Annotated in this window: 42 protein-coding genes, 5 pseudogenes and 3 riboswitches (1 of these 50 cut by a window edge); of the genes and pseudogenes, 25 read left to right on the plus strand and 22 right to left on the minus strand. The window is 72.7% G+C overall.

The window, feature by feature from the left end; all coding sequences use genetic code 11:
* Positions 1-313 precede the first annotated feature (313 nt).
* The 3 genes from CG736_RS36200 (at position 314) to CG736_RS14710 (ending at position 5,079) form a co-directional block, all read left to right on the plus strand.
* Positions 314-613, plus strand: a complete 300-nt coding sequence (locus tag CG736_RS36200; RefSeq protein ID WP_157815585.1) for a hypothetical protein — start codon at positions 314-316, stop codon at positions 611-613.
* A 37-nt stretch (positions 614-650) separates the two neighbouring features.
* Positions 651-1,769 (plus strand): RICIN domain-containing protein, encoded by a 1,119-nt coding sequence (locus CG736_RS14705; RefSeq protein ID WP_100586652.1) that lies wholly within the window; start codon positions 651-653, stop codon positions 1,767-1,769.
* Between the two features lie 436 nt (positions 1,770-2,205).
* Entirely contained in the window at positions 2,206-5,079 is a 2,874-nt protein-coding gene (locus tag CG736_RS14710; RefSeq protein ID WP_232733993.1) for an AAA family ATPase, read from the plus strand.
* A 229-nt stretch (positions 5,080-5,308) separates the two neighbouring features.
* Here CG736_RS14710 and CG736_RS14715 read toward each other — a convergent pair whose 3' ends face one another.
* The 3 genes from CG736_RS14715 to CG736_RS14725 form a co-directional block, all read right to left on the minus strand.
* Complete coding sequence (locus CG736_RS14715) at positions 5,309-6,349, minus strand: ABC transporter permease (RefSeq protein WP_100586653.1); 1,041 nt, start codon at positions 6,347-6,349, stop codon at positions 5,309-5,311.
* Positions 6,346-7,944: a sugar ABC transporter ATP-binding protein gene (locus tag CG736_RS14720; RefSeq protein ID WP_100586654.1), complete on the minus strand. Its 1,599-nt coding sequence runs from the start codon at positions 7,942-7,944 to the stop codon at positions 6,346-6,348. The genes CG736_RS14715 and CG736_RS14720 overlap by 4 nt, the downstream gene beginning before the upstream one ends.
* 100 nt (positions 7,945-8,044) lie before the next feature.
* On the minus strand, positions 8,045-9,088 hold the full coding sequence (locus tag CG736_RS14725) for a substrate-binding domain-containing protein (RefSeq protein WP_100586655.1): 1,044 nt from the start codon (positions 9,086-9,088) through the stop codon (positions 8,045-8,047).
* A 651-nt stretch (positions 9,089-9,739) separates the two neighbouring features.
* Between CG736_RS14725 and CG736_RS14730 the strand changes: the two genes are divergently transcribed.
* A complete protein-coding gene (locus tag CG736_RS14730) occupies positions 9,740-12,184 on the plus strand; it encodes a ricin-type beta-trefoil lectin domain protein (protein WP_100586656.1) in 2,445 nt (814 codons plus the stop codon).
* Positions 12,185-12,625: 441 nt separating this feature from the next.
* Here the strand turns inward: CG736_RS14730 and CG736_RS14735 are convergent, their stop codons facing one another.
* Together CG736_RS14735 and CG736_RS14740 are read right to left on the minus strand one after the other, a co-directional pair.
* The gene (locus tag CG736_RS14735) at positions 12,626-14,431 is read right to left on the minus strand and encodes a CocE/NonD family hydrolase C-terminal non-catalytic domain-containing protein (protein ID WP_100586657.1); all 1,806 of its coding nucleotides are present in this window, start codon (positions 14,429-14,431) and stop codon (positions 12,626-12,628) included.
* Positions 14,432-14,601: 170 nt separating this feature from the next.
* Entirely contained in the window at positions 14,602-14,952 is a 351-nt protein-coding gene (locus CG736_RS14740) for a calmodulin (protein ID WP_100586658.1), read from the minus strand.
* A 493-nt stretch (positions 14,953-15,445) separates the two neighbouring features.
* Between CG736_RS14740 and CG736_RS14745 the strand changes: the two genes are divergently transcribed.
* Both CG736_RS14745 and CG736_RS37715 read left to right on the plus strand, forming a co-directional pair.
* Entirely contained in the window at positions 15,446-18,226 is a 2,781-nt protein-coding gene (locus tag CG736_RS14745) for a SpoIIE family protein phosphatase (RefSeq protein WP_100586742.1), read from the plus strand.
* Between the two features lie 65 nt (positions 18,227-18,291).
* Positions 18,292-18,455 (plus strand): annotated as a pseudogene (locus tag CG736_RS37715) (scramblase); the annotation flags it as partial.
* 128 nt (positions 18,456-18,583) lie between these two features.
* Here CG736_RS37715 and CG736_RS14755 read toward each other — a convergent pair.
* The 3 genes and pseudogenes from CG736_RS14755 to CG736_RS38925 form a co-directional block, all read right to left on the minus strand.
* Positions 18,584-19,810, minus strand: a complete 1,227-nt coding sequence (locus CG736_RS14755) for a serine hydrolase (RefSeq protein WP_232733995.1) — start codon at positions 19,808-19,810, stop codon at positions 18,584-18,586.
* A 437-nt stretch (positions 19,811-20,247) separates the two neighbouring features.
* Positions 20,248-21,582, minus strand: coding sequence for a hypothetical protein (locus CG736_RS37720; protein WP_232734007.1), 1,335 nt, complete (start codon positions 21,580-21,582; stop codon positions 20,248-20,250).
* Between the two features lie 983 nt (positions 21,583-22,565).
* Positions 22,566-22,766, minus strand: a pseudogene (locus tag CG736_RS38925) (helix-turn-helix domain-containing protein); the annotation flags it as partial.
* A gap of 170 nt (positions 22,767-22,936) precedes the next feature.
* Between CG736_RS38925 and CG736_RS14765 the strand changes: the two are divergent.
* Positions 22,937-23,164 (plus strand): hypothetical protein, encoded by a 228-nt coding sequence (locus CG736_RS14765; RefSeq protein ID WP_100586659.1) that lies wholly within the window; start codon positions 22,937-22,939, stop codon positions 23,162-23,164.
* 24 nt (positions 23,165-23,188) lie between these two features.
* Here the strand turns inward: CG736_RS14765 and CG736_RS14770 are convergent, their stop codons facing one another.
* On the minus strand, positions 23,189-23,656 hold the full coding sequence (locus CG736_RS14770; RefSeq protein ID WP_100586660.1) for a helix-turn-helix domain-containing protein: 468 nt from the start codon (positions 23,654-23,656) through the stop codon (positions 23,189-23,191).
* Between the two features lie 247 nt (positions 23,657-23,903).
* Here CG736_RS14770 and CG736_RS14775 point away from each other — a divergent pair, with 247 nt between their 5' ends.
* From CG736_RS14775 to CG736_RS14805, 7 genes are read left to right on the plus strand one after another with little or no spacing between them, the layout of a single operon-like run.
* Complete coding sequence (locus tag CG736_RS14775) at positions 23,904-24,587, plus strand: hypothetical protein (RefSeq protein ID WP_100586661.1); 684 nt, start codon at positions 23,904-23,906, stop codon at positions 24,585-24,587.
* The gene (locus CG736_RS14780) at positions 24,584-25,555 is read left to right on the plus strand and encodes a protein phosphatase 2C domain-containing protein (RefSeq protein ID WP_100586662.1); all 972 of its coding nucleotides are present in this window, start codon (positions 24,584-24,586) and stop codon (positions 25,553-25,555) included. The genes CG736_RS14775 and CG736_RS14780 overlap by 4 nt, the downstream gene beginning before the upstream one ends.
* Positions 25,552-27,522, plus strand: coding sequence for a hypothetical protein (locus CG736_RS14785; protein WP_100586663.1), 1,971 nt, complete (start codon positions 25,552-25,554; stop codon positions 27,520-27,522). Before CG736_RS14780 ends, CG736_RS14785 begins: the two co-directional genes overlap by 4 nt.
* 55 nt (positions 27,523-27,577) lie before the next feature.
* Positions 27,578-27,805, plus strand: coding sequence for a hypothetical protein (locus CG736_RS14790; RefSeq protein WP_100586664.1), 228 nt, complete (start codon positions 27,578-27,580; stop codon positions 27,803-27,805).
* Positions 27,806-27,842: 37 nt separating this feature from the next.
* Positions 27,843-28,847, plus strand: coding sequence for a sensor domain-containing protein (locus CG736_RS14795; RefSeq protein WP_100586665.1), 1,005 nt, complete (start codon positions 27,843-27,845; stop codon positions 28,845-28,847).
* A gap of 59 nt (positions 28,848-28,906) precedes the next feature.
* Positions 28,907-30,643: a DNA/RNA non-specific endonuclease gene (locus CG736_RS14800; protein ID WP_100586666.1), complete on the plus strand. Its 1,737-nt coding sequence runs from the start codon at positions 28,907-28,909 to the stop codon at positions 30,641-30,643.
* Positions 30,644-30,684: 41 nt separating this feature from the next.
* Positions 30,685-31,299: a hypothetical protein gene (locus tag CG736_RS14805; RefSeq protein ID WP_100586667.1), complete on the plus strand. Its 615-nt coding sequence runs from the start codon at positions 30,685-30,687 to the stop codon at positions 31,297-31,299.
* Positions 31,300-31,384: 85 nt separating this feature from the next.
* Here the strand turns inward: CG736_RS14805 and CG736_RS14810 are convergent, their stop codons facing one another.
* On the minus strand, positions 31,385-32,347 hold the full coding sequence (locus CG736_RS14810) for a phosphatidylinositol-specific phospholipase C (RefSeq protein WP_157815586.1): 963 nt from the start codon (positions 32,345-32,347) through the stop codon (positions 31,385-31,387).
* A gap of 754 nt (positions 32,348-33,101) precedes the next feature.
* On the opposite strand from CG736_RS14810, the gene CG736_RS14815 reads away from it, so the two are divergent.
* Positions 33,102-33,521 carry a hypothetical protein gene (locus tag CG736_RS14815; RefSeq protein ID WP_100586669.1) on the plus strand — a complete coding sequence of 140 codons (420 nt, stop codon included), beginning with the start codon at positions 33,102-33,104 and terminating at the stop codon, positions 33,519-33,521.
* A gap of 631 nt (positions 33,522-34,152) precedes the next feature.
* Positions 34,153-34,839: an alpha/beta fold hydrolase gene (locus tag CG736_RS14820; RefSeq protein ID WP_100586670.1), complete on the plus strand. Its 687-nt coding sequence runs from the start codon at positions 34,153-34,155 to the stop codon at positions 34,837-34,839.
* Here CG736_RS14820 and CG736_RS14825 read toward each other — a convergent pair.
* The gene (locus CG736_RS14825) at positions 34,805-35,218 is read right to left on the minus strand and encodes a hypothetical protein (protein WP_100586671.1); all 414 of its coding nucleotides are present in this window, start codon (positions 35,216-35,218) and stop codon (positions 34,805-34,807) included. The genes CG736_RS14820 and CG736_RS14825 overlap by 35 nt on opposite strands.
* 1,001 nt (positions 35,219-36,219) lie before the next feature.
* On the opposite strand from CG736_RS14825, the pseudogene CG736_RS38930 reads away from it, so the two are divergent.
* Positions 36,220-36,725: pseudogene (locus tag CG736_RS38930) on the plus strand (AAC(3) family N-acetyltransferase).
* 232 nt (positions 36,726-36,957) lie between these two features.
* On the opposite strand, the pseudogene CG736_RS37730 reads toward CG736_RS38930, so the two are convergent.
* The 3 genes and pseudogenes from CG736_RS37730 to CG736_RS14845 all read right to left on the minus strand — a co-directional run.
* Positions 36,958-37,686 (minus strand): annotated as a pseudogene (locus CG736_RS37730) (putative Ig domain-containing protein); the annotation flags it as partial.
* Positions 37,687-37,887: 201 nt separating this feature from the next.
* Positions 37,888-38,598, minus strand: a pseudogene (locus CG736_RS38935) (serine protease); the annotation flags it as partial.
* A gap of 649 nt (positions 38,599-39,247) precedes the next feature.
* Positions 39,248-40,228, minus strand: a complete 981-nt coding sequence (locus CG736_RS14845; protein WP_100586675.1) for a YafY family protein — start codon at positions 40,226-40,228, stop codon at positions 39,248-39,250.
* Between the two features lie 116 nt (positions 40,229-40,344).
* Here CG736_RS14845 and CG736_RS14850 point away from each other — a divergent pair, with 116 nt between their 5' ends.
* Together CG736_RS14850 and CG736_RS37090 are read left to right on the plus strand one after the other, a co-directional pair.
* The gene (locus CG736_RS14850) at positions 40,345-41,286 is read left to right on the plus strand and encodes an alpha/beta fold hydrolase (RefSeq protein ID WP_100586676.1); all 942 of its coding nucleotides are present in this window, start codon (positions 40,345-40,347) and stop codon (positions 41,284-41,286) included.
* Positions 41,287-41,537: 251 nt separating this feature from the next.
* Positions 41,538-41,735: a hypothetical protein gene (locus CG736_RS37090; protein ID WP_369880198.1), complete on the plus strand. Its 198-nt coding sequence runs from the start codon at positions 41,538-41,540 to the stop codon at positions 41,733-41,735.
* 501 nt (positions 41,736-42,236) lie between these two features.
* On the opposite strand, the gene CG736_RS14860 is transcribed toward CG736_RS37090, so the two are convergent.
* From CG736_RS14860 to CG736_RS14880, 5 genes are read right to left on the minus strand one after another with little or no spacing between them, the layout of a single operon-like run.
* On the minus strand, positions 42,237-43,040 hold the full coding sequence (locus CG736_RS14860) for an ECF transporter S component (RefSeq protein WP_100586677.1): 804 nt from the start codon (positions 43,038-43,040) through the stop codon (positions 42,237-42,239).
* Complete coding sequence (locus tag CG736_RS14865) at positions 43,037-44,680, minus strand: ABC transporter ATP-binding protein (RefSeq protein ID WP_100586678.1); 1,644 nt, start codon at positions 44,678-44,680, stop codon at positions 43,037-43,039. The genes CG736_RS14860 and CG736_RS14865 overlap by 4 nt, the downstream gene beginning before the upstream one ends.
* Positions 44,677-45,849 (minus strand): CbiQ family ECF transporter T component, encoded by a 1,173-nt coding sequence (locus tag CG736_RS14870; RefSeq protein ID WP_100586679.1) that lies wholly within the window; start codon positions 45,847-45,849, stop codon positions 44,677-44,679. The genes CG736_RS14865 and CG736_RS14870 overlap by 4 nt, the downstream gene beginning before the upstream one ends.
* A complete protein-coding gene (locus CG736_RS14875) occupies positions 45,846-46,862 on the minus strand; it encodes a hypothetical protein (RefSeq protein ID WP_100586680.1) in 1,017 nt (338 codons plus the stop codon). Before CG736_RS14875 ends, CG736_RS14870 begins: the two co-directional genes overlap by 4 nt.
* On the minus strand, positions 46,859-49,678 hold the full coding sequence (locus CG736_RS14880; RefSeq protein WP_100586681.1) for a prenyltransferase/squalene oxidase repeat-containing protein: 2,820 nt from the start codon (positions 49,676-49,678) through the stop codon (positions 46,859-46,861). The genes CG736_RS14875 and CG736_RS14880 overlap by 4 nt, the downstream gene beginning before the upstream one ends.
* 100 nt (positions 49,679-49,778) lie before the next feature.
* Positions 49,779-49,912, minus strand: a riboswitch (cobalamin riboswitch).
* A gap of 130 nt (positions 49,913-50,042) precedes the next feature.
* Positions 50,043-50,191: riboswitch (cobalamin riboswitch) on the plus strand.
* Positions 50,192-50,301: 110 nt separating this feature from the next.
* Between CG736_RS14880 and CG736_RS14885 the strand changes: the two genes are divergently transcribed.
* Complete coding sequence (locus tag CG736_RS14885; RefSeq protein ID WP_100586682.1) at positions 50,302-51,702, plus strand: prenyltransferase/squalene oxidase repeat-containing protein; 1,401 nt, start codon at positions 50,302-50,304, stop codon at positions 51,700-51,702.
* Here CG736_RS14885 and CG736_RS14890 read toward each other — a convergent pair.
* Positions 51,690-52,265, minus strand: coding sequence for a histidine phosphatase family protein (locus tag CG736_RS14890; protein ID WP_100586683.1), 576 nt, complete (start codon positions 52,263-52,265; stop codon positions 51,690-51,692). The two genes, CG736_RS14885 and CG736_RS14890, sit on opposite strands and share 13 nt — an antisense overlap.
* Positions 52,266-52,516: 251 nt before the next feature.
* On the opposite strand from CG736_RS14890, the gene CG736_RS14895 reads away from it, so the two are divergent.
* On the plus strand, positions 52,517-52,735 hold the full coding sequence (locus tag CG736_RS14895) for a CbtB-domain containing protein (RefSeq protein ID WP_100586684.1): 219 nt from the start codon (positions 52,517-52,519) through the stop codon (positions 52,733-52,735).
* A gap of 34 nt (positions 52,736-52,769) precedes the next feature.
* Positions 52,770-53,528, plus strand: a complete 759-nt coding sequence (locus tag CG736_RS14900) for a CbtA family protein (RefSeq protein ID WP_100586685.1) — start codon at positions 52,770-52,772, stop codon at positions 53,526-53,528.
* 80 nt (positions 53,529-53,608) lie between these two features.
* On the opposite strand, the gene CG736_RS14905 is transcribed toward CG736_RS14900, so the two are convergent.
* Both CG736_RS14905 and metE read right to left on the minus strand, forming a co-directional pair.
* Complete coding sequence (locus tag CG736_RS14905; RefSeq protein WP_100586686.1) at positions 53,609-53,833, minus strand: hypothetical protein; 225 nt, start codon at positions 53,831-53,833, stop codon at positions 53,609-53,611.
* Between the two features lie 71 nt (positions 53,834-53,904).
* Positions 53,905-56,223 (minus strand): 5-methyltetrahydropteroyltriglutamate--homocysteine S-methyltransferase, encoded by a 2,319-nt coding sequence (metE, locus tag CG736_RS14910; protein ID WP_100586687.1) that lies wholly within the window; start codon positions 56,221-56,223, stop codon positions 53,905-53,907.
* A 151-nt stretch (positions 56,224-56,374) separates the two neighbouring features.
* A riboswitch (cobalamin riboswitch) is annotated at positions 56,375-56,600 on the minus strand.
* Positions 56,601-56,852: 252 nt separating this feature from the next.
* On the opposite strand from metE, the gene CG736_RS36210 reads away from it, so the two are divergent.
* From CG736_RS36210 to CG736_RS14920, 3 genes are all read left to right on the plus strand, one after another.
* Positions 56,853-57,026 carry a hypothetical protein gene (locus CG736_RS36210; protein WP_157815589.1) on the plus strand — a complete coding sequence of 58 codons (174 nt, stop codon included), beginning with the start codon at positions 56,853-56,855 and terminating at the stop codon, positions 57,024-57,026.
* Positions 57,023-57,268 (plus strand): hypothetical protein, encoded by a 246-nt coding sequence (locus CG736_RS14915; RefSeq protein ID WP_100586688.1) that lies wholly within the window; start codon positions 57,023-57,025, stop codon positions 57,266-57,268. The genes CG736_RS36210 and CG736_RS14915 overlap by 4 nt, the downstream gene beginning before the upstream one ends.
* A gap of 229 nt (positions 57,269-57,497) precedes the next feature.
* A protein-coding gene (locus CG736_RS14920; protein ID WP_100586744.1) for an NAD(P)H-binding protein crosses the window boundary here: on the plus strand, positions 57,498-57,671 show its 5' portion. The gene runs 741 nt beyond the window's last position; the window shows 174 of its 915 coding nt (coding positions 1-174); it begins with the start codon at positions 57,498-57,500; its stop codon lies off the right edge, out of view.

Consider the following 57,671-nt stretch of genomic DNA (forward strand, 5'->3'; position numbering starts at 1 on the left):
GCCCGGAGGCACCGGCAGGTCGGCGCCGCGGCGTGGGGTGCTCGTGTCGGACCGCGACTTCCGGCTGTGCCGGTGTCGCGCGCCCTTCCGATTGCCTGTCCCGCGCCGGGAGGCCCCGGCCGGCCAGGACTGTCGTCGGGCCGCTCCCTTGCGGGGGTGCGCCCGGAGGCACCGGCAGGTCGGCGCCGCGGCGTGGGATGCTCGTGTCGGACCGCGACGGCCTCGTCCTCCTTCAGCCGGTCCTCGGTGGGCCCGGTCGGGTCTCTGGCCGTCGCCGTCGGACCGGTCGCGGCGGCCGCCGCGGACGTCGCTCGTGGACACCGGCGGCGACAAGCATCGCCGGCCCGACCATGAGCCGCAGGACGAGCGAGAGCACCCGCCCGCCGAGGCCTGCGTCGCTGTCGGAGTACCGGATGCTGCGCGCACCTTCGACGAATCCGGCGCCGTTCCAGAATCCGTGCAACGCGCCGGACCGAGACCGTCGGCGCTTCAGCAGTGCGGTTTTCGCTCGGGTTCCGGCGGGCGCAGCTCGGCGGCCGACCGGACAACCCTGGGCGTCGGCGGTGCCGGCGAGCCTGGCGCGATCGCACCCGTATGGGTGATCATGGCGTGACGCCGCGTCATATTCCTTTGCCGAGAGGGTGTTCACGATGTTGGTCGACTGGCCCGCCGAGACGTTCGTGCTGCGTCTGCACCGCATTCCCGGTCTGGTGGCGGGTGCCGCGGCGGGGAGCCCGGAGGGCGCCCCGGTGGTGCTCGCGCCCGAGACCGGCGGCGAGGGCGAGCAGTGGGTGGCCGAGCGGTTCCGGGTGATCAACCACCGGATCCGGCACGTCGCCACCGGCCTCTACCTGACCGCCGAGGGGACGAGCCGGGGCGCAGCGGTCACCCTGCGGCCCAAGTTCTCCGACAGCGGCAGTGACCCCTCGTACTGGCGGCAGGCGTGGCGGGCTTTCGTCCAGCGCGACACCGGTCGGCTGATGGCCCTCCACGACTCCTCCAACTGCCTGCTCGGCCTTGCCGATCCGGCTGCCGAGCGGCCGGGCGGGCCGCTGGTGCTGGAGAAGGGCGCCGGGGCCGAGGACCGGTCCTGCACCGCGTGGGCGCCCGCGCCCGTCCCGGCGCCGGAGCCCGCACCCGCTCCGGTGCCGAAGGCCACCGACCTCCCGGTGGGGACGGGTCGGGTCCGGGTGCCGGCCCGCCGCTACGAGAAGCACGTGCGGACCATCGAGCAGATCTTCGACGAGACCAGCTTCCGGGAGGTCCCCGGCGAGCTCCTCGTCCCGGGCGCCCGCATCGAGACCTTCGACTTCGACCAGTACTCCCAGGGCGACTGGTACCAGGAGGGGCGGGAGGGAAGTCTCGTGACCTTCACGGACAGCTACGACACGCCGGGCGCCGTGCGCAGGGCCTTCCACCGGCTGCCGGGGGAGCCCGTTCGCTACGTGAGCTCCGAGGAGGTCGACGTCCACTACGTCCCGCCGAAGCTCGTCGCCCGCACCAACTTCCCCGCGGCCCTCTTCGACGACTACAGCGGCGCCCTCGTCCGGACGCCGTACCGGCTGGCCAACGGCCACGGCTTCTACAACCGGCCCGAGCGCCGCGAGGGTCTCTACTTCCCCAAGCGCGACGGCGCGGGCACCGTCGTGCAGTGGAACAAGACCTGGATCGCGGACAACGACACCAGCTCCAAGGTGTTCCTCTGCTTCGACGGCCGCTACTTCATCGACCAGATGGACATCACCTGGGCCGAGGACGAGAAGAGCTGAACCGGCGTCCCGCCGACCTCGGCTGCGGCGAGACTGTCGCGCCGTGGTGCGGGGCGCGAGTTGGCCGACTGGGGCCGCCTCAAGCAGACCCGGGCCCTGACGGGCACCCCCGCGACGTTCAGGGCACTGTCGGCCGAAGGTCGCGACACCGCGGAGTCCACCGTTGCTGCGGACACGGTGCTGCGGCGACGGTGGGCGTGGCCGCAGAGATGTTGTAATGTGCATGCATTGTCGGTTGCCTGCGGAAGCCGGGAGTGGGGGATCACTTCGCACTCACGCGCAGGCGGGAACTTCCTCACGAGGTGGGCTACGGCGTGGGCACGGCTGGCATCGACATCGTCCGGCTGTTCCGGAAGCACTCATCCGCCGGACGGGCCCGGGGCGGCGCAGTCGCCGCTCGGCGTCGCGCTCCAGAGTGGCGCGGCATGGTGACCACGTGATTCGGGACCTCGACGGCGGAGCAGCGGGCCGTGGCGAGCGGTTCCCGCTGGTGGGACGGCGGCGCGAGCTCGACCGGCTGCTGACCGCGGTACGGAACCCGCCCGCGGTCGTGCTGGTCGAGGGCGAGGCCGGGATCGGCAAGTCCCGCCTGGTCCGCGAAGCCTCCGCCGCGCTGCGCGCCGAGCGGTACCAGGTGCTGACCGGCTTCTGCCACCCGCTGCGCGAGCCGCTCCCGTACGGGCCGGTGGCGGACGCGCTGTGCAGGGCCGACCTGGCGGACGCCCCGGCCTTCCCGCCCAGCGCCGGCGCGCTGGCCCCGCTGCTGCCCGATCTGGCCGACCGGCTCCCGCCGCCTCCCCCGTCGGCCGACCCCGCCGGCCGGCGCTTCCAACTGCTCCAGGCCGTCCGGTCGTTCCTGACTGCGCTCGGGCCGACCGTCCTGGTCGTGGAGGACCTGCACTGGACGGACGAGGCCACTCGTGATCTGCTCCTGCTGCTCGCGCGCGACCTGCCGCCGCAGCTCAGCCTGGTGCTCACCTATCGGGCCGAGGAGCTGCGGCCGGGGAGTGCTGTGCTCGGCGCCGCCTACAGCCACCCGCCCGGCACCGGCGGCGCCGTCGTCCGGCTCGGCCCGCTGCTGGAGTCCGAAGTCCAGGAGCTGGCGGCCGCCGCCCTCGGTCCGCACGCCACTGCCGCCCTCGGCGCCGTCCTCCACCGGCGGAGCGAGGGCCTGCCGCTGGTCGCCGAGGAGGATCTGATCACCCTCGCCGAGCACCGCAGTACCCGTGGCCACACCGAGGCGGTCGAGCGGCTGCGGGCGGCCGATGCGCCGCGCGGGCTGCGCGAGGCGATCACCCAGCGACTCACCGGACTGTCGCCCGCCGCCGCGTCGATCGCGGGGGCGGCCGCGGTGCTCGCGGTCCCCGCGTCCGAGGAACTGCTGACCGCCCTCGCCGGTCCGGACGCGGAGCAGGGCGCCGATGCGCTGATCGAACTGCTCCGGGCGTCGGTGCTGCGCGAAGCGGAACCGGGCACGTACACGTTCCGGCACGTGCTCGCCCAGCAGGTCGCGTACCAGTACGTGCCCGCCCCCGTCCGGCTCCGGCTGCACCGGCGCGCGATCGAGGTGCTCCAGGCCCGCACTCCGGTCCCGTTGGTGCAGATCGCGCACCACACCCTCGCCGTCGGCGACCTGGCCGGCTGGCTGCTGCGGGCGCAGGAGGCCGCGTACCAGGCGATCGCCGTCCGCGACGGCGGCACGGCCGCGACGCTGCTGCACCAGGTGCTCGACCGGCCCGAACTGGAGGGCGAGGCGCGTTCCCGGGCGGCCCTGGCACTGGCCGGGGTCGCCGCCACCAGCCTCGACTTCCGAAGCCACGCCGGGCTGCTGCGCCGACTCCTCGACGACCGCCGGCTGCCGCCGGAGACCCGCGGCGAGATCCGGCTCCGCCTCGGCATCGGCCTGCTGAACGAGAACGCCGTCCGCGCCGCGTTCGAGGAGGTCGAGCAGGCGGCCGCGGAGCTGGCGGCCTGCCGGCCCGAGCTCGCCGTCCGGGCGATGGTCGCCCTGGCCCTCAAGGAGGCCGAGGGGCCGCAGTACACGCGTGCCTGGCTGGAGCGTGCCGAGGACACCGTCCGCGGGAGCGGCAGCGAGGTGCTGAGGGCCACGGTGCTCGCCACCCGTCTCACCTTGATGACCTGTCAGGGAGACTCGACGGTCTGGGAGTTGACCGAGCGACTGCCACGCCACGCCGAGGACCCCGAGCTGCTGGGGCAGACCGCCCGCGCCCTGCTCAACGTCGCCGACACCGCCACCTATCTGGGCCACGACCGGCGGGCCGCCGCGCTGGCCACCGAGGCCCGGCAGCTCGGCACGCGTGGCGCACGGCCCATCGCCGCCTTCCTGTCCCGCGCCGTCCTGCTGCGGCAGGACGCCCTCGCCGGCCGGTGGGAGGGACTCCAAGGACGCCTCGACTCCCTCATCGAGGAGTACCCGACCGGGGCGAGCCTCCGCGCCGAGCGGGCCATCCTGGCCGGCAGCCTCGCCGCCGCCCGGGGGCAGCGCACCGCAGCACTGGAAGCCTTCGGCGAGGCCCTCGCTGCCGGTGTCGACCAGCTGCTGGTGGGCTTCGAACTGCGGGCCGCCGCCGGCCTGAGCTCGCTCCACCTCGCCGCCGGCGACGGTCCCCGCGCCCGGGCGGTCGCGGAGAAGGCCGTGGGTACCGTGCGCCGTGCCGCCGCGTGGCCACGGGCGGCCGGCCTGCTGTCGGCCGCGGTCGAGGCGGCGCTGGCCTGCGACCGGCGGGGGGCCGCCGAGCAGTTGAGCGCCGAGATCGAGCGCGGACTTCGCGGGTGCGACGCCCCGGCGGCCGCTGCCGACCTGGAGGTCGTCCGCGGCTTGCTGCTTCAGGAGCCCGACCCCGGTTCCGCCGCCGGGCACTTCGCCGAGGCGGCGCGCAGGTGGCGGGAGATCGGCCGCCCCTACGAGACCGCCCGCGCCCTGGAACGGGAGAGCGAAGCACGTCGTCGCACCTTCGCCGGGACGGCGGTCGAGCCCCTCACGGGAGCCCTGGCGCTCTTCACGGACCTCGGGGCCACCGCCGACGTCGCGCGGTGCGAGCAGGTCCTGCGCGACCTCGGCCTCGTCCGCCGCGGTCCCGGCCGCCGGGGGTACGGCAGCAGCCTCTCGCCGCGTGAGCACCAGGTCGCCGGACTCCTCACCGCCGGAGCCACCAACCAGCAGATCGCCGAGGCCCTGTCCCTGTCGCCGCGGACGGCCGAGAACCACGTCGCCAAGGTGCTGAAGAAGCTCGGCACCAGCCGGAAGCGGGTGGCGGCCGTCTACTCTCCGGGCCCGGCCGGCGGCTGAGCCCCCCGCAGCGCGATGACCGCCGTCCGGGGGCCGGACGGCGGTCACTGTGCGAACCGCGGCGGACGGGCGCAGGCGCGCCGCCGCGGCGGGACCCGGTGCCGGACGGCCCCCTCGACCACCCGGACCCGGGAGTCGTCGGGCGAGTTCGCCCCGTTCCTTGTCAGGCCCGCGAACACCGCGGCGGCAGCTGCCGACGGCCGGTGTCCGGTGAATCACGCCCGGGGGGTCAGGCGGGCAGGCCGACCGCCCGTCCGCCGTTGCGGCGCTGCTGGATGACGACGGCGGCGACCAGCAGGGCGCCCTGGGCGACGTTCTGCCAGAAGGCGTTGATCCCCTGGACGGTGAGGCCGTTCTGGAGAGCGCCGAGCAGGGCGACGGCGAGCAGGGTGCCGCCGATGGTGCCCTTGCCGCCCTTGAGGGCGCAGCCGCCGAGGGCGGCGGCGGTGATGGACTGCAGTTCGAGCCCTTCGCTGCCGGAGACGGGCTGGCCGGAGCCGGTACGGGCGGTGAGCAGGATGCCGGCGAGGGCGGCGACCATGCCGGACAGGGCGTAGGCGGAGACCAGGTACTTGTTGAGGTTGATGCCGGCCAGGCGGGCGGCGGTGTCGTTGCCGCCGATGGCGTAGATGTTGCGGCCGATGTCGGTGTAGGTGAGCAGGAGGTGGACGGCGACGGCGGTGAGGACGAGCAGCCAGACCATGGTGGGCAGGCCGGCGATCCTGCCGCGGCTGAGGAAGACGAAGACGGGGTCGTTGAGGACGTAGCCCTGGGCGCGTCCGCCGGAGACGAGCTGGGCGACGCCCTTGTAGGCGGCGAGGCCGGCCAGGGTGGCGATGGTGGGGTTGACCCGGCCGTAGATGATGACCGCCCCGTTGAACAGGCCGATGCCGGCGCCGATGGCGACGGCCGCGCCGATGCCGAGGTAGGGGTTGGCGCCGGTGGAGGTGAAGACCATGGCGCTGACCACGGAGGCCAGGCCGGCCTGGGAGCCGACGGAGATGTCGAGGCCGCCGCAGATGATGACGACGGTCTGCACCACGGCGAGCAGGCCGGAGATGGTCGCGGCCTCGGCGATGACCTGGATGTTGTCCCAGGACAGGAAGTTCCCGTTCAGCGAGCCGAAGAGGACGAGGACGACGGCGAGGGCGCCGATCAGGCTGAGGTTCTGGCCGCCGACGGCGTCGAGCAGGGCGCGCACGCCGCCGCGGCGACCGGCCGCGGGCTCGGCCTCCGGCAGCTGGGCGCTGGGGGCGGTGGTGGTCGTCATCGGGGGTCTCCGGTGGGGGCGTGGGCGGTGGCGCGGTCGTCGGCAGCGTCGGCCGGGGCCAGGTCGTCGGCCATGGCGAGGGCGAGGACCGCCTCCTCCGAGGCTTCGGCACGGGTCAGTTCGCCGGTGGTGCGGCCGTTCTGCATCACGACGATCCGGTCGGCCAGGCCGAGGACCTCGGGCAGTTCGGAGGAGATGATCAGGACGGCGGTGCCCTCGCGGGCGAGGTCGGCGATGATCTGGTAGATCTCGGCCTTGGCGCCGATGTCGACGCCCCGGGTGGGCTCGTCGAGGATCAGCAGATCGGGTTTGCGGGCGAGCCAGCGGGCGAGGACGACCTTCTGCTGGTTGCCGCCGGACAGGGTGCGGACCTCGGCCTCGATGGAAGGGGCGCGCACCCGCAGCCGGTCGGCGAACTGCTGGGCCAGGGCCCGCTCCTGCTGGTGCTTGACGAAGCGCCAGCGCCGAAGCCGGCCGAGGCTGACCAGCGAGGTGTTGTCGCGGATCGTCCGGTGCAGGAAGAGCGCCTGGGCCTTGCGCTCCTCGGGGGCCAGGCCGATGCCGGCCGTGATCGCGGCGCGCGGGTTCTTCAGGCGCAGGGGCTTGCCGCCCAGCTCGACGCTGCCGGAGCGGACCTGGGCGTCTCCGGCCAGGGCGAGGGCGAATTCGGAGCGTCCGGCGCCGATCAGGCCCGCGAGTGCGACGACTTCGCCCGCCCTCACCTGGAGGTTGATGTCGCGCACATCGTCGGTGGTGAGGTTCTTGACGTCCAGCACGACGCGGTCGGTGGCGACCTGTCGGCGGACGAACAGCGTGGACAGGTCGCGCCCGACCATGAGCCGTACCAGGGCGCTCTCGTCCGTGGCCGCGGCCTCCACCACACCCGCGACCCGGCCGTCGCGCAGGACGGCGATCCGGTCGGCGAGTCGGAAGATCTCCTTCATCCGGTGCGAGACGTAGACGACGGCGATGCCTTCGTCGCGCAGCCGCCCGATCAGGGCGAAGAGCGCCTCGACCTCGAACTCCGACAGCGAGGAGGTCGGCTCGTCGAAGGCGATCGCCCGCGGCGGGACCTCGCCGGTCAGGGCGCGCAGGATCTCGACCAACTGCCGCTGCGCGGCGGTGAGCCGGGAGCCGAGCAGGTCGGGGTCGAGGACCTTGGCGAAGCCGAGGCGCTCCAGGTCGGCGTTGATGCGGCGGCGCAGCTCGGCGCGGTCCAGGCGGCGTCCGGCCGCGCGGGGCAGCGAGCCCGCGTAGACGTTCTCGGCGACCGAGACGTGCGGGACGATCTCCGGCTCCTGCGGGATGATCCGGATACCGGCACGGCGGGCGTCCTGCGGGGAGTGCAGGTCGACCGGCTTGCCGTCCAGCAGGACGCGCCCCTCGGTGGGGCGGTGGTCACCGGTCAGGACCCGCAGCAGGGTGGACTTGCCGGCGCCGTTCTCGCCCATCAGGGCGGTGACCTGACCGGGCGGGAAACTGATGGTGACGTCCTCCAGGGCCTGGACGGTGCCGAAACGCTTGGAGACGCCTTCGGCCGTCAGGCCGGGCGAGGCGCCGGACGACGTGCGTGGCGAGGATTCGGATGGGGGCATCAAGGTCTCACTGACGTGTGGAGTGCGGCTGGGTCAGAGGCGGGGGCCGGTGCGGCGGCTCCGGGACGGTGCCGCCGGACCGGCCCGGTCCGAGTGCCGGTCAGCTGCAGCTCACGCCGGAGGACTGCCAGTCGGTGGAGTCGACCATCTTGGTGGGGGCGAAGGCCTCCTGCGGGAAGTCCTTGCCGTTCTTGAGCTTGTCGAACAGGGTCTGCACCGACAGCGCGCCGACGTCCTTGCCGTTGATGAACAGCGCCGCCTTCATGCCCGACGGCTTGCCCGACTGCCAGTTCTTGCAGGCCAGGTAGGCGCCCAGGCCGACGCCGTCGATGTTGTCCGGCGTGACCGAGGCGTTCTGCAGCGCGGTCACCGCACCCTGCACGTTCTCGTCGTTGCAGCCCCAGACCACCCAGTGCTTCACGCCCGGGTTCGCGGTGATCGTCGCCGCCACCTTGTCCTGCGCGCCGGTCGGGGTGTTGTCGGTGGCGACATCGATGTTCTGCACGCCCTGCACGGTCTGCCTGAAGGCGTCCTTGGCGGCGTTCACACGGTCACCGCAGACCGTCACGTCCTGCTGCCAGGCCGAGATGATCCGGGTGTCGGCCGGGTTCCAGCCGGCCTTCTGGAACTCCTGGGCCGCACGCCGGCCGACCTGCTGGCCCATCTGCTGACCGGAGAAGCCGATCCGCGGCACCAGGTCACCCTTCGCGCACTTCGACGGCGCCGGGCCGGTCGCGCACACCTGGTCGTCCGAGGTCAGCAGCGCTGTCCTCGCGTCCCGGGCCATCTGCACCACCTGCGGGCCGACCGCCGGGTCCGGCACCACGACGATCAGACCGCTGCTCTTCTGCGCGATCGCCGACTGCACCTCGCTGACCGTCTTGTTCGCGTCGGTACCCAGGTCGACCACCTTCAGGTCGACGCCCAGCTCCGCGGCCTTCGCCTTGGCGCCGGCCGCCTCGTCGACGAAGTACTGCTGGTCGCCCTGCTTCTGCAGGTACGTCATGGAGATCTTCCCGCTGACGGGTGCGGCCTTGGTGTCCGCGCCGCCGGAGGTCTGGCCGGTGGAACACGCGGTGAGGCTGAGGACGGTGGCGATACCCAGCACGGCGGCGGGGAACAGGCGGGCACGGACGGCGGACATGGGGCGGCTCCAGGGTGAACGGGTGTGGGCCGGACCGGATGCAACAGAACCGATCACGTCTCATCACTTTCAAACGCTGCGATCAAAGGAAAACGGTCCGTTCACCCGCTCGTCAAGAAGCTGAAAACATTCGCCCGCGGCTGATATCCCATTGTTATCGATGCCCTGACCAGCGGATTCCAGCGCTACCGGGGAGGGGGGTCGGAAAATACTCATGAAAAGCACTACTCAGTAATTCCCGACTCATTGATTGCGTATACGGATCCTATGGGGGTACGGAGGGTTCCACTGCTCCGTGGCCAGCAGTGGAGCGCCGAGACCGGCCGACCCGCAGCGTCGCCCGCGCGGCCGGAAGGCCCCGGACCGGGTGCACCCGGAGAATCCGCACCCCAAAGCGCATCCGTCCGAGGGCGGTCATCACGGCATTCGACCCGCAGGTCCGGACGGGCCGACCCGGTCCGGCGAAAAGACTGCGTACTCGGATCTTGAACGAAGTCTGCGGCAGGACCGTTGACCGCCAACTCTCCATCGCCCTACTGTTTGTTTCTGGTCGTCTTCGTTTGTTTCTGAGTGACTCAGGTCTCCCACCCCCACCGTCGGGTAGCGGTGTTCGGCATGCCGCTTTCCGGCGTCGTACGAAAGGCATCCCCCATGCGCGGATCCCTCCGTGTCCTGGTCAGCCCCGGACGCACCCTCAGAAGGGCGGCCGTCGCCGCCTCCCTCCTCCTGACCGGCGCACTCGTCGCGGGCCAGGCAACCACCGCTGCCGTGGCCGTCGCGCCCGCCACTCCGGCCGCCTCCACTCCCATCGCCGTGGACGGTGCCAAACCGGGCCTCACCTTCGACGGTGTCGGCGCGATCTCCGGCGGCGGCGGCAACTCCCGTCTGCTGGTGGACTATCCGGAACCCCAGCGCAGCCAACTGCTCGACTACCTGTTCAAACCGGGCTACGGAGCCTCCCTCCAGATGCTGAAGCTGGAGATCGGCGGCGACACCAACTCCACCGACGGCGCCGAGCCCAGCATCGAGCACACCAAGGGCACGGTCGACTGCAACCAGGGCTACGAGTGGTGGCTGGCCGAACAGGCCAAGGCCCGCAATCCGCACATCAAGTTCCTCGGCCTGTCCTGGGGCGCGCCCGGTTGGATCGGCAACACGGGCAGCGGCGGCTCCTTCTGGTCCCAGGACACCATCAACTACCTGATGGACTGGATGGGTTGCGCCGGCAAGCACCACCTGGACATCAGCTACCTCGGCGGCTGGAACGAGCGCGGCTACGACAAGGCCTGGTACGAGAACCTCAAGTCGACGCTGGTGTCGCGCGGTTACGGCGCCACCAAGGTGGTCGCCGCCGACTCCGACTGGTCGGTGGCCGACGACATGGCCGCCGATCCCGCGTTCAAGAACGCCGTCGACGTCGTCGGTGTCCACTACCCCTGCGGCTACCTCGGCTCGTTCACCAGCTGCCCCAGCACCGCGAACGCCCAGGCGCTCGGCAAGCCGCTCTGGGCCAGCGAGAACGGCTCGGAGGATGCCAACGACGGCGCCGCCTCGGTGGCGCGCGGGATCAACCGCGGCTACATCGACGGCAGGATGACCTCGTTCATCAACTGGCCGGTCATCGCCGCGCTCTACCCCAACCTGTTCTTCTCCACCGACGGCATGTCGATCGCCAACCAGCCCTGGTCCGGCAACTACACGATCGGCAAGACCACCTGGGTCACCGCGCAGACCACCCAGTTCGCCCAGCCGGGCTGGAAGTACATCGACTCCGCCGACGGCTACCTCGGCGGCGACCGGGCCAACGGCAGCTACGTCACGCTCAAGTCGCCGAACAACCGCGACTACAGCACCGTCATCGAGACGATGGACGCCGGCGCTCCCCAGGCCGCGAAGTTCAGCGTCACCGGCGGCCTGTCGACCGGCAAGGTGCACGTCTGGGCGACCAACCTCAACTCCACCGACCCGGCCGACTGGTTCGTCCACCAGCAGGACATCACCCCGGTCAACGGCAGCTACACCCTCGGTCTGCAGCCCGGCTACGTCTACACCGTGACCACCACCACCGGCCAGGGCAAGGGCACCGCCACCCCGCCGGCCGCCGCTCCGCTCCGACTGCCGTACGCGGACGGCTTCGAGACGCCGGCTGCCACCACGTCCCCGAAGTACTTCACGGACATGAACGGCGCCTTCCAGACCGTCCGGTGCGGCGGCGGCCGCACCGGCACCTGCCTGCGCCAGATGGCCCCGACGACTCCGATCCGTTGGACCGACGAGTCCTATGACGCCCCGTACACCATCATGGGCGACGGCAGCTGGTCCAACTACACCGTCACGGCCGACACCATGTTCGAGCAGTCGAGCACCGTCGAGCTGCTCGGCCGGGTCAACCAGCAGGGCCGCAACAACAACGGTCTCAACGCCTACCACCTGCGGGTCAGCGACACCGGCGCCTGGTCGATCGTCAAGAGCGACACCAGCTGGAAGTTCACCACCCTGGCGAGCGGCACCACCACCGCCCCGCTGGGCACCGGCCGCTGGCACACCATCAGCCTGTCGATGCAGAACACGGCCCTCACGGCCGCCATCGACGGCCGCACCGTGGGCAGCGCCACCGACGGCAGCTTCACCAACGGCCAGGCCGGCCTCGGCGTGACCGGCTACCGGACCGACCAGTTCGACAACTTCGACCTCACCCAGGGCGCGCCCAGCAACCACACCGGCCCGATCAGCTCCGGCCTGCCCGGCAAATGCGTCGACGACAACGGCGACTCCGCCGTCAACGGCACCGCCGTGCAGCTGTGGGACTGCAACGGCGGCAGCTCACAGGTGTGGACCTGGTCCAACGGCACCCTCACCCACAACGGCAAGTGCCTCGACGTCACCGGCGCAGCCACCGCCAACGGATCCCAGGTCGAGCTGTGGGACTGCCACGGCGGCGCCAACCAGCAGTGGATCCCGCAGGCCGACGGCACCCTGAAGGGCACCCAGTCCGGCCGCTGCCTCGACGACCCGGCCGCCGTCACCACCAACGGGACCCGGCTGGATCTCTGGGACTGCGACGGCGGCAGCAACCAGCAGTGGAAGCTGCCGTGATCCCCACCCACCCGTAACGCCAGTACGTGGGCGGAGACGGCCCTGCGGCTCACCCACCCGGTCCGCAGGGCCGTCTCCGCCCCCGCTCGCCCGCTCCCTCCACCCCGCAGGTGGCACCCGGTCATCGGACAGGAGCGAGTCGCTGTAGTACTGGTCGGGGCCGGGGCACGGCCGGGTGGTCGGAGTCACGGTCGTATCGGCGGAGGCCGGCCCGGCGAGGGCGAGCACCAGCCGGACGGATGAGACGGCCGCGGTCGGCAGGGTCTGCTTCGCGGCCATGTCGACCGGCGGGTTGCGCGGAGACCTGGTGCTCAAGGGTGCGGAACGGCGCGGTCCCCCGCCCCCGGGGTGACCGGGGAGCGGGTGACCGGCCGCCGGCGGTGGCAACCATGCGGATGCACGGCTGCCACCGCAGGCGGCCGTGGAGGTACCTCGGGAAGGTCAGCCCAGCGGCAGGTCCAGTCGGGCCTCGTTCCCGTTCACGGAGCTGACCGTGGTGGTGGTGAGGGCGGGGAGGTCCGAGCCCGCGTACGAGTACAGCGGGTCACGGCTGTTGACCACCAGGGCGAGCCGGTGCCCGGTCGGCAGGTCGTAGGAGACGGCCTGGAGGAGCCAGGCGATGGTGGTGTCGACCTCCGGCGTCAGGTCGGTGGCCGTGTACGGCTCGTGGGTGATGATCCGGGCGGTGCCGTCCGGGGCGACGTCGTACAGGTAGGCGATCACCGTGGCGGCGTCGGTGCTGCTGCGCACGGTGAGGTGCACGGTGGCGGCGCCCCGGATCCGGCGGGCCACCTCGTCGGAGCCGGTCAGCGGTTCGGTCGACCAGACCAGCAGCTGGTCCCGCTCGAAGTTGGTCGGCTCGTACGTCCTGGGGTTGCCGAACCACTCCTGCTGCCCGGTCTTGAGCAGCTCGCCCGCGACGGAGGAGGTGAGGGCGCCCGCCGCGAAGTCCCGCGACCAGCCGGCGGTCGGCTTGTCGGTCAGCGCGCCGTCACCGTTGTCGCCGGCGCCGGTGAGGTACCAGTTCTCGCTGCCGGTGGTGGCCTCGTCCCAGGACAGGTACGTCTCGCGGTGGGCCGGGACGGTGATCAGCTCGGTGCCGCCCGGGATCGCGACCGTCCGGTAGGTGAACATGCTCTGGCTGCTCACCGCCGACCAGTTCGGCACGTCGTTGTCCACTCCGAGCAGGTGGTGGTCCAGCCACTCGTAGGCCTCCCGCGTCGGCTCCGCCAGCCCGGGGAACGGCAGGCCGGTCACCAGCCCGACCAGGCCGGGGCCCTCGGGGGCGCCGTGGTCGCCGATCCACAGGTTCAGCCGCTTCGGCACGGTGAGCCGCTCGAAGAGTTCGACCACCGGGTTGACCGGGAACAGCGTCTCGTGCCAGGTGTTCGAGAGGAACGTCGGGACGCCCCGCGCGTTCGTCCGGTCGACGTACGCCTGCGGGGAGCGCTCGGTGCCCCAGGCGACCACCTCGTCGAGGTTCCGACCGCTCAGGAAGTCCTTGAGGAGCTGCTGCGTCCCCTCGTCGAACTTCTCCTCCAGCGGGCCGCCGGTGAAGTCGATCAGCGCCTGTACGGCCTCCAGGTGCCGGGTGCCGTTGTTGTACAGGCTGGTGGCGAGGTTCCCCCAGGTGCTCAGCGCGACCACGGCGTCGACGCGGCCGGCCGGGTCGTGCGCCGCGACCAGCTGGCTGATCCCGGAGCCGTAGGACTCGCCGAGGAACCCGGTCCGGCTGGGCTCGAAGGCCTCCTGCGCGTAGTCGATCACGACCGTGCCGTCGGCCCAGTCGTTGGGCCCGGCCACGTCGACGAAGCCCTCGGAGGTCGACAGCCAGCCCTTGATGCCGATGCCGCGCGGCGAGTAGGCGAGCACGTGGTAGCCGCGCTGCGCCAGCTTGAGGTACGCGTGGAGGAAGGGCAGCCAGCCGTACGGGTTCCAGCCGGCGGGCACGATCACCACCGGGCGCGGGGTGTCGCCCTTCAGCTTGATCGAGAACGCCGACAGCCGGGTGCCGTCGTGCGAGACGATGCGGGGGAGCGCGATCCTGCCGATCCGCTGGACATCGGCCACCAACTCCGCGAGCTCCGTCGGGAGTTCGACGCCCTCCTCGCCCTGCACGGCGGCGAGCAGGGCCCGGGACACGTCGACGACGGCCTGGTTGACGCTGTGGCCCGGGCCCCAGACGCCATTGGTGGCGACGTCGGTGAGCTTTGCTTCGGTGACCGACGGAATCGGGTCACTGGTCATTTCGGAACCACCTTCTCTGCGAACGGATGCCGATCCGCATCATGGTCGGGCCGAGAGGGGCCCGAACTGACGTACCGTCACCATTCACCGGAACCAGTGATGTTGCCGCGATCTGCGCCCGCACCCGCCCCGCCTGCGCTATGCGCGTCGCAGTGGCGGGACGGGGGCGCTCAACCGTCCAGCTCGCGGGTGATCTTCGAACGTGCGGGCGCCCAGATGTGGCCCGGCAGGAAGTCCTCCTGGCCGATGTCGTCCAGCTGCGTTGCGACGTAGTGCGCCGAGGCGTCGCAGTCCGCGTCCGCGTCCTGGAAGAAGGTGATGCTGCCGGGGTCGAGGTGGAAGTTCCAGTCCGGGTTGTGGTCCGCCGTCTCCGCGACGACCCGGCCCTGGACGTGGACCTTGGAGCTTTCGGTGCCCGCGAGGATCGCCCGGGCCTGCCCGATCTTCTCCTCGTCGTCCAGTCGGAAGATGAACTCGTCGTCGTTCGGGGCCGCTTCGAGCCCGAATCGGGCAGTCGCCATGGGGTGCTCCGGTGCGAGTACTGGTCACGGGGTCTTCGGCTCCGGACAGTAGTGCAGCGCCCGTTCCGGGATCGCGGATCGGCTCGAAACACCACCCGGGCGGGGGAACCGGCCGGTCCCCCGGGCCCGAGTGCGGCCGTCCGGTCAGAACGCCGGACACGGGGAGCTTCTCGAAGTCGCCAAGGATGTACCGGCGGTCGAAGAAGGCTTCTTCGGGGCCGTGGAAGCGGACCATGGCGAACCAGCCGTGGCCGGGGACGGTCTTGATTCGGTTCGCGGCGCCGGCTGGGCGCGACGCTCGCCGAGGGCGTCCGCGCACGGTGGCGCGGCCCGCAGTACGCGGCCCCCGCCGAGACGAGGACGCCGTGCACCTCTCGGCACGGACCCGGTCGGCGTCCTCGTCGGAGCTCAGGTGATCCTCCCGCTGTGCGCGACGTCGGGCGGGGTGGCAGCGTGGAGGGAGCTGAGACCCGGATGTGCGGGGATGGCCTGGATGAATGCAGCGGACGGCGATGCCGCTCGGAGTGCTGGACCGGGCGGGTCGGACGGACAGCGATCCGCCCGAAGCGGGGTGGGCTCGCGGCTGCGGGTGCGCACCGTCGCCGGGCAGGTGTTCGTGGTTCTGCTGGTGGTCGTGCTGCTGCTGGTCGGCGCGGCGCTGGCGGCGCTCGTGCTGCAGGCCCGGCGGTCCGCCACCGGTGAGGCCGCGGGCCGCACCCGGGCCGCGGCCGTCGCCCTGTCGCAGGCCCCCGGCGTGGTGAGCGCGATGGACGGTCCCGATCCGACCGCGGTGCTGCAGCCGTTGGCGGACAAGGTCGTGCAGACGGGCGGCGTCGACTACGTGGTGTTCGCCAACCCGGCCGGGATCCGCTACTCGGCCCAGACCCCCGACCTGATCGGGAAGCACGTCATCGGCCCGTTCGAGCACACCCTCGCCGGGCCGACCACCGACAGCTTCCTCACGCCCGTCGGGCGGGTCGTCGAGTCCGGCGCGCCGGTCCACCGGCCGGACGGCTCGGTCGCCGGCGTGGTCCAGGTCGGAATCACCGTCGCCCACGTGGGCAGCGCGGTGGGCCGGCAGCTGCCGATCCTGATCGGCGGTGCGGCGGCCGCGCTCGCGGTCGGCACGGGCGGGGCGGCGCTGGCCCGGCGGCGGCTGCGACGCCAGACGCACGGCCTGGGCCCGGCCGAGATGACGCGGATGTACGAGCACCACGACGCGGTGCTGCACGCCGTCCGCGAGGGTGTGCTGATCGTCGGCGGGGACGGACGGGTGCTGCTGGCCAACGACGAGGCCCGCCGGCTGCTCGAACTGCCGCCCGACGTGGAGGGACGGGCCGCTGCCGAACTCGGGCTCGCCCCCGCGCTGGCCGAGCTGCTGGCGTCCGGGCGGGCCGCCACCGACGAGGTGCATCGGGCCGGGGACAGGCTGCTTGCCGTCAACAACCGCCCCACCGCACCGTTCGGCGGAGAGCCGGGCAGCGTCGCGACCGTCCGCGACACCACCGAACTGCGGGCACTGGCCGGGCAGGCCGAGACCGCGCGGGCCAGACTGCAACTGCTCTACGACGCCGGGCTGCGGGTCGGCACCACCCTGGACGTGGCGCGGACCGCGCAGGAGCTGGCCGACGTGACCGTTCCCGGTTTCGCGGACTTCGCCACGGTCGAGCTGGCCGACGCCGTGCTGAACGGCGAGGAGCCCCCGGACCCCGGCGCCGCGCAGGGCCTGTGGATCCGCCGCGTCGCGGTCGGCGGCGTCGACGAGGACTGGCCGTTCTTCCCGATCGGCTCGCGGCTCGACCCGCGCCCCGGCACCCCGGAGGAGATCGCACTGGAGACCGGGCGCGCCGCGCTCGTCGCCGACCTGCGCGGGGCCGACGCCTGGCGGGCGCGGAGCCCGGAGGCGGCCGACCGGGTGCTCTCGTACGGGGTCCACTCGCTGGTCTGCGCACCCCTTCGGGCCCGCGGCACGACCCTGGGCACGGTCCACTTCTGGCGGGCGGGGTCGCCGCCGTTCGAGGAGGACGACCTCTCCTTCGCCGACGAGCTGGCCGCCCGCGCGGCGGTCTGCCTCGACAACGCCCGCCGGTACACCCGCGAGCGCACGATGGCCGAGACGCTGCAGCGCAGCCTGCTGCCCGGAGCACTGCCCGAGCAGAGCGCCTTGGAGGCGGCCTACCGCTACCTGCCGGCGCTGCACGGGGTGGGAGGGGACTGGTTCGACGTCGTTCCGCTGCCCGGCTTCCGCGTCGCGCTCGTCGTCGGGGACGTCGTCGGCCACGGCCTGCACGCCGCCGCCACCATGGGCCGCCTGCGCACGGCCGTCCTCAACCTCTCCGCCCTCGACCTGCCCCCGGACGAACTGCTCGCCCGCCTCGACGAACTGGTCACCCGCCTCGACCCGGCGGAGAACTCCGGGGGAGAGCAGGACACGGGAGGCCGGGGCGAGCGGGCGGCCGTCACGGGCGCCACGTGCCTGTACGCGATCTACGATCCGACGTCCGGCGAGTGCACCATGGCACGGGCCGGACATCCGCCGCCGGTGCTGGTGGAGCCCGACGGCAGCGCCGAGTTCGTCGACCTGCCGGCCGGGCCGCCGCTCGGCGTGGGCGGACTGCCCTTCGAAACCACCGAGCTGCGGCTGGCGCCCGGAACCGCCCTGGTGCTCTACACCGACGGGCTGGTCGAGAACCGCGACCGCGACCTGGGAACCGGGCTGGAGGCACTGCGCCGCTCCCTGGCGGGCGCCGACGTCCGGCACTCCCCGGACGACATCTGCCAGGCCGTGTCCGACGCGCTGGTGCCGCCGCGCCCCACCGACGACATCGCGCTCCTCGTCGCGCGCACCCGGCTGCTGGAGCCCGACCAGGTGGCCGCCTGGGACGTGCCGCTCGACTTCGCCTCGGTGTCACGCATCCGGAAGGAGTGCGCCGACCGACTTGCCGCCTGGGGACTGGAGGACCTGTCCTTCACCGCCGAGCTGATCCTCAGCGAGCTGATCACCAACGCCATCCGCTACGGCGCCGAGCCGATCCGGGTCCGCATGCTGCGCGACAGCAGCCTCGTCCACGAGGTCTCGGACGGCAGCAGCACCGCCCCGCACCTGCGCTACGCAGCCACCACGGACGAGGGCGGCCGGGGCCTGTTCCTGGTTGCGCAGACGGCCGAACGGTGGGGGACCAGGTACTCGGCCCGGGGCAAGGTCATCTGGGCCGAACAGTCGCTGACCGTGCCGGAGTTCCGGTTCAAGGACTTCGGCGAGCTGCACCCGTGATCCGCCACGGGCGAACCCGGTGACTTCCACCCGGCGGGACCGCAGGGTGGTGCGACAGGCAGCCGGCCGCTCCGGTCGGCGACTCCGCCAAGGTGCAGCGTCAGGTGCAGCAGCAGGCGGCGTCGGACCGGTCCACGGTGGCGGCGGCACCCTCTTCTCCGAGCCCGTCCTGGTGGTGAACCAGAAGGCCAAGCTGATCGAGCTGACCAACGAGTACGCGGTCTTCGAGGCCCGATCGCCCCGCAGCCTGCTCGGTCGGGTGGTGACCGGATCTGACGAGCCGAGCCCTCCGGGGTCGAGGGCTCGGCTCGTCGGGCATGGGCCGGATCGGCCCGGGACTGCGGTGCGGGTTCGGGGCTACAGCGCGCAGAAGGCGTCGAACGCGGAGTTGACGGTGTCGCGCTGGCCCTGGGTTCCGCCCATCAGGTGGAATTCGTTGTTCGCGTACAGCACCTGCTTGGTGCCGTCCTCGCTGCTCAGCCAGTTGCTGAGGTAGCCGAGTACGGCGCCGTTGTGTCCCCAGGCCCACTGTCCGCAGGGCAGTTGCAGGTGTTCGACGCCCAGCCCGTACGCGGAGGTGCCTGAACTGTCCATCGGTACGGTGCTCTTGAGCTCGGCCATCTGCGCGGGCGCCAGGAGCTGTCCGGTCAGCAGGGCACGGGAGAACGCGGACAGGTCGTCCAGGGTCGACACCATGGCGCCGGCGCTCCCGTAGGTCTGCACGTTGGAGACCGTGACGTCCTGGGTGTAGAAGACCACCGGGTGCAGGTAGCCGTGGAGGAAGTTGCCGTACAGCGCGGGATCGGCGGTGGGGAAGCTGGTGTCGTGCAGCCCGAGCGGTTCGATGATGCGCCGCTGGATTTCGGTTGCTGCCTCGTTGCCGGTGACGGCCTTGATCACCATGCCGGCCAGGACGTAGTTGGTGTTGGCGTAGCTCCACTGCCGGCCGGGCGCGGAGACGGGCGCGCGCTTGGAGAGCGCGAGGTCCACCAGACTCTGCGGGGGCCAGGGCTGGTTGGGCTGGGTGTTCAGTGCGTACTGGGTGCCGAAGGCCCCGTTGGCGTACTCCGGCAGGCCGGAGGTGTGGTTGAGCAGCTCGCGGACGGTGATCCTGGAGCCGTCGAAGCCGTTGGCGTTGACCGCGCCGGGGAGCCACCTGGCCACCGTGTCGTCGAGGGAGAGCCGGCCCTCGGCCTCCAGTTGGAGCAGCACGGCGGCGGTGAAGGCCTTCGTGTTGCTGCCGATCCGGAACTTCGCCTTCGGGTCGGCGGGCACCTTGGTGGAAAGGTCGCCGACACCCGCGTGCACGTACTGGGCGGTGTCGGCCTGGCGTACCAGGCCGATCACGCCCGGATAGCCGTCGGCGACGCCCCGTTCGGCGCCGGCCTGCAGGAGGGCGGCCGGGGTCGGGGCGGCCGCGGTCGCCGGGCCCACACCGGCCGGCACGAGGCAGGCCGTGACGGCGACCGTCAGCAGCCACCGCCGATGCCGCGGGCTCCGCAGGGGCCGGTCGGCCGTACCGGCCGCACCCGGGCGCTCCGCGCCGTTCGCAGCGGTGGCTTTGAAACCGTCGAACATGCTCATGTCGCTCTCCGTTTTCTGTGGGTGGTCGAATCTCTCCGGCATCGGCTGCCTGATCCGGGACCGGGACGCGGAGTTCACCGCCGCCTTCGACCGCCGCCGTCCTCGGCGGGATCGCCGAGCGGCCCGGTCGTCGGTGGGGTGGGCACCGGCGTGGCGCAGGGCCGAGTCCGGCGGCGCCCAGGGGGCAGGAGCAGCGCGAGTGCGGCCGGCAGCGACTGGTCCCCCGGCCGGCCGGGTTCCGGAGCGGCGACAGCGGTCGGACGCAGGGCCTTGATCGGACTCCTTGGTCCACGGGCGGTCATGCCCTCCGGCTGCTCCGATCGTGGTGTTCCGGCAGCTCGGTGGACAGGCCAAGGCACCGGCCGGATATGACCGGCCGTCACGACCTGCAGGCTTTCGGCTCCGGCCGGCTTGTGGGGCGCCTGCCGTCACGGTGGTCAGGCCTGTGCGGAGGGGAATCCGGCCGGTCTGTAGTTGGTCCGCTGCCGGCGGTACGTGTGGCCGAGGTGGTGCTGCAGCCGGATGTGGCGGAACTGGTACACCGCACCGGTCCGGCGCAGCACCCCGCGGCGGTAGGCGTCGTCCAGGAAGGCGGCCGTGTCCCAGGGCAGCTTGCCGGTCAGCGGCAGCCAGAAGCGGGACAGCACGACCCACTGCCCCCAGGCGGTGAAGGCCAGGGCGTAGGACACCGCACCGCCGATCCCCCCGACCGCGCCGATGAACAGCCCGTCCGGCAGGTTCCAGGTGAGCGGCCCGAGCAGGCCCTGGAGCAGGTGGGCGGTCAGGCTGCCCCCGAAGGTGATCGCCAGTGTGAGCAGCGGCGCCAGGACGAGGATCTGCCGGCCCACCGTCGCGCGGTTGGAGGCGAGCAGGCTGACCGGGGTCGCCGCGGAGGTGACGTCGACGGGGGCTTCGAGCGCGGCCATGAATCCGAAGACCACCGCGGCGGCCGAGCCGAAGATCAGCCCGAAGCACAGCATGTTGATCAGGGTGCGTTCGATCACCTGGGGGTCGGTGAGCGGGATCCCGCTGTACACCGAGCGTTCGAGGGCGAGAGCGCACGCGCAGCCGACGCCCATGGCGAAGCCGCCGAGCAGACCGTCCCGGAAACGGACTGCGAAGGTACGGATCGCCCGGCGGCCGATGCTGTCGCGGGTGCCGGGCATCCGCAGCCGCACGCGGGCGGGTTCGAAGACCGCACCGCGGCCGTAGGTGACCATGACCCCGTACACGGCTCCGAAAGCGAGGCCGGCGACCGGCCCGATGAGGAGTCCTTGAAGGAGGCTCTCGCCGAACCCGATCTGGTTGGCGATCACACAGATGAGCCAGTCGGACAGGGTGATGCTCAGCGCGGTTGCCAGCACGACGGCCATGGTGCGGGTCGAGGGCCGCAGTGAGTCGCTGATCTGCCACCAGGCCAGGTCCTGTTGATCGCGGTCGAGTCGGACCAGGTGGTGGGCGAGGTAGCCGAGCCAGTGCTGCGCGCGCTCCGGATCCCAGCTCGGCCGGCGGCGTTCGCGGCCCCCGGCCGACTGCTCGGGGGCGCGGTGCCGGTAGACCGCCGGAACGAAGCCCGCCAGCAGGTGTTCCTCAAGGGACTTCGCGGTGGGGAACCTTTCGCCGTCCAGCAGTTCGGCCGGACTTCGGTCGGGCGTCTCGCTGTACATGGTGCGCGCCAGGCTGACCATGAGCGGGGTGGCCAGCACCCCGGCGAGGTTCGCGCCCGCCTGCGTCCTCGGGGCGCACAGTTCTTCCAGGACGGCGTCCCACACCGCCCCGGTCCCGCCGTCGCCCCGGTCCCGCCGTCGCCCCGGTCCGTGCGGCGAGCGGTCTCCCGGGCTGTGCGGGGCAGGTAGGCGACGAGATCGTCGGGGGTGAGGTCGACGAGCTCGATTCCGGCCGCCCAGACCAGCGGTGTGTGCGCCGCCTGGACGGCCTCGGCGAACTCGTCGCGCCGGCTGGTGAGGACGAGCGGCGCCGAAGTGGCGTTGAGCACCTCAAGTGCCTCCTGCCGCAGGCCTTCCGCGATCTCGTCGAATCCGTCGAGGACCGGAAGGACGAGGCCGGCGTCGACCAGCCCGGCGGCCAGGGTCGACCCGCCGGGGCTCCTGCGGGCCAGATGGGGGTGGTCGCGCAGCAGGCGGCCGATCAGCCAGTCCCGCAGCGCAGTGGTCGACGGGTCCCAGGAGCCGACACTGAAGATGACCGGTACCCGACCTGGGGCGGCCGAGGAGTGGAGGAAGTCCAGGACGAACCTGATCGTGAGAACGGACTTGCCCGAGCCGGCCCGGCCGAGAACCACCAACCGTCCGGACGATATTCGCCGGTAGACGTCCGCCACGCTGCGCAGGTCACCGCTCAGGTCCATCCGACGCGGGACGGCCCCCGGCCCCAGGCGCTGGATGTTCTCCGAACGATCCGTCAGGTCTGCGGGCGCCTGCTGCCACCGGACCGGTAACGGAAACGGGTCGTGGACCCGGCGCTGTTCCTCCTCGCGCTGCCAGCGACGCCTGATCTCCCGTGCCAGCTCGGCCACGGCCTCGGCGAGTGCACCGGTCGCCGGCAACGGTGCGGGGACCGGGGAAGGAAGCGGCGCGGGCGGCTCGTCGGCCCGTGCCTGCGGGACGGTGACCGGCTCGGACGGCAGGGGATCCGGCGCAGCCGCCCCGTTCTGCATCCTCGCCAGGACGGCCGCCAGCCGCCGGCGGTCGTCCTGCCCGACGGCCAGAGCATCCGCGAGGTCGTTCAGCGTTCTCAGCCGGTGGTCGGTGGACCTGTCGTTCTCAAGCCGACGAATGGTGCGAACGCTCACCGCGGACCGTTCCGCGAGCTGTTCCTGCGTCAGTCCCGCCTGATTGCGCAGTCGGCGTAACAGCGGGCCGAGTTGATCTGTCACGAGGGGCCTCTCCACTCGCCGTTCGTGGCCGCCGGTGATCCTACCGTGACAGCCGGTCATATGTGGCCGGTGCCGTGTCCTGTTCGCCGACCAGCGCGAACTTCAGGATCAGCGGCGGGCGGCCGCACCTGGCCGGTGACGAACGAGGTGTCGCTGTCCGGCCCTCGGCTGCACCGAGTGTCGGCGATGGCGGCGACCACCCCCCGCAGTGCGACGGACGAGGAGTCGACATGGTCTATCGCTACTGGTGCGGCGAGTGCAGCTACAAGACGCCCTGGCTCACCGAGTCCGTCGGCGAGGAGCAGCAGACCGACCACTACGCCAGGAAGCACCCCGGTATTCCCCCCGGCGGCCATGTCGAGGTCAGCCGCAGGAACCCGGACGGAAGCTCCGGCTGCCTCCGGATCGTGGCGATCGCGCTCCTGCTGCTGGTCCTGGCGGCGGCATGCCGTCGCTAGTTGCTCGACGAGGGCCCGGATGCTCTACGGCGCTTCGACCGCCGGCGGAGGACGGCGGCGGCAGCAATGGCCACGGCACCGGCGCACCGGCAGTGCGAACGGGTGGTGCACCCGGCGCTGGGCCTCCTCGCGGCGGCAGCGGTGCCGGCTCTCGCGGGCCAACTCCTCGGCGGCGTCGGCGAACGGGCCGTGGTCCCGGAGCGGCGGCAGTGGTGCCGGCGGGGGCTCCTGCGCCGACAGGGCCTCCGGGGCGGCGCCGCCGCCGAGGGCGCTCAGCCGTCGGCTGTCCTCGGGGCCGGCGTCGAGCGCGTCGGCGATGAGGCTGACGGTGCCGAGCCGGTGGTCGAAGGGCCGGTCGGGCTCGATCCGGCGGACGGTGCTCTCGCCGAGCCCGGCCCGCTCGGCGAGCTGGAACTGCGTCGGACCGGCCTGCTTCCGTGGCCGGCGCGCCAGTGCTCCGAGCGTCTCCGCCGCGACGGGCGTCTCCGCCACGACCCGCCCTTCGCCCGAGGAGGCGAAACCCCGAGGATGCGAAACCCCGAGGAGGCGAAACAGGGGCGAGCCCACCGCTGACGACCGGTCACCTATGGCCGGTGCTGTGACCTGTGCATTCGTCTGACGTGACGTCAACATCGGCGGTGCGGACAACGGTTCCGTGGCCCCGGCGCACCCAGTTGCGCGGCCGGGCCGCCCCGGTCCGCGACACCGGTACGTGAACTTGAGGGAGGCGGTGTTTGCGATGGCGGAGGCGAAGGGCGTCCTGCTGCCGGCCTACGTGGTGGCCGACGAGTCGGGCTCGATGGCCCCGTACCAGCGGGAGCTGGGGGACGGGGTGGCGTCGCTGTGCGAGGGGCTGCGGGCGGAGCCGATGGTCGCGGCCAAGCTCCGGCTGGCCGTGCTGGGCTTCTCCGACGACGTCCGGGTCCGGCTCGCGGTGGCCGACATGCGCACCGAGACCACGGTGCCGCAGCTGGTGATCCGCGGGGTGACCAACTACCGGGCCGTCTTCGAGGACCTGCTGCAGCGGATCCCCGGCGATGTGAAGTGGCTGCGCGGCGAGGGCTACCGGGTGCACCGCCCGGTGGTCTTCCTGCTCAGCGACGGCCAGCCCACCGATGGCTCGTCCTGGCACGCGCCGCACGCCGAGCTGACCGACCGGGACCGCACGCCGACCGCGCCCAACATCATCGCCTGCGGTGTCGGCGACGCCCGGGCGCAGACCATGGTCGACGTGGCGACCCGCCCCGAGTTCGCCTTCCTCGCGAAGTCCGGCACCGACGTCGGCCGGGCGATCTCGGAGTTCTTCCACTCGCTCACCATGAGCCTGGTGGCCTCCGGACACGCCCTGAACTCGGCCGACCCGCAGCTGGTGGTGAACCGGCCCGACCAGTTCACCATGGCCATCGACGAGGTCGGCCGGTGACGCCCGCCCGCCGGGGCGACCGGTACCCCGTGCCGCCGGCGGCGCCTGCGAGGCCCGCCGGGCCGCCCCCGGCGGCCGGGCCGGACCTGGTGCCGTGGCAGCGGATCACCGTGGACGTGCCGGGCCTGGAGTTCGAGGCCCGGCCGCCCAGCCAGTACGCCTTCGACTTCCCCGACAGCGAATGCGAGGGCTGGTCCACCGACCGGCTCACCCTGCGTTTCGCCTCCGTCCGCGGCGCCAAGCACCGCTACTACCGTCAGCCGCGGCAGGACGCGGTGCGCGCCGCCGTGCACGAGGCCACCGGCAGTGTCGTCTTCGCGGTCGCCGACGGCGTGTCCAGCGCCGCCGAGTCCCACCAGGGCGCCGTCGAGGCGTGCCGGGCCGCCGTCGAACGCATCCTGCACCTGCTCGACCGGGGCCCGGACCGGCTCGACGGCGCCGACGTCGCGGGCCACGCCGCGGAACGGCTGCGGGAGTTGGCGCGGTGGCGGCTCGGCGTCCCCGCACCGCAGGCGGCCGAGGTGGCCCGCCTGTACGCGACCACCCTGGTGGCGGGGGCGGTCCGCGCCGCGGGCGACGCCCTGGAGGTCGAACTCTTCCGGATCGGCGACTCCGGGGCGTGGCTCCTCGACCGGGCCGGCGGCGGCTACCACCCGCTGTTCGGCGGCAAGGCCGTACCGGGCGCGCCGCTGGTCAGCAACGAGGTCTCCCCACTCCCGCTGGTGCCCGACCGGCCGGAGACCGCCGCCGGCCGGCTGGCCGAGCCGTGGACGCTGCTGGTCGGCACCGACGGGTTCGGCGACCCGCTCGGCGAGGGCGACGGCCGGGTCGGGGAGCTGTTCGCCCATCAACTCGCCTCGCCGCCCCCGCCGTTGTGGCTCGGCCACGTACTGGACTTCACCCGGGAGACCTTCGACGACGACCGCACCCTGCTGGCGATCTGGCCCCGGCCCGAGGGGCACCGGTGAGCGCGGGGTCGGCCGCCCCGGTCGAGTTCGCCACGCTCGTCCTGGACGGGGAACTCGGCCGGGGAGGCCAGGGATCGGTCCACCGGGTGCGCAACAAGCGCATCAACGAGTCGGCGGCCGACGGCGGTTGGGAGGTCGTCTACAAGGAGTACGTCCCCGCGGTGCTGCCGCAGGTGGACGCCGCCGCGCTGGCGGCCGCGGTCGCGCTCCCCGGGCGGCTGACCGGCGAACAGGGGCGCTGGCTGTGCGAGAAGACCGCCTGGCCGGCCGCCGTGGTCCGGCGCGGCGGACGGACGTGCGGGTTCCTGATGCGCGCCGTCCCCGACCGTTTCCACTTCACCCTGCAGACCCTGGCGGCCGGCAACCAGGGCCCGCCCCGGCTCGCCACCCTGGAGTACCTCCTCAACGACGACTCCTACGTCGCGGGGATCGGACTGACCGTCACCGACCGGGACCGGCTGCTGCTGCTCGCCGACCTCGCGGCCACCCTCGACCGGCTGCACCGCTTCGGTGTCGCCGTCGGCGACCTCTCGCCGAAGAACCTGCTCTTCACCCTCGCACCGCAGCCCGAGTGCTTCCTCATCGACTGCGACGCGGCCCGCACCGACCTCGCGACGGTGCTGCCGCAGGCCGAGACCCCGGACTGGCACGTTCCCGCAGGCGAGGAACGGGCGACCCGGCACAGCGACACCTACAAGCTCGCCCTGCTCGCCGTCCGCCTCTTCGCCCGCGACCAGAGCACGACCGACCCGGCCGCGCTGGCGGCGATCGACCCGGCCCTCGGCGCCCTGGCCCGCGCCTCGCTCGGAACGGACCCGGCCGCCCGGCCGACGCCCGCCGCCTGGGCCGAGCAACTGGCCTCGGCGTCCGGCAGCCCGAAACCCGGCCGCAGCCCGAAACCCGGCCGCGGGCCGAAAGCCGCCGGGGGAGCGAAGCCGGGCGGGGGAGCGAAGCCGAAGCCACCGGCCGGGCCGGCCGCCCCGCGACCGCACGTCAACAGCGGGGCAGGTCCGGCAGGTTCAGGTTCGGCAACCACCCCCGGCACCGGAACGGGCAGCGCAGCGGCCCGCGCCGGCAAGGTGCTCGTCGCCCTGGCCGCCGTCGTGGCCCTGGTGCTGGTGGCGGTCCACCGCGGCGACTCCCACCCGGCCGCCGACAGCCACCCGCTGACGGTCAGTCACTCGCCGCGTCCCGCCGGCAGCACGTACCGGACCCCGCAGCCCGACCCGACCGTCACCAGCACCCGCCCGACCACCCCGACCCCGACCCCGACGCCCACCCCGAGCCCGAGTCCGACCGACCCGATCGCCACGGCGGGCGTCGGCGACTGCCTCCACGACACCGGCACCAGCGACCACGCCGACCTCACCCCGGCCACCTGCACCGCCGGGACGTTCAAGGTCGTCCGGATCAACGAGGGCAGCACCGACCCGGGCGGCTGCGCCAACGTGCCCGGCAGCGACTGGAACGTCGACTCCAAGCGCTACTCGCGGGTCCTGTGCCTCAGCTACCAGAGTCCCGGCGGCGACCTGTACCACGCCCGGCAGGGCGACTGCGTCTCCGGGCCGAACCGCCCGGGGCCGTGGTCGTTGGTGTCCTGCCGGACCGGCGCCTTCAAGGTCCTCGTCGTCTACAGCGGCACCAACGACCAGTCCAGGTGCGACAACTGGCCCAACTACAACCAGTGGCGGACCGCCCCCGGCCCCAAGGGCGCCGACAGCGACGTCCTGCAATGCCTGTCCATGGTGTTCCCCGACGACGCGGGCTACGCCACCGTCCGCACCTGCCTGCTCAAGTCGGGCTCCACCTTCACCAACGTCGGCAGCTGCGACCGCTCCAACGTCTACGTCACCGGACGCACCAGCACGCCCAACTACCCGGCGTTCTGCGGCCAGGACGCCTCCACCTACTGGCGCTCCGACGAGTTCCCCGACCTCGGCTACACCGTCTGCTGGCGCTGGCGCTGACCCCGCCGCGCGGCGACCGACCCGACCTTCCACCGACGACGTCCAAGGATCCGACATGGCATACCGCTACCGGTGCGGCGAGTGCGGCTTCAAGACCTCCTGGGGCGCCGAGTCCCAGGGCGAGCGGGCACAGATCGCGCACTACACCGACCGCCACCCCGGCCTGTTCCCCGGCGGAACGGTCGAGGCCAACACCAAGAACCCGGAGGGCGGCATCGGCTGCCTCGGCCTCCTGGCCGTGCTGTTCCTGCTGTTCGTCCTCGCCGCCGCGTGCAGCCGATGAACAGCGCCGACCCGAACACCGCGACGAGGGGGACGTCATGACGAAGCACTACTGGAACCAGGACCCGGCCGCACCGGCACCGCCGACCTGGCAGCAGACACCGCGCGCGGTGCCGCCCCGGCTCGGCCGCGGCGGGTCGACGCCTGCCGCAGCGCCCGTCACACCTCCGGCCGCGCCTCCTGCCGCGCCGCCGGCCCAGGGCATATCGCCGGCCGCGCCGGCGGCCGCCCAACCGGCCGCCCAACCGGCCGCCAAACCGGCCGCCAAACCGGCCGCCCAACCGGCCGCCCAACCGACCGCCGGGCCACGCCCGCAGCCGCCGGCCGCGTCGGGGACGCCGCTCGGCGCGCGGGCGCCGCGCCGCGGAACGGGGTTACTGCGCCACTGGCGGCTGCTGGTGACCGCGGTGCTGCCCTGCCTGCTGCTGGCCGGCGTCGGGTGGTACCTCTGGCCGCAACAGCCGACCGGCCTTCCGCCGCGCATCACCGAGGGGACCGTCCAGGCGGTCCTCCTCAGCACCGACAGCGTCAGCCGACTGGCCGGTACGACGATGGTCGCCGGACCGCAGTCGGACCGGCCCCACGTCCCGCTCGCCGTGACCCCGTCGGAATGCGCCACCGCCGCCGGACCGACGACGCAATCGGTCTACGGGAAGGGGTGGAAGGCGTTCCTGTCGGCGACCTACCAGGACGCCGCAGGCTCGGGCAGTTACACCGTGAACCAGGTGGTCGGCGTGTTCCCGGACAGCGAGAAGGCCGACGCGGCCTTCAGGACGCTCACCGACGGGCTCACCAAGTGCCCGTCCTCGACCCGCACCGACGAAGCCGGACGCACCTCGAAGTGGGCCTACACGGCGGACCCCGCCACCGAGGCCGCGGTGGCGTGGACCGCGACGCAGGGCGACACCGCGGACTGGGCCTGCTACCACCAGGCCCGGGTGAAGGGCGCAAGCCTGATACAGGCCTCCGTCTGCCAGGCCGGCAACGGCGGGCCCGCCGTCTTCGTGATCGCCGATGAGCTCACCGGCAAGGTGACCGGATGACCGCGCCCTCGCGCAGGACAGCCGCGCGTCGCCGGGCGCTGCCCCGCTTACTCCACCTCGTGCTGCTGGCTCTCCTGGCGCCGATCGTCGTCGCGGGAGCGCAGACGATCGCGGCGACCGGCGCCGTGGCCGTCACGGCGCAGGCGGGCACGCTCGCGCCCGTTCCGCTGGTGGCGCCCCGGGGCTTCGAGGCCGCCCTGGCGACCCTCCTGGTGGAGATCGAGGACGCGAACCGGCAGGCGGCGCAGCTGGCGCAGCAGGGGAAGGACGTGGTCGCCGAGGCGGAGCGGATCACCAAGGAGTCCGCCGCCGTCCGCGACAGCAAGGCGGCGCTCAACGCCAGGGTCGCGGTGGTGAACGAGGAGATCAAGGGCCACAACGAGCGCGCGAAGGCCGTCGACGGCGAGATTGCCGCCCACAACGCCAAGCCGAACACGTTCACCCTGCCCGCGGACGCGCGCGCGGCCGCCGCCTACGACACCGAGGCGCACCGACTGGAGGCCAAGAGGAACCAGGAGAACGCCGTCGAGGACAGGATCCAGGGCGAGGAGAGCCAGATCCGGCAGGAGGCCTCCCAGGTCGACGCCAAGTCCTCCCAGCTCGACGCCGCCGCCGAGGCCAACGACACGAGGGCCGCCGACCTCAAGACGAAGGAACAGCAACTCCGGTCCCGAAGCCAGCAGTTGCTCGGGCAGATGGCGCAGGCGATCCAGAGCTTCGCCTCCGTTCCGTCGAACCCGGCGGCCGCGATGAACCAGGGCGGCGACGCGCCCGCACCGGCTCCGCAGGCCGGCAACCGGTCCGCCGGCCAGGACGAGGACACCGGCGACAGCCCGTACCGCGGGCCCCGGGCCGCCGCGCTGACGCAGTACGCGAAGCAGCACGGCACCACCGTCGACGCCCGCCCGGGCACGGCGTACCTGACGCCCGACGCCGTCCGGCGGCTCACCCCCGCGCAGGCAGCCACCCTCGGCAGCCCGGCCATCGACTACGAGGGGCTGGTCCGCAAGCCCAACGGGCACTATACGGCGCTCCGGGTGCAGGCCCCGGCCGCCACCACTGCCCCGGCCCCGGCGGTCTTCCCGCCCGGCGGGCTGGTCGTGCACCGCGGTGGCGAACAACTCTCCGTCGACGAGGTCACGACGGTCGAGGAAGCCCCCGTCTCCGCGGGTCCTGCTTCGGGACACGGCAGCCCGGACCCCGGTGGGGCCGGCAACCGGCACATCCGCACCTGCAAGGACTTGAAGCCGCTGGGGGCCACAGACCTGAACGGCGGCGGATGGGTCGACTACCTGCCGTCGGACGCCCGGGGCCGCAACGGGGGAGTCAAGTCCTGTCTCGAAGGGGCGCCCGGTTCCAAGAGGGGGCAGTCCGCGGACAGAGCCGGCAACATCCCGGGCTGGACCGACGCCCGGACGCGGGCGACCGCCCTCGGGTTCAACCAGGAGCGCGACATCGCCCGCTGCCACTCCGTACCGCGCCAGGCCGGCGGAACGGCGGACGAGCGGAACCTGACGCCGTGCTTCCAGCGGGGGGCCAACATCAACCAGGCAACCGGCGGCACCATCACCAACAGCATGTTCACCTTCGAGACCAGGGCCGGGAACGGCATGAAGCAGGGCTACGTGCTGTACGACGTGCGCCCGCGGTACGAAAAAACCAGCACCATTCCGAGCAAGTGGGAGATGGCGCTCTACGCGTGGGATGCCACCACCGGGGCGAGAACGGACTTCGGGTCGACGGTCGTGGACAACGCGCGCTACGGCCCGAGCGGACTTGTGAACCTGGGAATGTAGCCTCCGGCGAGAACGGGCGGCCGACGGAAGGGGACGCGGGCGTGGATGTCGAGGAGATGCTGGACCGGCTGGGCGCGGTGATCGGGCCGCCGCCGGCGGGAGGAGTGGCGCCGGTCCCGTGGCAGCTCGGGCGTGCGGTGCTCGGATTCCAACTGCCCACGGACTACCGGGCGTTCGTCGACCGGTACGGGGCGGTCAGCATCAGGGGCGAACTGCACATCTTCACGCCATCGGCAGCGCCCGTTCCCCAGACCGAGCAGCCGCTCGGCTTCGAGGGGTTCCTGTACTGCACGACGGAGCCCTACGGATATTGCGCCATGCTGGCCCAGGCCTACCGCGACGGGGACTACGACGAGTGCCCGTATCCGCTGTTCCCGGCCGAGGGCGGGCTTCTGAAGTGGGCCAACAACTGGTGCTCCGACCAGTTCTTCTGGCTGATGCGGGGCCCGGATCCGGACCGCTGGCCGGTCGCCGCCAAGTTCGACTCGATGCGGGAATGGGACGTGTTCGAGGGCGGGTTCCTGGAGTTCCTGCTGGCGGCGGTGACGGAACAGTACCCGTACCACGAGGACGTCGTTCCCCGGGGGACGAAGCAGCCCGGCGACGGCCGTGACTACCGCTTCCGGGGCGACTGGTCGAAGCAGCTGTTGCAGTGACCCCATCGACAGAACGCCCGCCCGCAGGTCCCCCGACACCCGCCCGCCGCACCGGTGCAGCAGCCGCTCGTGCTGCTGCCCGCGGTCAGGCGGCGAAGTTCTTGTCGATCAACATCTGCAGGACGTTGACGTGGAAGTCGGGGAAGTCCATCGGAACGATGCCGTAGCGGGCGGCCCCGCCGGTGCGGGCGGCCAGGTACGGGTAGACGGACTGGTCCATCAGCGTCTGCTCGGCGGTCTTGGGCCACAGGCCGCCGGCGTAGCTGAGGAAGTTGACGTACATCTGCGGGGAGTCGGGGTCGGCGGTCGCCGCGTCGAACTGCTGGGTGATCGCCCGGCCCTTGACCCGCAGCGGGAACAACTGGTCGGTCTGCCAGAGGTCCTGGGTGCGGAAGTACTGGTTCGTGCCGCTGGACCACTGGATCAGGCCCCAGTCGTTGGCGAAGTCGGCGAGCAGCACGATCCGCCCGCGGGCGGCGCCGAGGGTGGGCCAGCCGTAGAGGTGGAAGAGGCCGCGGTACCCGAGGTCGTCGAGGTAGTGGCCGACCCGGCGCCGGAACTCGGCGGCGTCCAGGGCCTGGCCGCCCGCGTTCTCGTTCTTGAGCCGCATGACGAGCGTCTCGCCCCGATGGGCCGTCAGGAAGGCGCGGCACTGGTCCAGGACGTCCTGGAGGCGGACGTACTGGTAGGCGTCGGAGTGGTAGATGCCTAGTTCGTCGGCCGTTCCCTGCAAGCCGTTGCACCGGATGTCGAGGAACCGGACGCCCTGGGTGAGCTGCTCCGGGACGCCCCAGTTCTGGGTGTGGGACCACTCGGTGCCGTGGGCGGGGTCGGTGCAGCAGGAGTCATGGGTGCCGGGAATGGTCAGGCCGAGCAGGGAGCGCTCCGGCGCGAGGTACGACATCCAGTCGGCGGTGGGCTTCCCGCCGGGCGTGCCGGCGGAGCCGACCGCCGCGCGGGCGGCGGGAGCCGGGAGCAGGCCGCCGAACGCGGTGGCGACGGCGGCGAGGGCGCCGCGGGTCAGCAGCGTGCGGCGTGCGACGGCCATGGGATTCCCCCCGGGGTTCGGTCGACCCTGCCCGAATGTTGTCCCGTTCATGCCCAATCTGTCCCGGGGATATGCGGCGGGACGCCCGCACTTCGGGTGTCCCGCGTGCGCCGAGGCCGGCGCGGTCAGCTGTCGAAGCCGAAGCCGAAGCCGAAGCCGAAGCCGAGGCCGAAGCGAAGCCGAAGTCGAGGCCGAAGCGGTCGAGGGTGCGCGGCCACAGGTTGCGGTGCCGGGCACTGGCGTCGGCCGATGCGGCTCCGCGGCGGCCACCCTCGGCATGCACCACTCGACCGTCCAGGCCCGCCACGAGGCACTGTGACCGACACCCTCGGCCACGACCCGCGCAGCACCGCCGCCGCAGCGCTGCTGCGCCTCACCGACCCCCGAGTAACCGGCCCGCAGCCCGCGATGGTCCGGTTAGTACTCCAGTGCGACTTCGTGATCTAGGTAGCTAGTCGCTCTTCGCCCTGCGGGACGCCGACAGCCACGCCGAGGGCTGTTCCCGCACTTCGGCCTCCTGCACGACGACTACACGCCCAAGCAGGCCTTTCGAACGTACCGCGACCTCATCGAGGAGCTGCACGTCGGTGACCGGCCGTCAGGTTGCGATGACTGGGGATCAAGTGACTGTGGTGAAAGGGTGTTGGAGAACGGGAGGTTCGGCAGGTCGGGCGGGATGGGCGTAGCTGGGTGATCTTGGGCGCTGTTATCGTGCGTGCGACACCTGCCGGTACGGATGTTCGAACGGAGAGACATGCGCAAGTCGAAGCGGATAGCGGCGCTCGCCCTCAGTGTGCTGGGCATGACGACGGGAATGCTGGTCGCGGCTGCTCCGGCGGAGGCGGCGTCGACGCCCAGCGGAGCCTGCAACAGCGTCGGTAGCGGGTACTACCTGATCGACCAGCACGCGATCGGCACGGTCGCCGACGTCTACCTGTTCTACAACGGCTCCAGCAACTGCGCCGTCACCTGGAAGCGCAGCCCGAACGGGACCACCCGGTACGACCTGAGGGTGAACATCGAGCGGCAGAGCGACCTGAAGGACGCTCCGGGCGCGGGCTTCTACCTGTACTACGCCGGCCCGGTGACCCTGAGCGCCAAGGGCACGTGCATCTCGTGGGGCGGCGAAGCGCAGGGCGTCCGCTGGTACTCCGGCTGGACCCACTGCGGCTGATCGCCGCACCCAACACGGGCCCCGGCAGCGCATGACGCGGCCAGGGCCCGGCCACGTCGGCCCTCCGGCCGCGCCGATGCGCCGGTCGCCCCGTCGCATCGGACCCGCCGGTCGGCCACTGTACGGTCGGACGGCACGGGGCCCGACCCCACCGGCGGCGCACCGACGTTCGAGCAGGCAGGGAGACTGGCACGTGGACGCACAGCTCACCGTCGACTGGTCCGAGGCGACCTAGTACTCCAGTGCGACTCCGCGATCTACGTGCTTGCGGGGACGGAGAGCCGCCGCCGGTAATGGCTGCGACGTGCCGAAGCTTGGTGGCTTCTGCGCCAGTTCGACCAGTGCAGGAGCGCGCTCAGGGACCTGGCCGGTGGGCTGAACAGTGTGCCGATCAGGCGGCGGATCTCCGGGACGGTCAGGTCGACCGGCTCGCCGCTTCGGGCGGGGCAGTTCGGATCCGCAGGTCTGGTGGGCCGCGCGTCGTCTGCGGTCCCGCCGGGCAGGATCGTCTGCGGGCCTTGGGCAGCCGGCACGACGGGCCAGCAGTCGCGGCCGACCGCGATGAGTCATAGCGTGACCACTCGGTGTAGCCGGGTCACCGCGGCTCGACGACGACGAAACGAGGAACCCCATGGCCAGCAGGGCCAGCATCGTTTTCGCCCACGGCCTCTGGGCCGACGGGTCGTGCTTCAACAAGCTCATCCCCGCGCTCCATGCCGAGGGGCATGTGGTCTCCAGCTCGCAGCACGGCCTCGACTCGCTCGAAAGCGACGTCGCGTGCGTCACCCGCTCCATCGACTACGTGCCCGGCCCGGTCGTGCTCGTCGGTCACTCGTACGGCGGGACCCTGATCACCAAGGCCGGCGTTCACGACCGCGTGGGCGCGCTGGTCTACATCGCCGCGCTCAGCCCGGACGAGGACGAGACCTCGCAGGAGCAGCAGAGCAAGTTCCCCCGTACGCCCGTGTTCGATCACATCGACGTCTCCCACGGCCGGATCTGGCTCAAGGAGTCGGGCACCGGCGACTTCTGCGGCGATCTGCCGCCGGCCGAACAGAAGCTCGTCCGGGCCGTGGGCGCCGTGCCGGTCCCCGACCTGTTCGACCAGCAGGTGCCCGGCACCGCTTGGCGCACCAAGCCGAGTTGGTGCATCGTCGCGAACAACGACCGGACGGTGCACCCGGACCTGGAACGGGCCGCCGCCGAGCGCATGGACGCCAAGGCCTACGACGTCGACAGCAGCCACGTGCCGATGCTCTCGAACCCGGACTTCGTCCTCGACGTCATCCGCGACGCCGCGAAGTCCCTCCAGGCGTAGGCGTCGATCGGCCGGACTCCGCCCGGGTCCGTTCCCGGGCGGCTCCCTCCTGGCGGCGCAGACGGTAGGTCACGGCGAGCCCCCACGGGATCGCGAAGAGCAGGACGGGGACGAGGCCCAGGACGGGCGGCGAGGGCTGCGACCGCAGAGTCCGGGACAGCGCGAGGTACAGCTCCCGCTCGGTGTGCCAGACCTGGCGGGTCGCGGCGACGAGCATGGTGCCGACCAGCACGGCGGCCGCGCCGCTGCACCGCACCCAGGCCGTGGCGGCATGGGGGTGCTCGACGAGGCTGACCATCGCCGCGCCCGTGAGCGGCAGATGCGCCAGCATCCACTCCACGGTGGCCGCCGATGTCCGGCGAAGTCGAAGTACGTCCACCGGAATCCCTCCTTGCCTTCGGTGTCCTCCGGCAACAAGGCTCGCTGCCCCGCGCCCGGCGTGTCGGCGGAGCGTGCGCAGCCGGGTGCGAAGCACACCACGGCTGCGCCGGGGCGACACGCGCAGGACGACACGCCGCTCGGCAGATCACGGCGAGTGGTCGGCGGGTAGGCCGCTCTGATCCGCCCCCCGGACGCCCCGCAGCAGGCGACCCTGCAGTTGGGCGTCAAGGGGTCGCAGGTCAAAGTCCTCACACCCACCACCGCCCGCTGTCGCCGGCGCTCGGTCCTGCCAGGTGGCCGCCGGTGCGTCTCGGCGCAGCCCGGAGCTGTCACCGGGGACCGGGCGGCTTGGGCCAGGCCGTTCCGGCTGCGGCGGCTGTGAGGATGTCTCCGAGCCGGAGCCAGGCGTTGGGGCCGGCGCGCCGGCCGCTCTGCCTCGCCATCGGTCGGGCGCCGAGCGAGGGCAACGCCAGGGTGTGGCACAGGTGGGCGACCGCCGACGAGAGTCGCCGGGCCCTGCGCGGACCGGGCGGAGCACTGGCAGTCCTCCTCACGGACGAGGTCCACCAGGACATGCAGCGGGGCGACAGCACGGCGACCCGGGAGTTCCTACCAAGTCCGGCCGGCCGACGAATCCGGCGCGGAACAGGCCTGGTTCGGCGTCGCCGGGCTCACGGCCGCCGAACTGATCGCACTTCAGCGCCCGACCGCGAGCCTCTCCGTCCCGCCGAACGTCAGCTCCTCCGACAACCGACTCGTCCGCCGGCTGCGCGACTTGGGCGTCCGGCACGGTGGCGTGCTGTTCGTTCAGGCGGCCGGCCGCGTCCTCGCCTCGGTGCGCCCCGACCAGCTGATCTCCGCCCCTCCGGCACGAGGTGGGACCGGAAGGCGCCGTGGTGATGTCGGCCGCGACCCCGGAGAGCTCGTCGAACTCCGGGTACACCCGGGCCGCGCTCGACGGCCTGACACCTGCCGCCCCGGAGTGCCTACCTGTCCTCCATGCCGCCGTTCGACCGCGCCAGGACGCCGGTCTCGGCGTCGGCCGGCTCGCTCCCGGAGTTCCTCCGGGCCCACCCGGGCCGCGTGCGCAGCGCCCACCCCAGGACTCGCTCGTCGCCGATCACCGGCTCGACTCTCCCCACGGCGAACACTCGCCGCTCCTGAAGCCCTACCAGAGCCGCGCCCAGGCCCTCCTCCTGGGCGTCACCCTCAACCGGTGCGTGGCATGGAACCTGGCAGCGGGGCGGACACCGAACCCGCCGACAGCGATCGAGTCCTGCGTCGTCCACACCCGCGACGACAGCAGGACCTGGGTCCGCTTCACGGCGGGTCGCCGCCCCCGACCTGACCGCACCGGAGCTCCTCGACCTCCTGGAGACCCAACTCCCCGTCAGCCGAAGCCTCGTGTCCCCGCGGAGCGCGGCCCGCACCGCAGGGTGCTGCCACTGCGCGCCACCCCGTCCGCAGCGACAGCGAACCGGTCCGGCGGATGGGTGGTGCCCTGATCCATGCCCGTCATCGGGACTGACCGGACGTCAGAACCGGTTCCGGGCCGACGAATCCGATTCGGCGCGCGCCAACCGGACTGGCCAGGCGTCAGAACCCGTGTGCCGACAACGTGCGGCCGGGTAGCACGGAACGGCGCCCGGGCTCGTCGGCCGCGATGCGGAGCCGGGCGAGGACGAGTCCGGCGGAGCCACCGGAAGCGTTCGGGTGGCTCCGCCGGGCTCGTGGGGCTCAGCTGGTCTGGATCGCGGTGTCGTCGATCACGAAGGACGTCTGCAGCGAGGCGTCCTCGACGGCGTTGAACTTCACCGTCACCGACTGGCCGGCGTAGGCCGACAGGTCGACGGTCTTCTGGGCGTAGCCGGTGTTCTTGTCGAGGTTCGAGTACGTGGCGACCGAGGTGCCGTTCGCCGTGACGGTGAGCTTGTCGTACGCGCTCGACGTGGTGGTCTCGGCGGTGTCGATGTGCAGCCAGAAGCTCAGCGACGCCTTGCAGCCGGCCGGGATGGTGACGGTCTGCGAGACGCTGTCGGTGTGGCTGGAGCCGTAGCCGTCCATCCACGCCTTCCACGAACCGCTGTGCGCGGCCTGCGAGGCGGAGTTGTCGACCACGCCGGTGCTGGTGGTCCACGGGGCCGCGGTGCCGGTCTCGAAGCCCGCGTTGCCGAGGAGCTGCGCCGGGGTGCAGGTGCCCTGGTTCGTGGTGACCGTCCAGGAGAACGTGGTGGAGGCGGTCTTACCGGCCGCGTCCTTGACGGTGACGGTCACCGAGGAGCCGCCCGAGGTGGTGGGGGTGCCGCTGATCAGGCCGGTGGAGGCGTTGATCGACAGGCCGGCGGGCAGGCCGGTGGCCGAGTAGCTCAGCGGGGCGGTGCCGCCGGACGCCTGGATCTGCAGGCTGACCGAACCGTTGACCACGGTGGACTGGTTGCCCGGGTTGGTCACCGACACGGCCGCGCCGGCCGGCTTGGTCAGCAGGCAGCCGCTGACGGTCAGGTCGATCACCCGGCCGGTGCCCAGGCAGGTGGTGAACCAGTAGGTCTCCTCACCGTAGCTCTGGCCCTTGGTGACGGTCGTGGTGCCGTCCGCGGCCACCTCGCACGGGTTGTTCAGGGTGCACATCGCGCCGTCGTCGTTGCCGGTGTTGTTGATGCCGACGACCTTCTTGCTGGCGGCGTCGACGATGGGCGAACCGGACGTGCCGTGTGTGGTGTTGCAGCCCGCGCTGTAACGCAGCGAGTCGCGCCAGGTCCACTGGTCCTCGCGCAGGGTGTCGACGAACCCGTTGATCGAGCAGTTCCACACCTGCTTCCAGTACGAGGACGGTATGTACATCGCCGACCCGTCGACCGGATGGGTGTCGCTGATCGTCAGCGCCGTCGCCCCGTACTTGGTGGTGACGGCGGCGAAGGTGTCGGTGAGCTGGTACAGCGCGACATCGGTGCCGGTCATCGTCGCGTACAGCACCTTGTCCGCCTGGACGGTGCCGAGCGAGGTGCCGGCGGAGTTGAGCAGCGTGCCGCTGCGGCTGGCGCTCGCGTTCTGGATGACCTGGCCGGCCGACGGCATGGTCGGCAGGCAGTGGCCGTTGGTCAGCATCATCGCCCGGTCGGTGTCCACCGAACTCGGGTAGCGGACCAGCGAGGCGGAGCAGTTGCTCAGCGCGATGGTGGAGGTCAGGTCGCCTGCCTGAACGGCCTGCGCGGGAGCGGCACCGAGGGTCAGGGCACCCGCGACGACCGCGACCGCGCCGAGCGCGGCGGCGAATCTCTTGAACATGGCTCTCCTTGTGGGGGATTGCAGGCGTGCGACCGGTTGGTGCACGCCCGCGCCGCACGAAAATGCCATGGTCACTTCAATGCGGTCAACCATGTCGACGGAACTCGCGGTCGAAGTCCTCCGCAGACGCGGGTGTTGGACTGGGCACTTGATGTACCGTCACATCCCGTTTGTCGCAGCCCGTCAGGCGCGGAAGCGCTGCGCGCCCTCGCCCAGAGGGCCGCGGGGAAGGCGGCAGGCGGGTCGGGCCTCGGGACGGTGATCCCGTCGATCGGCCCGGCGGTCCTCAGGGACTCCAGCGCCACCGGCGGCATCGTCCAGGTCGAGCAGGGCGTTCCACCGCCCGGCGGCACTCCCGTCGGCGAGCAGGCACTCCAGCAGCCTGGCAGTGACGGTGACGTCCGACATCGCCCGGTGACGGTCGGCCGGGCGGGCGATGCCGTAGTGGATCAGGAGGTTGTCGAGGCTGGTAGGAGCCCAGACCGGGGGTGAGGGCCTTGGCGAGGCGGATGGTGTCGAGCAGCGGCGTGGCGGCCAGGGCAGGGCAGCGCCCGGCCTGACGGGCGATCATCCCGGCCTCGGTGGGGGCATGATGGGCCACCAGCCGGTAGGGCGGCGCGGTCAGGTGCGTGTCCATGCGAGCCAGGCCGGCAGACCCGCTGACTCGTGACCAGGCGACTGCCGGAACGGACAAACCCGCCCTGTTGAGCGGAACTGTTCTCGAAGCTCTGCCTCGTCCGCTTCAAGACGGGTGAAGGTCTCCGCTGGTGCGCGGCCGGCCGTATCGTTCGACGAGGGCGTTGCCGATCGAGGCCAGGTGGTCTCGGACCTCCGGAGGGCCGGTCACCTCGACCCATTCGACGAGCCCGGAGAGCTCGCCGGCGAGGATGTACTCATTGGGGCCGCGGATCACGACCTCGATGCGGCCATCGGTCGTGGAACCTCCCACGTCGAGCCGGTCGCCGAGCGCCATCCGGAGTATGCCTATGCCGTCGGGTGTGCATACCGCCCGGACCTCCAGCGGCGTTCGTTTGTGATCGACCTCTTTGGCGATCTCGTTCCAGCTCTCGGCAAGGTCGAAGTCCCCGGGTCGGTGCACAGGGTCGCCGGTCGGGTCGGCGGACGACACGCGGTCGATCCGGAAGATCCGTCGGCCGGTCTCGGTGTCGGAGACGAGGTACCACACAGGACCTTTGGCGACGATGCCCAGCGGGTGGACGGTTCTCCGGGTCTCGACGCCTTTGCTGTCGACGTAGCCGAGCGACACCTGGACGCCGCTGATCACCGCGTCCTGGAGTTCGTCGAGGAAGCGAGGTGGCCGGTGCTCGATCCGGCCCGCCCCCCAGCGCTGCGGGTCTACGACCAGCGACGCCGCCGCTGCCTCGGCCTGCACCTGGAAGGGCTTCGGTAGGGCATGGACGAGCTTGCGCAGAGCTGCTTTCATCGCCGGCGTCGCATCCGAGGCCGGACCGACAGCCAGGAACAGGGCGCGGGCCTCACTGGCGGTCAACCCGGACAGGTCGGTACGAGCGCCGCCCACGAGGCGCCAGCCGCCGCCCCGGCCCTGTACGGAGTACACGGGCACCCCGGCCATGGCCAGGGCGTCGAGGTCACGGCGGGCGGTGCGCTCGGAGACGTCCAGCTCTCGGGAGACCTCTGCGGCTGTCACCTGCTCGCGCCGTTGGAGCAGGAGGAGTGTGGCCACCAGCCGATCGGATCGCATGCAGACAAAGCTCTCATGAAAACCGGTCATGGGGTGACCGGTTTGGGGAGCACGATGGCGACACGGCCTCATCGAGGAGGTCGACCGCCGGCGAACGCCCCCAGAGAGGAAATGCAGTGCTCAATCAAGCGGAATTTCCCGAGCCCGCCCTCATCCAGGTCAACGGTGTGGAGCTCGAAGTCTTCGAGGCGGGCCGAGAAAACAAGGGCAAGCCCATCGTGCTCTGCCACGGCTGGCCGGAGCACGCCTTCTCCTGGCGTCACCTGATGCCCGTCCTCGCAGCGGCCGGCTACCACGTCATCGCACCGAACCAGCGGGGTTATGGTCACTCATCCCGCCCGACCGAGGTGACGGACTACGACATCGAGCACCTGGCGGGTGACCTCGTCGCGCTCCTGGACCACTACGGCTACGAGGACGCCACCTTCGTCGGCCATGACTGGGGTGCGTTCGTCGTCTGGGGGCTGACCCTGTTGCACCCCGACCGGGTGAACAAGCTGATCAACCTGAGCCTGCCTTATCAGGAGCGCGGAGAAACGCCGTGGATCGAGGCCATGGAAACCTTTCTCGGCGGCGACTTCTACTTCGTCCACTTCAACCGGCAGCCGGGCGTCGCGGACGCCGCATTCGATGCCAACACCTCCCAGTTCCTCCGCAACCTCTACCGGAAGAACGTGCCCCCCGCACCCCCTGAACCGGGCATGGCATTCATCAACCTCGCCAAGGCGGAAACACCACTCGGTGAGCCCATCATGAGCGACAGTGATCTGGCCGTCTACGTCTCCGCGTTCGAGACGTCCGGATTCACGGGCGGCATCAACTGGTACCGGAACCTCGACCGCAACTGGCACCAGCTGGCGGACGCGGACCCGATCGTCAAGCAGCCCGCCCTCATGATCTACGGCGACCGGGACTTCGCGATCCCGAGGTTCGAAAGACTGGCAGAGTTCGTGCCCGACGTGGAAGTGATCGGCCTGGAATGCGGTCACTGGATCCAGGAGGAAATGCCAGAACAGACCAACCAGGTGATTTCGGAATGGCTGAAGCGGCAGGGCTAGTGTCCTGCGATCCGGTTCGCATCACCTGAAGGCCGAGTTCTCACATCACACCGATGACTGCCGGACGTGGGGGCGGGCCAGGTCGCGCGGCCTCCTCGTCAGGGCTTCAAGGTCATCTGGTAGCGGGTTTCAGGCTCACCCTGGGGCGGAATCCAACGTCCCCACCGTGGCTCGTCGAGCCCGAGCGACTGACCCAAGCCCCGACAAGTGTCAACCAGTGGCAGCGGCTCACACCTGACGGCACGTCCGAGATGCCGGAGGGCATGGTGCTGTACGGCATCCGGCACTTCTTCGCCTCGAACTGCCTCACCCACGACATCCCGATCACCGATGTCGCGGAGTGGACGGGCCACCGCAGCATCGACGTGACGTTCAAGATCTACCGCCATCTCATGCCCGGCTCGATCAGCCGCGCCGCCCAAGTGCTGAACGTGGATCTCGCGGCCTGAGGTGAACCATGGTTTCGGCCCGTCAGGACATGCGGCGGGCCGAAACCCGAGGTGACGCCGGGAGGCGCTGCTGTTTGATCCAGGACTGGACCTCGGACACCTTGAGTGCGGCCGTCGCCACCGACGATGCTGCCGCAGACCGGCACGGGGTACTCGGTTCCGGCTTGGTCGTGGACGGCGGCGATCCGGCACCGCCGAGTGATCACAACGGGTTTCCGGCGCCGAGCTGATCGATACGGCAGTCAGGGCGGCGGAGTCACCGCAGTGCTGCGCGCATCTGGGCCGGCCCGGTCTCCGTCGCCCACGTGCGGAGAACAGGCGGACCATGGCCGTGCCCCTCAAGTCTGTGCACCGTCAGCCGACCGCCCCAGCCCTCCTACTGGTCTCCGCCGCCTTTCCGGCAGCGGCCTTCGCGATCCGCCCATCGCCCTCGCACGCCGCCCCTGCTGCTGCAGCCCGGGGTGTGCCTCGGTCTGGTCGGTGGAGGTGGTGCGGCGGGGCCTACCGGGGCGTGGCGGAGAAGTGGACGGGTGCTTCGAAGGCGGCGCGGCGGGCGGCGCGGCGGAAGACGGCGAGCACGGCGGGGCCCGCGATCAGTACGGCCAGGCCGGTGGTGACGGCGCGTCCGGTGTCCCAGCCGAGCGAGGTGGCCAGGTCGAACAGGAGGTAGCGGTGCCACTGTTCGGTGAACGGGAGGCCGGGCAGGTAGGCGATCGAGCTGTGCGGGTCGAGGGAGAACGGCCAGAAGGAGAGGTTGAGCAGGAAACCGAACAGGTAGCCGGACAGCACCCCGTAGCCCGCCAGCAGCAGTACTTCGGCCCGGCCGCGCAGCCGGGGCAGCAGGCCGGCGATCAGGCCGACGAACGCGCAGCCGAACATCTGGTACGGCATCCACGGGCCGACGCCGCCGGTGAGCAGCGCGGACGCGAACAGGGAGGTGCAGCCGAGGGTGAACCCGAAGCCGGGCCCGAAGACGCGGCCGGCCAGGACGAGGAGGAAGAAGACGGTCTCCACTCCGGCGGTTCCGGCGCCGAGCGGGCGCAGGCCGGCGTTGACGGCCGAGAGCACGCCCAGCATGGCCAGCGCCTTGGCGTCGATGCCGCCCGAGGCGATCTCCGAGATCACCACGGCCAGGATCAGCACCAGCAGCGCGCCGAAGATCAGCGGAGGTGCGTACGCGGACCCGAACCGGCCGGGGGCGACGACGAACGGCCACAGGAAGGCGACCAGCCCGGCGAACGCGGCGCACGCGATCACGGCCCGGGCCCGGAGCGGGACGCGGACGGCCCGGACGGCGGCGCTCACCGGTCGGCCTCCGGCTTCGGTTCCGGAGACGGTTCGGCGAGGGCGGCGGCGACCTGGTGGACCGTCAGCCAGGGGAGCGGGGCGAGGATCTTGGCGGTCTGCGGGGCGAAGACCGGAGACGCGGTGATCACGGCGGGCGTCGGGCCGTCGGCGACGCTCCCGCCCTCGGCCAGCACCACCACCCGGTCCGCGGCGGCGGCCGCGAACTCGACGTCGTGGGTGGCGACGACCACGGCCCGGCCCTCGGCGGCGAGGCGGTCGACGATGGCGATCAGGGCGTCCTTGGCGGGGTAGTCCAGTCCGCGGGTGGGCTCGTCCAGCAGGACGACGGGCGGGGCGGCGGCGAGTTGGACGGCCAGGACGAGGGCGAGCTGCTGGCCCTCGGACAGGTCGCGCGGGTGCAGGTGGCCGGGGACACCGGGGGCCAGGGCGTCGAGCAGGGCGCGGGCCCCGCGGTCCGGTGCGGGCGCGGACTCCCGGTCGGCCTGGGCGAGTTCGGCGTCCACGCTGTCCAGGTAGAGCAGGTCCGTCGGGGTCTGCGGGACGAGCCCGACCAGCCGCCGGGCTTCGGCCGCCGGCACCCGCTTGGGGTCCTTCCCGGCGACCAGGACCGTGCCGCCCTGCCGAGCGCCCGAGCCCTGGAGCGCCCACAGCAGCGAGGACTTCCCGGAGCCGTTGCGCCCCATCAGCGCCACCACCTGACCCGCCGCCAGGTCGAGCGACACCTCCCGGACGGCGACCTGCCGTCCGTGCCGAACCACGACCCGCTCCGCGCGCAGCACCCGCTCGCCCGGGCTGCGCGCGGAGCGTACCGGCGGCACCGGCCGGGCGGCCAGCCGTTCGCGCAGCGGCGCGGCGGCCCGGCGGGCGTCGCGCACCGACAGCGGCAGCGGCCGCCAGCCGGCCAGCCGCCCGAGCTGGACGACCGGCGGGGCGATCGCGGTGTCCCGGAAGACCTCGGCCGGGAGGCCGTCGCGCACGGTGCCGTCACCGGGCAGGTACACCACCCGGTCCGCGTACTGCACCACGCGTTCCAGCCGGTGCTCGGCCAGCAGCACAGTGACGCCGAGGTCGTGCACCAGCCGGGTGACGGCGGCCAGCACCTCCTCGGCGGCCGTCGGGTCGAGCGCCGAGGTCGGCTCGTCCAGCACCAGGACGCGGGGGTGCGCGGTGAGCACCGAGCCGATCGCCACCCGCTGCTGCTGGCCGCCGGACAGCTCGTGCAGCGCCCGGTGCCGCAGCTCGGCCAGGCCCAGCAGGTCGAGGGTCTCCTCGACGCGCTTGCGCATCACCTCCGGCGGGACTGCCAACTGCTCCATCGCGTAGGCCAGTTCCTCCTCCACCGTGTCGGTGGTGAACCCGGCGAGCGGGTCCTGCCCCACCACGCCGACCACGTCGGCGAGTTCGCGCGGCGGGTGGTGCGCGGTGTCCCGCCCGTCGACCGTCACCCGCCCGTGCAGGGTGCCGCCGGTGAAGTGCGGCACCAGCCCGTTCACCGCGCCCAGCAGCGTCGACTTGCCGGAGCCGGTCCGGCCCACGACCAGGCACAACTCGCCTTCGGGGACGGTCAGTTCGACGTCCCGCAGGACCGGCTCGGACGCGCCGTGGTACACCACGGACACCTGGTCGAAACGGATCACTCGGACACCTCGGAGAGTTCACGGTCGGAGACGGGACGAAGAGAGGGCGGCGCGGCCGCCGTCGGAGGGCGTCCCGGCGGCGGGGCCAGTACGCCCGCCGTCCCCGCCAGCAGCAGGGCCAGCACCGGGACGACGGGAAGGGAGGGCCAACTCAGCGGGTAGAGAGACGGGTTGAGCGCGGTCGCGTCGTAGCCGACCGACCCGCACAGCAGCACCGCCGCGGCCAGCCCGCAGCCCGCCACCCCCCACTCGGCGCCCCGCCACGGATCCGGCCGGTACGTGGTGCGCCGCACCCGCCGCCCGCCCAGCGCCAGGCCCGCCACGCACAGCGCCGACCCGGCCGCCAGCGCGGGCAGGCCCAGCCAGGCCGGGGCCGTACCGTCCAGCAGCCCGTACAGGCCCGTGCACAGACCGGCCATGCCCGCCAGCAGCAGCGCGCCCGTGGCCCGCCGCGAGGAAGGCGAAGCCGACCCCGAACGGCCGTAACCGCGCGAGTCCATGGCCGCCGCCAGGTGCAGCGAGCGGTCCAGCGCGTCGCTCAGCACCGGCACCACGATGCCGCGCAGCGCGTGCAGGCCCTTCGCCCGAGCGGCCCGCAACCGTCGGGCCCGGCGCACCCGTTGGGCGCTGGCCACCAGCTGCGGGGCGACGCTCAGCGACACCGTCACCGCCACCCCCAGCTCGTACAGCGCGCCCGGCAGCACCCGCAGCGCCCGCTTCGGGTTGGCCAGCGTGTTGGCCGCGCCGATGCAGCACATCAGGCAGGCCAGCCGCAGCCCGTCCACCATCGAGGACAGCACCGCCTCCAGCGACACCGGCCCGCCGATCGAGATCCCCGCGTACCAGGCGGGCGTCGGGAGGTGCGGCAGGGTCAGCAGCACGTGGTCGTCCGGCGTCACCCCCGTGGCGAACACGCACCGGAACAGCACCCGGATCGCCACGATCGTCAGCGCCAGCCACAGGTAGTACTTGAAGCCGCGCGCCCACGGGGCCTCGGTGCGCCGCGCGGTGACCACGAAGCCCAGCACCGCCAGGACCAGCAGGAGCAGCAGCGGATTGGTGGTCCGCGACGCCGCCGTGCCCAGCGCCAGCGCCCACGCCCACCAGGCCAGCGGATGCAGGTCGCGCGGGATCCGCTTGCCGGAGTCGGCCGCCCGGCGGGTGCTCACTCGCGGTCCGCCCGGCGGCGGCGCACCGCCACTGCCGCCGTCGCGGTGCCCAGCGCGGCCACCAGCACCACGCCCGCCACCACCGGGGCGATCGAACCGGAGGACGGACGCGGGGTGTCCGCGAGCGGAACGGCGTCCACCGGGGCGGGGGAGGCGCCGCTCGCGGTGGGTGAGGGGCTGCCGGTCGGGTCGGAGGAGGGCGACGGCGACGCCTTCGGGCTCGGGGAGCCGGCGGCAGTCGCGCTGCCGGTCGGCTCCGGGTCGGGGTCGGCGGTCGGCCCTTCGCTCGAACTTCCGCCGCCGGTGGGGTCGTTGCCCGCCCCGGACGTCGGGGCCGGGGCCTTGCCGCCCCCGCCGGAGCCGCCGCCGGACGATCCGCCCGCGCTGCCGCCGCTCGTGCCGCTACCGCCCGTACCGCCGCCGGTGCCACCGGTGCCGCCGCCCGAACCCGAGCCGCCCGGTGCCGAGTTGAGGGCGCGCACCGAGTCGGGGGAGAAGGACGGGCCGCCCCGGGTGCCGCCGATGTCGGTCTCGCCGAACACCCACGCGTCGACGCTCCCCGGTACCGGGTGGTAGCTCATGGCGCCCAACTGGCTGTAGGACCAGGTGTTCTGGCCCGGATCGGCGTGCCAGTACGACCAGTACGCGGTGGCCGGCGGGGTCAGCATGCACTTCTCCTGGTCGGGCGGCGGGAACTGCTTGCCGCCCTGGTAGCCGCTGTACCCGATCCGGCAGATGAAGCCCGGGCCGTCGTGCTGGGTGCCGGCCGTCTTCCAGCCGCCCTGATTGAGGAGTTGGTAACCGGTGGTGGGCGTGCTGCCGCAGGCGCGCAGCACCGGGCCGCCCCACCGGCCGAAGTCGATCGCCAGCACCACGTTCCGACTGGTCGTGCACTGGTCCATCGGCAGCGCCTCCGCCCGCGCGGGTGACGGGGCCGGCCCGCCGAGCGCCACGGCCAGGACCGTCCCCGCGGCCGCGCCCAGCCGGGCCGGCCGGGCGAACCGCCCGCTCACCGGGAGCCCCCGTCGGCCTTGGCCCGCCGCCGGAAGGCGACCAGCACCGCGCCGCCCCCCACCGTCAACAACAGCCCCGGAACGACGAGTTCGAGCACATCGGTACCGGTGAACGCCAGCCCGGAGGAGGTCGACCCGCCGCCCGTCGAGGTGTCCACCACCGTGCCGCCGGACGTGCTCCGAGAGGGGGAGGGGGACCCGGTCGGTTCCGCGGAGGCGGAGGCGGAGGGCGACGCGGAGGAGGACGGCGACGGGGAGCCGCTGGGCTCGCCGGGAGTGCTGTCGTCCAACTTGTGGCTGAGCGTGCCGAAGGAGCGGCCGGTGACCCCGCCCGCCGCCTGGGCGGAGGCGCGCAGGTCGGAGGTGCGCGGGCCGTCGGCGGCGACGGTGAAACCGCCGTCGGCGTTCTGCTGCCCGGCGAGGAACTCGGTGGCCCGGGCGATCCGGGCCGCATACGCGTCCTGGCGCAGGCTCAGACCCTGGACGGCGAGCGCGGCCGAGTTGACCGAGTTGCCCGCCGAGCCGGGGAAACCGCCGTCCGGCAACTGCCGGGCGGCCAGCCAGCCGAGGGCCCGCTCGACGGCCTGCCTGCTCTCCCGGTCGGGCAGCAGGTCCAGGGCCATCGCCGCGATCGCGGTGGAATCCACGTCCGGGGTACGGGAGTTGGGGATCAGGCTGGGCCAGGAGCCGTCCGCGTTCTGCAGCCCGCGCAGGTAGGCGACGGCCGGCCCGGCCTGCTCGGCGTGCCCCGCCCGGACCTGGGCCATCACGCCGAGGGCCTGCGAGAACACCGACTGCGCCCACTGGTAGTTGCCCGGCCCGTCGCAGCCCGCGTTCACGTCGGCGTGGTCGCAGACCATCCGGTCCAGGGCGGTGATCAGGTCCTGTCCGCCGAAGTGCCGCGGGTCGCGTCCGACGATCTCGGCGAGCAGCGCCTCCTTGGCGACCGAGCCGCCGCCGGCCCACTCGGTGCCGATCGCCGTCCAGTCGTTGACGGACCGTTCGGAGCGGTCCTTGCCCTGCTGGTCGAGGAAGTCGGTGATCCGGCGCAGCGCCGCGTCGTCCGTGCCGGTGGCGGCCAGCGCGTACGCGGTGTCGATGGTCAGGCCGAAGTCGGCGAAGTCGGTGAAGCCCTCGTAGTAGTGGCCGTCGATCAGGCGGGCGCGGTCGGTCAGGTAGGCGCCGGCCCTGGCGAGGTCGGGGGTGCGGGCGGGCTGCGGGGCGTTGACCCGCCGCAGCACGGTGGCCGGGTCGGTGCCGGTGAGGGCGAGGATCGCCTGCTCGGTGGCGGGCGCCTCCGAGTCCGGGGTCCACTCGTCGGGGCCGAGGCCGCCGTCGGCGTTCTGCCGTGCGGCCAGCCAGGCGGTGGCCCGGTCGGCCTCGGCGGTGCGCCCGGCAGCGTGCAGGGCCTGAGCCGCGACGGCGGTGGACAGGGTCTCGGGGGAAGCGCCCGCGTACGGCACGAACGCGCCGTCGGCCCCCTGCTGGGCGGTCAGCCAGGCCACCCCGCGGTCGGCCACCGGCTGGTGGCCGCCCGCCAGTCGCAGCGCGATCACGGTCTCGGCGGTGGACAGCGGGTCGGACTCGCAGTACTGGCCGGGGCGGATCAGCGTGCCGGCGAAGCCGCCGTCGGCGCACTGCACCCCGGCGAACCGGTCCAGCACGGCGGGCGCCGGGACGACCCCGGCGCGGGCCAGCGCGATCACGCCCATCGCCTGCGTCCACGGGTTGGCCGCGCCCTGGAAGTCCCCGGCGGCGCTGCACTTCCCGCCCTGCCCGGCGGCGTCGCAGACGTGGTCGGTGAGCGCCGCGACCAGGTCGCGGCCGCCGAACGAGCGCGGGTCGCCCCCGGTGGCCTCGGCGACCAGCGCCAGCAGCGCGGCGGCCCGGGCGTCGGGCGCGGCGCCGGCCGACGCGCCGTTCGGGAACAGGAACGCGTCGGCGTGTGCGGCCAGGAACGCGGCGACCTTGCGCAGCGCCGCGTCCTGGGTGCCGGAGCCGGCCAGCGAGAGCGCGGTCAGCGCGGTCCGCGGGAAGTCCGGGCCCTCGAACGCCCAGTTCTCCATGTGGTCGCCGTCCGTCAGCTGCGCCGCCAGCCAGGCCGCGGCGGCAGCCGGATCGGCGGTGCGGCCGGGCGGGGCGCCGGTGCCCGAACTCCCGCCGGGCGACGGGCTCGGGCTGCCGGAGGGGCCGCCGCTCGCACTGGGCGACGGGGACGGGGACGGGCTGGCGGCGTTCTTCGCCCGCACCTCGTCCGGGGTGAACTTCGGCCCGCCGGTGGTCCCGCCGAGGTCGGTCGCGCCGTACACCCAGGCCTCGACCTCGCCGGCCTTCGGCTTCTGGCCGTCGGCGCCGAAGCGGCTGTACGTCCAGGCGGTGGCGCCGGGTTCGGCGATCCAGTACGACCAGTAGGCGCTGCCCTGCGGGGTAGTGGTGCAGGGTTCGGTGGCGGCGGTCGGGTACTGGGTGCCGGTGGCGAACGCACCGGTGCCGATCCGGCAGATGAAGCCGGGGCCGTCGTGCACGGTGCCCGCGGTGGTGAACCCGGCGTTGTGCAGCAGGTTCATGCCGGTGGTCGGGTGGGCGTCGCAGCCGCGGACCAGGCCGCCGCCCCAGGGGGAGAAGTCGACCGCGACGATCGCGCCGGTGGTGGCGGTGCACTGCTCGACCGGGTCGGCGGCCGCCGTGCCCGGGTGTCCGAGCAGCAGGGTGCCGGTGGTGGCGGCCGCGACGAGCGTCGCGAGCAGGGCGGCGGCCGGGCGGCGGCCACGGGTTCTGGACGGGTGCGTGCTGGTGCTGCTGTGGTTGACCCTCACCGGTGACTCCCTGATCGGGTCGTGGCGGGGTGTGACAAGGCAGCGGACGGCGGACTGGCCCCCGTACCGACTGCGTCGTAGTCCGCGACGACGCATGTGGTGCTGACGAACCCCCGGTGGCAGGCATTCCGGCTCCCCCGCCGCACGGGCAGGGCTACGGTTGCGGGTCAGCGCCGGATTCGGACCGGCTTCCCCTGACCTCCGAGGTGGAAAACCCGTTCATCAGACCACGTGAGCTGAGGGGGCGTCAACGCGCCCGGCAGCCAGTCGAAGTGCGCCCGGAGCGCTCGGAGTGGTGCGCAACTACCGCTTGATCGGCGGAGGTTGACCGGTAGGACCGACGGCTCGCCGGAGTCGTGTCGGGTACGTCACCCTGTCGGCCGGCCTGCTGCGTGGGGTACCGTCCGCGGTGGCCGAGCAGGGGAACCCGGTGGGAGTCCGGGACTGACGCGCAACGGTGAGGGGCCTTCACACGCCCGAGTCCGAATGCCTGCCGGCCGTGCACCACGAGCGAAAGCCACCCACGCGATCCGGGCGGCGGCCGCCCCGGACTCCGGCCGGACGCCAGCGCGTTCCGCCGGTGCGACGGGGACGCGTCGGCGCCCCGACCCAAGGAGTCCGTTGTGACCCGTCGTTCCACCACCGCCCTGGCCGCCGTCGCCCTCGCCGCGGGCGCGCTGCTGGGCACCGCAGTCCCCGCGCAGGCCGCCACCCCCGCACAGATCGCCACTTCGAAGACCAACGGCGTCGCCTACCTGAAGACCCTCCAGGCCGCCGACGGCAGCTACGTCACCTCCGGCGGGCTGTCCAACGAGTGGGCGTTCAGCGCGCTCGCCGCCGCCGGGACCGCCGCCGTGGACGTGCTGCCCGGCGCCGACCCCGCCAAGAACGCCCGCACCGTCTACCGCGGCCAACTCGCCGCCGCCACCTGGCCCGGCGCGTCCCCGGTCGTCACCGACTACGAGCGGGCCATCCTCAACTCCTACGCCGCGGGCATCGACCCGGCCCGGGTCGGCGCAGGCCGCAACCTGATCGCCGACCTCGCCGCGTACTGGCAGAGCGCCGAACCCGGCTACTGGGGGCCGTCCGGCAACTTCAACGGCACCGTCTTCGGTCTGCTCGCGCTCGGCAACGCCCGTACCCAGAGCGGGAGCCAGCGTGTCCCGCAGACACTGCTGGACGCCTCGGCCGCCGCCGTCCGCGCCAACCAGCACACCGACGGCGGCTGGAACTACAGCAAGGCCGCCGGCGACCCGACCGCGCTCGCCCAGGCCTCGGACATCGACATGACCGGCGCCGCGATGGCCTCGCTGTGCGCCGCCGGCGTGCCCAGCACCGACAGCGCGATCACCTCCGCCGCGAGCTTCCTGGCCGCCAACCTGAACGCCAACGGCTCGTTCGCCGCCATGTGGGGCCCCAACACAGACTCCAACGGCTGGGCGGTCTCCGGGCTGAACGCCTGCGGCATCAACCCGCAGGGCGCCGCCTTCACCAGCGGCAGCGGCAAGACCCCCGTCGACTACCTGATCGCCCAGCAGTTCAACCCCGGCGGCGGCTTCAAGTACCAGTCCACCGACACCACGCCGTCCGCGTACGCCTCGGTCGACGGCCTGCGCGCGGTGGCCGGCGGCGGCTTCACCGCCACCCCGCCCACCCCCGTCACCTCCGGCGCCCCCACCTGGGTCGCCACCACGGCATTCACCTCCGGCACCGCCGCCCGGATCGCCCTCACCGTCGACAACGGCACCGGAAACCTCAAGGTCTGCGCCGTCACCCTCACCCCGACCGGCTCCACCACCACCCTCGGCGCCGTCCTGGACGCCGCCGCCACCGCCACCCCCAGCGGCTGCGTCACCGGCGTCACGCCGTCCAGCGGCAGCGGCGCGATCACCGCCGTCAACGGCACCGCCAACGCGGGCGCCAACAGCTGGAAGGTCCGCCTCGACAACGGCACCGCCGCCACCGCCACCAGGGCCACCACCGTCAACGCCGGCGACACCGTCTCCCTGCGCTACGGCAGCTGACGCGGCATCAGCGGCGCGCCGCAGCGCAGGTTCCAGCGCGCGGCGCGCCCGCTGAGCGAGGTGACGGTGAGCGGGGCGACGTCCAGCCGCCAGAACGCGGCGGGCGGCAGGGCGAGGGCGTGCACCACGGCGGCCCGGACAACGGCCGGCTCGGCCACGGCGAGCACGCGGCCGGTGTCGGCGGGCAGCGCGTCCAGCCAGCCGCCGACCCGGGCCAGCAGCGCGCCGACGGACTCCCCGCCGGGCGGGGCGAAACCGGGGTCGGACAGCCAAGCGGCGATCGACTCCGGTTCGGCAGCCGCGAGTTCGGCCAGCGGACGGCCGCGCCAGGCACCCGGATCCAGGTCGGCGAGACAGGGCTCGTCCGCCGGCATCAGGTCCAGCGCCCCGGCGCTCTGCCGGCAGCGCGGCGACGGGGCCGACAGCACCCGGTCCGCCCTGGGCACGGCCAGCGTCCGGGCCGGAGCCAGGTCGGCATCCGTCAGCGGCAGGTCGTCACCGAACCGGGCGCCGCGGCCCTCCGCGCCGAGCGCCGGTGCGACCAACATCACCCGGACCGTCACAGGCCCACCCTCCCAAAGATCATCCGTCCACGAATCGTGGATCGGAGTGCCGCGCCCCTGGCGGGCCGTGCCGGGGAACGGTACCTTCTCGGCGAACAACCCCATATCAACGACGGTGCGTGGAAGTCCGGTGCAAGCCCGGCACGGTCGCGCCACTGTGAACCCCTGACCAGGGGGAAGTCAGACCCGCCTCCGTCGTTTCCTGCTCCACACGACCGGGACGCGAGTTCCCGCAAGGAGGTCACACCGCCATGGCTCACCCCATCGCGCCCGCCGCCGTCACCACGCCGGCCCTCACCCCCCTCTCCGTCAAGGCCATCGCCCCCTGGGCGGCCTTCTTCGGCATCCTGCTGCTCACCCTGCTCTACTTCGTCGGCGCCGAACAGGGCGCCACCTCGCTGCTCTCCGGCGAGAGTGTGCACGAGTGGGTGCACGACGGGCGGCACCTGCTCGGCTTCCCCTGCCACTGACCCGCTCCGGCAGAAGAAGCGAGCAACTGAACACATGAACTCCCACACCGTCAGGAACCTCCTGGTCCGCGGCATGCTCGCCGGCCTCGGCGCGGGCGTCCTCGCCCTGATCGTCGCCTACCTGCTGGGCGAACCCCGGGTCGACGCGGCGATCGCCTTCGAGGACTCCCACAGCCACGAGCACGGCGAGGAACTGGTCAGCCGCACCCTGCAGTCCACCGCGGGCCTGGCCACCGGCATCCTGATCTACGGCCTCGCGCTCGGCGGCATCGCCGCCCTCGCGTACTGCTTCGCCCTCGGCCGCACCGGCCGCTTCGGCCCCCGGGCCGGCGCCCTGCTGCTCTCCGGCGCGGCACTGGTCGCCGTCTACCTCGTCCCGTTCCTCAAGTACCCGGCCAACCCGCCGTCGGTGGGCGACCCGGAGACCATCGGCAAGCGCACCACCCTGTACTTCCTGATGATGCTGCTGAGCGTGCTGCTCGCGGTCGCCGCCGTGGCGGCCGGCAAGCAGCTCGCCCCGCGCCTGGGCAACTGGAACGCCACCCTGGCCGCCGGGCTCGGCTACGCCGCGCTGATCGGCCTCGGGTACGTCCTGCTGCCCGCCGTCAACGAAGTCCCCGAGGACTTCTCCGCCTCCCTGCTCTGGCAGTTCCGGGTTGCGGCCCTGGCCATCCAGCTCACCCTGTGGCTGTCCTTCGGGCTGCTCTTCGGCCACCTCGCCGAACGCCTGCTGCTGCCCAAGCCGGCCCGCCCCGCCAACGCAGCCGCCGAGGCGACCCCGGTCGCCAACTAGCGACTCCGACGGGCCGGTTCGCACCTTTCATGCGGTGCGGACCGGCCCGTCGGCGTTCCCGGGGCCGGAGGGCGGGGCGCCTACTGGGCGACGTCGGGCGCTCCGTCGTCCGCCGCACCCGCCCCTTCGGCGGCGGCCAGGCGGGACAGCGCCTCCGCCAGCGCGTGCTGGAGGGCGCGTACCCGCGCGGTGCACCCGCCGACCTGACGCCGGTTCGCGAGCAGGGCCTCGTACTCCCGCTCGGGGAGCACGACCAGCACCTCCTCGCCGATCCTGATCCGCTGCACTTCGCCCCGTCCGGCCATCGGCCGCCCCCTTCGATCGCTCCGGCCGGTCCGGGCGGGCGCGCGGCGTGCCCGCCCGGACCGGTGTCATGTCAGTCGATCCGCCGGTTCTGCAACTCCGCGCGCAGGGTGCGGGCGGCGGCGACCAGGCTCTCCACCGAGGCCCGGGTCTCGGGCCAGCCGCGGGTCTTCAAGCCGCAGTCGGGGTTCACCCACAGTCGCTCGGCGGGGACGGCGGTGAGTGCGAGGCGCAGCAGCAGGACGGTCTCGGCGGGGGACGGGACGCGCGGCGAGTGGATGTCCCACACGCCCGGGCCGACCTCCGCCGGGTAGCCGGCCGCGGCCAGCTCGTGGGCGACCTGCATGTGCGAGCGGGCCGCCTCCAGCGAGATGACGTCCGCGTCCAACTCCTCGATGGCGCGCAGGATGTCGCCGAACTCGGCATAGCACATGTGGGTGTGGATCTGGGTGTCGGCGCGGACTGCGGCGGTGGTGAGGCGGAACGCGTCGGTGGCCCAGTCCAGGTAGGCGGGCCGGCCCGCGCGGCGCAGCGGCAGCGTCTCGCGCAGCGCCGGCTCGTCCACCTGGATCACCGCCGCGCCCGCCGCCTCCAAATCCGCGACCTCGTCCCGCAGCGCCAGCGCGACCTGCCGGGCGGTGTCGGCGAGCGGCTGGTCGTCGCGGACGAACGACCAGGCCAGCATGGTCACCGGGCCGGTCAGCATTCCCTTGACCGGACGGTCGGTCAGGCTCTGCGCGTACGTGTACCAGTCGACGGTCATCGGGTACGGGCGGGAGATGTCGCCGGCGAGCACCGGCGGCCGCACGTAGCGGGTGCCGTAGGACTGCACCCAGCCGTGCCGGGTGGTCAGGTAGCCGGTGAGCTGTTCCGCGAAGTACTGCACCATGTCGTTGCGTTCGGGTTCGCCGTGCACGAGGACGTCCAGCCCGGCCTGCTCCTGGAAGGCGATCACCTCGCGGACCTCGTCCTCCATCCGCTTGCGGTAGTCCGCCTCCTCCAGTCGGCCCGCGTTCAACTCGGCGCGGGAGGCGCGCAGTTCGGCGGTCTGCGGGAAGGAGCCGATGGTGGTGGCGGGCAGCGGCGGCAGCTGCAACCGGGCGCGTTGGGCCTCGGCGCGGACGGCGTACGGGGCGTCGCGGCGGGTGTCGGCGGCGGTGACGGCCGCGGCGCGGGCCCGGACGGCCGGGTCGCGGGTGATCGGGGACGCGGCGCGGGACGCCAGGTCGGCGCGGTTGGCGGCGAGTTGGGCGGTGATGGCGGAGCGTCCCTCGCGCAGGGCGCGGGCCAGCAGCGCCGCCTCGGCGGCCTTCTGCCGGGCGAACGCCAGCCAGCGGCCGATCTGCGGGTCCAGGTCGCGCTCGGCGGCCACGTCGAGGGGCACGTGCAGCAGCGAGCAGGACGGGGCGACGTCCACCCGGTCGGCCAGGCCGAGCAGGGTGGCGAGGGTGGCGAGCGAGGCGCCCAGGTCGTTGATCCACACGTTGCGGCCGTCCACCACGCCCGCGACCAGGCGTTTCCCGGGCAGGCCGCCGACCGCGGCTAGGTCGGCGAGGTTGCCCGCGGCCGGGCCGGTGAAGTCCAGCGCCAGGCCCTCGACCGGCGACTTGGCGAGCACAGGCAGCGCCTCGCCGAGCCGGTCGAAGTAGGAGGCGACCAGCAGCTTCGGACGGTCCGTCAGCGCGCCGAGATCCCGGTACGCGCGAGCGGCGGCGTTCAGTTCGGCCGGCGTGCGGTCCTGTACGAGCGCGGGCTCGTCCAGCTGCACCCACTCGGCGCCGGCGGCCCGCAGGTCGGCCAGCAGTTCGGCGTACACGGGCAGCAGCCGGTCGAGCAGGGTGAGTGGTTCGAAGCCGTCCGGCGCGCCGGGTGCGGGCTTGGCGAGCAGCAGGTAGGTGACCGGGCCGAGCAGTACCGGCCGGGCCCGGTGGCCCTGGCCGAGTGCCTCGCGGAGTTCGCCGACCTGCTTGGCGGAGTCCGGGGCGAATACCGTGTCCGGCCCCAACTCGGGTACCAGGTAGTGGTAGTTGGTGTCGAACCACTTGGTCATCTCCAGCGGCGGCGTCTGCTGGGTGCCACGCGCCATGGCGAAGTAGCCGTCCAGCGGATCGGCCTCGTACGCGGCCCGGTGGCGGGGCGGGATCGCGCCGAGGGCGACGGTGGTGTCGAGCACGTGGTCGTACAGCGAGAAGTCGCCGGTGGGGACTTCGGTGATGCCGGCGCCCACCAGTTGGCGCCAGTTGGTGCAGCGCAGTTCGGCGGCGGTGGCGAGCAGCGCGTCGGCGGTGACGGCGCCCTTCCAGTAGCCCTCGATCGCCTTCTTCAGCTCCCGGTTCCCGCCCTGGCGGGGGTAGCCGTGGACGGTTGCCGCGGCTACGGACTTCGTAGTCAAGGGGACTCTCCTCGCGAGCCTTGATCCTGGGTCCGGTGCACAGGAGGGCGCGCGGGGTGGCGAAGACCGGGCGGTGCGGCGCTCGACCGCGCCTGCCCGCCGGGTGTCCGTGCCGACCCGCCCTCGAGGTCACCGGCTACCGGGTGCGAACGGACGCATCCGGGCAACGGGCAGGTCTTCGGACTCGCGGGCACACCCGGGGAGTTGATCGATCCCGGGCACCTACTGGCCGTCGCTTCCCAGGCCCGTCCGGACCCAGTGCGTATGACGGCGGTCGTTCCCACTCACCGCTGCGGGGCAGTCCCGGATTCCCACCGGGTTCCCTCTTACGACGCCCTGCCTGGCGGACAGGGCGAACCAGTTGCGCGGTCAGTCTAGAACGCCCCGGGCGGCTTCCGGCGCAAAGTCGGTGATGTGTCCGGTCCCTGGGAGGGGTCGGCGCGGCGCAGCAGGCAGGTGTCCGCGACCCAGCCCTTGCCCTCGCGCGCCTTCTGCCTCAACCCGGCGATCCGGTAGGCGAGTTCAGCCAGTGGGCCGGGTACCCGGGCCGGCGCCGTGATGGATGTGCCCGCCCTCGGGGTCGATCTCCGTGAACGCGACCTGCCCGTTCACCGGCACTGTACGACTGTGTGAGCGCCGAGCCGGACCGGGTCCTGGTGCCGCGGGCAGCGTGCTGGGTGATCATCTCCGGCCGCGGCCGCATCAGGTCCCGCCGCCCGGCCGTCACCGCGGAGAACGTCAACGCCGCGTGGACGGGCACGGTGGCGCCCGAGCCCACCAGGACCGACGAGGTCAGCCGGTGAACTCCTGGATCAACCTGGACGCGATCTGGCGGATCGTCGTGGTCGGCCTGCTCACCGGCGCCGGCCTGCCCGCCCTGTTCGCCCTCGGCCTGCGCCTGCTCAACCCGGCGCCCCTCCCCGGCCGGCCGGCCACCGACCGCCCCACCGCCGGACCGCTCGGCCGCACCCTGGCCGGGCTGATCTTCGCCGTGGTGCTCGCCACGATCGGCTGGGGCGTCTCCGGCATCGTCAACCACCGGTGACCGGTCGCCGGCAACGGCAGCAGGATGGAGGCCTTGCCCGGCGAACACGGCCGTCTGCCCTTCGCCGGCGACACCTCGGCCAGCACCGTGTGCGCAGGGGTGGATCACCCCGCCGGGAGCGGGCGGTTCCTGCCGGAGGCGGCTGCGTGGGCGATTCGCGGTCCGTAGGGTTGTCCCGAACGGGCCGAGCGGAGTGGCTTCCCGGCCCGGAGGGCAGGAGGTGGTCGCGGTGCAGTTCCAACCCGTCCTTGTCACTGGTGTCGGCGGGCGCGTCGGCGGGGTCGGACGAGCGGTCGTCGACCGGTTGCGTGCCGAGGGCGTGCCGGTCCGGGCGCTCGTGCACCACGACGACGAGCGGGCCTCGGCGCTGAGGGCCGTGGACGGCGTCGAGGTGGTGGTCGGT

The organism is Kitasatospora sp. CB02891 (assembly GCF_002803145.1).
GTDB lineage: Bacteria > Actinomycetota > Actinomycetes > Streptomycetales > Streptomycetaceae > Kitasatospora > Kitasatospora griseola.

What these genes read in the sequence shown, in the direction of transcription:
- CG736_RS14705 (WP_100586652.1), top strand. Translation starts at nt 651, where the DNA reads ATGTTGGTCGACTGGCCCGCCGAGACGTTCGTGCTGCGTCTGCACCGC.
- CG736_RS14715 (WP_100586653.1), bottom strand. Translation starts at nt 6,349, where the DNA reads ATGACGACCACCACCGCCCCCAGCGCCCAGCTGCCGGAGGCCGAGCCC.
- CG736_RS14720 (WP_100586654.1), bottom strand. Translation starts at nt 7,944, where the DNA reads ATGCCCCCATCCGAATCCTCGCCACGCACGTCGTCCGGCGCCTCGCCC.
- CG736_RS14725 (WP_100586655.1), bottom strand. Translation starts at nt 9,088, where the DNA reads ATGTCCGCCGTCCGTGCCCGCCTGTTCCCCGCCGCCGTGCTGGGTATC.
- CG736_RS14730 (WP_100586656.1), top strand. Translation starts at nt 9,740, where the DNA reads ATGCGCGGATCCCTCCGTGTCCTGGTCAGCCCCGGACGCACCCTCAGA.
- CG736_RS14735 (WP_100586657.1), bottom strand. Translation starts at nt 14,431, where the DNA reads ATGACCAGTGACCCGATTCCGTCGGTCACCGAAGCAAAGCTCACCGAC.
- CG736_RS14740 (WP_100586658.1), bottom strand. Translation starts at nt 14,952, where the DNA reads ATGGCGACTGCCCGATTCGGGCTCGAAGCGGCCCCGAACGACGACGAG.
- CG736_RS14745 (WP_100586742.1), top strand. Translation starts at nt 15,446, where the DNA reads ATGAATGCAGCGGACGGCGATGCCGCTCGGAGTGCTGGACCGGGCGGG.
- CG736_RS14755 (WP_232733995.1), bottom strand. Translation starts at nt 19,810, where the DNA reads ATGAGCATGTTCGACGGTTTCAAAGCCACCGCTGCGAACGGCGCGGAG.
- CG736_RS14765 (WP_100586659.1), top strand. Translation starts at nt 22,937, where the DNA reads ATGGTCTATCGCTACTGGTGCGGCGAGTGCAGCTACAAGACGCCCTGG.
- CG736_RS14775 (WP_100586661.1), top strand. Translation starts at nt 23,904, where the DNA reads ATGGCGGAGGCGAAGGGCGTCCTGCTGCCGGCCTACGTGGTGGCCGAC.
- CG736_RS14790 (WP_100586664.1), top strand. Translation starts at nt 27,578, where the DNA reads ATGGCATACCGCTACCGGTGCGGCGAGTGCGGCTTCAAGACCTCCTGG.
- CG736_RS14795 (WP_100586665.1), top strand. Translation starts at nt 27,843, where the DNA reads ATGACGAAGCACTACTGGAACCAGGACCCGGCCGCACCGGCACCGCCG.
- CG736_RS14810 (WP_157815586.1), bottom strand. Translation starts at nt 32,347, where the DNA reads ATGGCCGTCGCACGCCGCACGCTGCTGACCCGCGGCGCCCTCGCCGCC.
- CG736_RS14815 (WP_100586669.1), top strand. Translation starts at nt 33,102, where the DNA reads ATGCGCAAGTCGAAGCGGATAGCGGCGCTCGCCCTCAGTGTGCTGGGC.
- CG736_RS14820 (WP_100586670.1), top strand. Translation starts at nt 34,153, where the DNA reads ATGGCCAGCAGGGCCAGCATCGTTTTCGCCCACGGCCTCTGGGCCGAC.
- CG736_RS14845 (WP_100586675.1), bottom strand. Translation starts at nt 40,228, where the DNA reads ATGCGATCCGATCGGCTGGTGGCCACACTCCTCCTGCTCCAACGGCGC.
- CG736_RS37090 (WP_369880198.1), top strand. Translation starts at nt 41,538, where the DNA reads ATGCCGGAGGGCATGGTGCTGTACGGCATCCGGCACTTCTTCGCCTCG.
- CG736_RS14895 (WP_100586684.1), top strand. Translation starts at nt 52,517, where the DNA reads ATGGCTCACCCCATCGCGCCCGCCGCCGTCACCACGCCGGCCCTCACC.
- CG736_RS14900 (WP_100586685.1), top strand. Translation starts at nt 52,770, where the DNA reads ATGAACTCCCACACCGTCAGGAACCTCCTGGTCCGCGGCATGCTCGCC.
- CG736_RS14905 (WP_100586686.1), bottom strand. Translation starts at nt 53,833, where the DNA reads ATGGCCGGACGGGGCGAAGTGCAGCGGATCAGGATCGGCGAGGAGGTG.